The 57,671-nt window shown below is 61.3% G+C and carries 51 protein-coding genes (1 of these 51 running past the window's edge); 23 read left to right on the top strand and 28 right to left on the bottom strand.

Annotation, left to right across the window (positions count from 1 at the left end; translation table 11 throughout):
- The 7 genes from OPIT5_28710 to OPIT5_28680 form a co-directional block, all read right to left on the bottom strand.
- Positions 1 to 326: the start of a helicase gene (locus OPIT5_28710; protein ID AHF93582.1), read on the bottom strand. 1,756 nt of this gene lie to the left of the window's left edge; the window shows 326 of its 2,082 coding nt (coding positions 1-326); it begins with the start codon at positions 324 to 326; its stop codon lies beyond the left edge, outside the window.
- Between the two features lie 162 nt (positions 327 to 488).
- Positions 489 to 1,112: a hypothetical protein gene (locus tag OPIT5_28705; protein AHF93581.1), complete on the bottom strand. Its 624-nt coding sequence runs from the start codon at positions 1,110 to 1,112 to the stop codon at positions 489 to 491.
- A 642-nt stretch (positions 1,113 to 1,754) separates the two neighbouring features.
- Positions 1,755 to 3,419, bottom strand: a complete 1,665-nt coding sequence (locus OPIT5_28700; GenBank protein ID AHF93580.1) for a 2-isopropylmalate synthase — start codon at positions 3,417 to 3,419, stop codon at positions 1,755 to 1,757.
- 371 nt (positions 3,420 to 3,790) lie between these two features.
- Complete coding sequence (locus OPIT5_28695) at positions 3,791 to 4,288, bottom strand: DNA glycosylase (GenBank protein ID AHF93579.1); 498 nt, start codon at positions 4,286 to 4,288, stop codon at positions 3,791 to 3,793.
- Between the two features lie 119 nt (positions 4,289 to 4,407).
- Complete coding sequence (locus OPIT5_28690; GenBank protein AHF93578.1) at positions 4,408 to 5,667, bottom strand: DNA-cytosine methyltransferase; 1,260 nt, start codon at positions 5,665 to 5,667, stop codon at positions 4,408 to 4,410.
- Entirely contained in the window at positions 5,664 to 6,779 is a 1,116-nt protein-coding gene (locus OPIT5_28685) for a histidinol-phosphate aminotransferase (GenBank protein ID AHF93577.1), read from the bottom strand. Before OPIT5_28685 ends, OPIT5_28690 begins: the two co-directional genes overlap by 4 nt.
- Positions 6,780 to 6,808: 29 nt before the next feature.
- Positions 6,809 to 7,405, bottom strand: a complete 597-nt coding sequence (locus tag OPIT5_28680; GenBank protein AHF93576.1) for a haloacid dehalogenase — start codon at positions 7,403 to 7,405, stop codon at positions 6,809 to 6,811.
- A 308-nt stretch (positions 7,406 to 7,713) separates the two neighbouring features.
- Here OPIT5_28680 and OPIT5_28675 point away from each other — a divergent pair, with 308 nt between their 5' ends.
- The 9 genes from OPIT5_28675 (at position 7,714) to OPIT5_28635 (ending at position 16,185) form a co-directional block, all read left to right on the top strand.
- Positions 7,714 to 8,709: a transporter gene (locus OPIT5_28675; GenBank protein AHF93575.1), complete on the top strand. Its 996-nt coding sequence runs from the start codon at positions 7,714 to 7,716 to the stop codon at positions 8,707 to 8,709.
- Positions 8,710 to 8,811: 102 nt separating this feature from the next.
- On the top strand, positions 8,812 to 10,338 hold the full coding sequence (locus OPIT5_28670) for a multidrug ABC transporter ATP-binding protein (protein AHF93574.1): 1,527 nt from the start codon (positions 8,812 to 8,814) through the stop codon (positions 10,336 to 10,338).
- On the top strand, positions 10,335 to 11,462 hold the full coding sequence (locus OPIT5_28665; GenBank protein AHF93573.1) for a membrane protein: 1,128 nt from the start codon (positions 10,335 to 10,337) through the stop codon (positions 11,460 to 11,462). The genes OPIT5_28670 and OPIT5_28665 overlap by 4 nt, the downstream gene beginning before the upstream one ends.
- A gap of 71 nt (positions 11,463 to 11,533) precedes the next feature.
- A complete protein-coding gene (locus tag OPIT5_28660; GenBank protein AHF93572.1) occupies positions 11,534 to 12,646 on the top strand; it encodes a membrane protein in 1,113 nt (370 codons plus the stop codon).
- Between the two features lie 146 nt (positions 12,647 to 12,792).
- On the top strand, positions 12,793 to 13,674 hold the full coding sequence (locus tag OPIT5_28655; protein AHF93571.1) for a membrane protein: 882 nt from the start codon (positions 12,793 to 12,795) through the stop codon (positions 13,672 to 13,674).
- A gap of 78 nt (positions 13,675 to 13,752) precedes the next feature.
- Positions 13,753 to 14,007 (top strand): hypothetical protein, encoded by a 255-nt coding sequence (locus tag OPIT5_28650; protein ID AHF93570.1) that lies wholly within the window; start codon positions 13,753 to 13,755, stop codon positions 14,005 to 14,007.
- Positions 14,008 to 14,201: 194 nt separating this feature from the next.
- On the top strand, positions 14,202 to 15,194 hold the full coding sequence (locus OPIT5_28645) for an L-glyceraldehyde 3-phosphate reductase (protein ID AHF93569.1): 993 nt from the start codon (positions 14,202 to 14,204) through the stop codon (positions 15,192 to 15,194).
- Between the two features lie 35 nt (positions 15,195 to 15,229).
- A complete protein-coding gene (locus OPIT5_28640) occupies positions 15,230 to 15,403 on the top strand; it encodes a hypothetical protein (GenBank protein ID AHF94864.1) in 174 nt (57 codons plus the stop codon).
- Positions 15,403 to 16,185 carry a 16S rRNA methyltransferase gene (locus tag OPIT5_28635; protein ID AHF93568.1) on the top strand — a complete coding sequence of 261 codons (783 nt, stop codon included), beginning with the start codon at positions 15,403 to 15,405 and terminating at the stop codon, positions 16,183 to 16,185. Before OPIT5_28640 ends, OPIT5_28635 begins: the two co-directional genes overlap by 1 nt.
- Here OPIT5_28635 and OPIT5_28630 read toward each other — a convergent pair.
- From OPIT5_28630 to OPIT5_28620, 3 genes are all read right to left on the bottom strand, one after another.
- Positions 16,155 to 17,552 carry a hypothetical protein gene (locus tag OPIT5_28630; protein ID AHF93567.1) on the bottom strand — a complete coding sequence of 466 codons (1,398 nt, stop codon included), beginning with the start codon at positions 17,550 to 17,552 and terminating at the stop codon, positions 16,155 to 16,157. The genes OPIT5_28635 and OPIT5_28630 overlap by 31 nt on opposite strands.
- Positions 17,553 to 17,639: 87 nt before the next feature.
- Positions 17,640 to 20,159 (bottom strand): glycoside hydrolase family 2, encoded by a 2,520-nt coding sequence (locus tag OPIT5_28625; GenBank protein ID AHF93566.1) that lies wholly within the window; start codon positions 20,157 to 20,159, stop codon positions 17,640 to 17,642.
- A 146-nt stretch (positions 20,160 to 20,305) separates the two neighbouring features.
- Positions 20,306 to 22,135, bottom strand: a complete 1,830-nt coding sequence (locus OPIT5_28620) for a hypothetical protein (protein AHF94863.1) — start codon at positions 22,133 to 22,135, stop codon at positions 20,306 to 20,308.
- Between the two features lie 256 nt (positions 22,136 to 22,391).
- Here OPIT5_28620 and OPIT5_28615 point away from each other — a divergent pair, with 256 nt between their 5' ends.
- On the top strand, positions 22,392 to 22,754 hold the full coding sequence (locus tag OPIT5_28615; GenBank protein AHF94862.1) for a hypothetical protein: 363 nt from the start codon (positions 22,392 to 22,394) through the stop codon (positions 22,752 to 22,754).
- Positions 22,755 to 22,764: 10 nt separating this feature from the next.
- On the opposite strand, the gene OPIT5_28610 is transcribed toward OPIT5_28615, so the two are convergent.
- Genes OPIT5_28610 through OPIT5_28600 form a run of 3 tightly spaced genes read right to left on the bottom strand, consistent with a single transcriptional unit; the run spans position 22,765 to position 25,834 of the window.
- Positions 22,765 to 23,601: a hypothetical protein gene (locus tag OPIT5_28610; GenBank protein AHF93565.1), complete on the bottom strand. Its 837-nt coding sequence runs from the start codon at positions 23,599 to 23,601 to the stop codon at positions 22,765 to 22,767.
- 53 nt (positions 23,602 to 23,654) lie between these two features.
- Positions 23,655 to 24,416 (bottom strand): hypothetical protein, encoded by a 762-nt coding sequence (locus OPIT5_28605; GenBank protein ID AHF93564.1) that lies wholly within the window; start codon positions 24,414 to 24,416, stop codon positions 23,655 to 23,657.
- A 35-nt stretch (positions 24,417 to 24,451) separates the two neighbouring features.
- On the bottom strand, positions 24,452 to 25,834 hold the full coding sequence (locus OPIT5_28600; GenBank protein AHF93563.1) for a hypothetical protein: 1,383 nt from the start codon (positions 25,832 to 25,834) through the stop codon (positions 24,452 to 24,454).
- Between the two features lie 382 nt (positions 25,835 to 26,216).
- Between OPIT5_28600 and OPIT5_28595 the strand changes: the two genes are divergently transcribed.
- Entirely contained in the window at positions 26,217 to 27,350 is a 1,134-nt protein-coding gene (locus OPIT5_28595) for a transcriptional regulator (protein AHF93562.1), read from the top strand.
- 30 nt (positions 27,351 to 27,380) lie between these two features.
- Here the strand turns inward: OPIT5_28595 and OPIT5_28590 are convergent, their stop codons facing one another.
- The 9 genes from OPIT5_28590 to OPIT5_28550 form a co-directional block, all read right to left on the bottom strand.
- On the bottom strand, positions 27,381 to 29,081 hold the full coding sequence (locus OPIT5_28590; protein AHF93561.1) for a guanylate cyclase: 1,701 nt from the start codon (positions 29,079 to 29,081) through the stop codon (positions 27,381 to 27,383).
- 88 nt (positions 29,082 to 29,169) lie between these two features.
- Positions 29,170 to 30,969: a hypothetical protein gene (locus OPIT5_28585; protein ID AHF94861.1), complete on the bottom strand. Its 1,800-nt coding sequence runs from the start codon at positions 30,967 to 30,969 to the stop codon at positions 29,170 to 29,172.
- 82 nt (positions 30,970 to 31,051) lie between these two features.
- Positions 31,052 to 31,486 (bottom strand): pyrimidine dimer DNA glycosylase /DNA-(apurinic or apyrimidinic site) lyase, encoded by a 435-nt coding sequence (locus OPIT5_28580; protein AHF93560.1) that lies wholly within the window; start codon positions 31,484 to 31,486, stop codon positions 31,052 to 31,054.
- A gap of 487 nt (positions 31,487 to 31,973) precedes the next feature.
- A complete protein-coding gene (locus OPIT5_28575; protein ID AHF93559.1) occupies positions 31,974 to 32,924 on the bottom strand; it encodes a fructose-bisphosphate aldolase in 951 nt (316 codons plus the stop codon).
- A 64-nt stretch (positions 32,925 to 32,988) separates the two neighbouring features.
- Positions 32,989 to 33,861, bottom strand: a complete 873-nt coding sequence (locus OPIT5_28570; GenBank protein AHF93558.1) for a membrane protein — start codon at positions 33,859 to 33,861, stop codon at positions 32,989 to 32,991.
- Positions 33,862 to 33,877: 16 nt separating this feature from the next.
- On the bottom strand, positions 33,878 to 34,306 hold the full coding sequence (locus OPIT5_28565) for a cytochrome C oxidase subunit IV (GenBank protein AHF93557.1): 429 nt from the start codon (positions 34,304 to 34,306) through the stop codon (positions 33,878 to 33,880).
- Positions 34,307 to 34,379: 73 nt separating this feature from the next.
- Positions 34,380 to 35,228 (bottom strand): cytochrome oxidase subunit III, encoded by an 849-nt coding sequence (locus OPIT5_28560; protein ID AHF93556.1) that lies wholly within the window; start codon positions 35,226 to 35,228, stop codon positions 34,380 to 34,382.
- A gap of 24 nt (positions 35,229 to 35,252) precedes the next feature.
- Positions 35,253 to 37,226, bottom strand: a complete 1,974-nt coding sequence (locus OPIT5_28555; protein ID AHF93555.1) for a cytochrome C oxidase — start codon at positions 37,224 to 37,226, stop codon at positions 35,253 to 35,255.
- A gap of 207 nt (positions 37,227 to 37,433) precedes the next feature.
- Positions 37,434 to 38,732 (bottom strand): cytochrome C oxidase subunit II, encoded by a 1,299-nt coding sequence (locus OPIT5_28550; GenBank protein ID AHF93554.1) that lies wholly within the window; start codon positions 38,730 to 38,732, stop codon positions 37,434 to 37,436.
- 219 nt (positions 38,733 to 38,951) lie between these two features.
- On the opposite strand from OPIT5_28550, the gene OPIT5_28545 reads away from it, so the two are divergent.
- Positions 38,952 to 39,488 carry an azurin gene (locus tag OPIT5_28545; protein ID AHF93553.1) on the top strand — a complete coding sequence of 179 codons (537 nt, stop codon included), beginning with the start codon at positions 38,952 to 38,954 and terminating at the stop codon, positions 39,486 to 39,488.
- A 234-nt stretch (positions 39,489 to 39,722) separates the two neighbouring features.
- On the opposite strand, the gene OPIT5_28540 is transcribed toward OPIT5_28545, so the two are convergent.
- Positions 39,723 to 41,606, bottom strand: coding sequence for a hypothetical protein (locus OPIT5_28540; protein ID AHF93552.1), 1,884 nt, complete (start codon positions 41,604 to 41,606; stop codon positions 39,723 to 39,725).
- On the bottom strand, positions 41,603 to 42,265 hold the full coding sequence (locus tag OPIT5_28535) for a DNA-binding protein (GenBank protein ID AHF93551.1): 663 nt from the start codon (positions 42,263 to 42,265) through the stop codon (positions 41,603 to 41,605). The genes OPIT5_28540 and OPIT5_28535 overlap by 4 nt, the downstream gene beginning before the upstream one ends.
- A gap of 377 nt (positions 42,266 to 42,642) precedes the next feature.
- On the opposite strand from OPIT5_28535, the gene OPIT5_28530 reads away from it, so the two are divergent.
- Positions 42,643 to 43,434: a hypothetical protein gene (locus tag OPIT5_28530; protein AHF94860.1), complete on the top strand. Its 792-nt coding sequence runs from the start codon at positions 42,643 to 42,645 to the stop codon at positions 43,432 to 43,434.
- Here the strand turns inward: OPIT5_28530 and OPIT5_28525 are convergent.
- A complete protein-coding gene (locus OPIT5_28525; GenBank protein ID AHF94859.1) occupies positions 43,422 to 44,717 on the bottom strand; it encodes a hypothetical protein in 1,296 nt (431 codons plus the stop codon). The genes OPIT5_28530 and OPIT5_28525 overlap by 13 nt on opposite strands.
- Positions 44,718 to 45,574: 857 nt before the next feature.
- Between OPIT5_28525 and OPIT5_28520 the strand changes: the two genes are divergently transcribed.
- From OPIT5_28520 to OPIT5_28480, 9 genes are all read left to right on the top strand, one after another.
- Positions 45,575 to 45,742 carry a hypothetical protein gene (locus OPIT5_28520; GenBank protein ID AHF94858.1) on the top strand — a complete coding sequence of 56 codons (168 nt, stop codon included), beginning with the start codon at positions 45,575 to 45,577 and terminating at the stop codon, positions 45,740 to 45,742.
- Positions 45,743 to 45,761: 19 nt separating this feature from the next.
- Positions 45,762 to 46,274 (top strand): hypothetical protein, encoded by a 513-nt coding sequence (locus OPIT5_28515; GenBank protein AHF94857.1) that lies wholly within the window; start codon positions 45,762 to 45,764, stop codon positions 46,272 to 46,274.
- A 197-nt stretch (positions 46,275 to 46,471) separates the two neighbouring features.
- A complete protein-coding gene (locus OPIT5_28510) occupies positions 46,472 to 47,608 on the top strand; it encodes a hypothetical protein (GenBank protein ID AHF94856.1) in 1,137 nt (378 codons plus the stop codon).
- 22 nt (positions 47,609 to 47,630) lie between these two features.
- Positions 47,631 to 48,221: a sugar transporter gene (locus tag OPIT5_28505; protein AHF93550.1), complete on the top strand. Its 591-nt coding sequence runs from the start codon at positions 47,631 to 47,633 to the stop codon at positions 48,219 to 48,221.
- An 11-nt stretch (positions 48,222 to 48,232) separates the two neighbouring features.
- On the top strand, positions 48,233 to 50,491 hold the full coding sequence (locus OPIT5_28500; protein AHF94855.1) for a hypothetical protein: 2,259 nt from the start codon (positions 48,233 to 48,235) through the stop codon (positions 50,489 to 50,491).
- A gap of 120 nt (positions 50,492 to 50,611) precedes the next feature.
- A complete protein-coding gene (locus OPIT5_28495; protein ID AHF93549.1) occupies positions 50,612 to 51,070 on the top strand; it encodes an ArsR family transcriptional regulator in 459 nt (152 codons plus the stop codon).
- A 448-nt stretch (positions 51,071 to 51,518) separates the two neighbouring features.
- Entirely contained in the window at positions 51,519 to 52,505 is a 987-nt protein-coding gene (locus tag OPIT5_28490; GenBank protein AHF93548.1) for an NAD-dependent dehydratase, read from the top strand.
- A 355-nt stretch (positions 52,506 to 52,860) separates the two neighbouring features.
- Positions 52,861 to 53,436 (top strand): hypothetical protein, encoded by a 576-nt coding sequence (locus OPIT5_28485; protein AHF94854.1) that lies wholly within the window; start codon positions 52,861 to 52,863, stop codon positions 53,434 to 53,436.
- Between the two features lie 9 nt (positions 53,437 to 53,445).
- Positions 53,446 to 53,865 carry a hypothetical protein gene (locus tag OPIT5_28480; GenBank protein AHF94853.1) on the top strand — a complete coding sequence of 140 codons (420 nt, stop codon included), beginning with the start codon at positions 53,446 to 53,448 and terminating at the stop codon, positions 53,863 to 53,865.
- Positions 53,866 to 54,694: 829 nt separating this feature from the next.
- On the opposite strand, the gene OPIT5_28475 is transcribed toward OPIT5_28480, so the two are convergent.
- Positions 54,695 to 54,859: a hypothetical protein gene (locus tag OPIT5_28475; protein ID AHF94852.1), complete on the bottom strand. Its 165-nt coding sequence runs from the start codon at positions 54,857 to 54,859 to the stop codon at positions 54,695 to 54,697.
- Positions 54,860 to 54,987: 128 nt separating this feature from the next.
- Here OPIT5_28475 and OPIT5_28470 point away from each other — a divergent pair, with 128 nt between their 5' ends.
- Positions 54,988 to 55,821, top strand: a complete 834-nt coding sequence (locus OPIT5_28470; GenBank protein AHF93547.1) for a phosphate ABC transporter permease — start codon at positions 54,988 to 54,990, stop codon at positions 55,819 to 55,821.
- Positions 55,822 to 55,963: 142 nt separating this feature from the next.
- Here OPIT5_28470 and OPIT5_28465 read toward each other — a convergent pair whose 3' ends face one another.
- Both OPIT5_28465 and OPIT5_28460 read right to left on the bottom strand, forming a co-directional pair.
- Positions 55,964 to 56,632: a hypothetical protein gene (locus tag OPIT5_28465; protein AHF94851.1), complete on the bottom strand. Its 669-nt coding sequence runs from the start codon at positions 56,630 to 56,632 to the stop codon at positions 55,964 to 55,966.
- Positions 56,633 to 57,488: 856 nt separating this feature from the next.
- Positions 57,489 to 57,602 carry a hypothetical protein gene (locus tag OPIT5_28460; GenBank protein AHF94850.1) on the bottom strand — a complete coding sequence of 38 codons (114 nt, stop codon included), beginning with the start codon at positions 57,600 to 57,602 and terminating at the stop codon, positions 57,489 to 57,491.
- Positions 57,603 to 57,671: the final 69 nt, after the last annotated feature.

Below are 57,671 nucleotides of genomic sequence, written 5' to 3'. Positions count from 1 at the left end.
TTGCGGTCGATCTGTTCCTGGAGGGCGATCGTGTGGGTGGAGACGATCATCTGCCGGCTCTGGTCCATGGCGTGGATGATGCCGGGGAGGAGGTAGGCGAGGGATTTGCCGACGCCGGTGCCGGCCTCGAAGAGGAGAGGGGCGTTGTCGGCGAACGAGCGGGCGACGGCGCGGGCCATCGCTTCCTGCTGCGGACGGTGCTCGAGCTTGAGGCCGGCCTGGAGCGTGCCGCCGGGAGCGAAGACATGCGCGGCGAGCCCCGGAGCGCGCGACGGGGGCGGCAGCTCCGGAGGGGGGGCGTCATTGGTTTCGCTCAGGCCGATCATCGGGAAGTGTGGTGCGGATGCGGAAAAACACCGAGCTTCCGGGGACGAGGGAACAAGAGCAAGCGCGCAAGGACCGGGTTTGCCGCCGCCAAAGAGCCCGGACATTGCGCCCGATCCGGGCATGCCCAGGCACACGCGGCGCCTGCTGCCCGCGAAGGTCTGTCAACTGCCGGACAGAGTAGGCGCGGCAGGCAAGGCGTCCTCGTGTCGGGTGACGTGCTGCACCACTTCCATCTCCGGATTTTCACCGTAGCGGGTGACGTTCAGGATCTCGCCGTCCCAGGGAAACCGGCCGATGATCCGCTCCTTCATGATCCAGTGTTCGGCGAGTTTTTTCGGGTTCTTTTCGACACGGCCCCGGATCAGGATGCTGGTTCCGTAGCTCGGATCGTAGACCAGGGTCGATCCGCCATATTCAAAGAAACAGAGCGCATGTCCGAGTCTGGATTTCGAGGGACGGGCGTCCCAGACCACGCTGATGACTTCCGCCCAATGGGAGCCTTCCTCCAGCGAGGCTTTTGCCGCGAGCGCGTCCTTGTAGCGAATGGAGTTGATCATGCAGGCGTTGGGCGCATCGACATTGCGTATTTCAGGGGTGGCTGCGCAGCCGCCAAACAGAAGCGCCAGGGAAAAGATCGCCAAGGGAGGGGAGGCCTTCATCGCAGCGCGCATCCATCTGGTGATGGTGTTTCCCGTCTTCGTCTCCGGCTGCGTCCTGTTCGCGGCGGCAGAGAGGGTCTTCGTGCAGACCTCCGGAGCGTGATATCGCATGGCATGGTTTTTCATAGAGTCGTGAATCAGATGTTGGCCAAATGATACCGGCTCCACTCCCCGACCCGGTAGTCGGGTAAACCCTGTATTTTAATATTAGTTACGCGGGTAATTAGTTTTGGAATACATGTGTATAAGAAAATGGAAAATGCCTTCGCCGGGCGATTTGTTCAGGTGTTTGCCTGACAGGTGAAGGCGGGATAACCGATGGATGGCCATCGGGGCGGGTAAAACGAATGTCTTTGCCTGTCAGGGGAAAGGATTGGGAAAGCGGGGTGACAATCCGCATTCAGGGGGAGGAGTGAGTCAGGGAAATCCCCGTTATAATGTTCCGGGCCAGTTCCAGGTCGGCCTGCCCGCAGGTCCTGTTTGCAGGGCGGCGGCGTTATTCGTGGCGTCGGGGATTTGACCCGATCACTTCAGCCGCATCCGTATTTTTGCCGGCGCGAAGGCATTTCGGGCAAGTCCGCGCAGGGTGACGGACGGGGCGAAAGTCCCGCAGGACCGGAAGGCGCGCTGTCGCGCGTCCGGTGGCGGGGACGCCGCCGCTCCAATACCTGTCCGGGGCTTGCTCCGGGGCTCTGCATTGGTTTCCGGATACAAAAAAGCGGCGGAGAACCGGGAGGGTTCTCCGCCGCGGGGAGTGTGCGGGGCTGCTCAGGCGAGCGAGCGGTTCACGGCGCTGACGACGGCCTTGATCGAGGCGAGCTCGATGTTGGTGTCCATGCCGGCGCCGAAGAAGGTGTTTCCGCCCGGCATGCTTTTGACCTGGATGTACGAGACCGCCAGCGTGTCGGCCCCGCGGCCGATCGAGTGTTCGGAATAGCTGACCAGCTCGAACGCAGGCACGCCGGCCGTGGCGAGCGCGCGGACGAAGGCATCGATCGGGCCGTTGCCACGCGCGCCCACGGTCTGTGCCTGGCCGTTGTAGACGATCCGGGCCTCGCAGATGACGGCGCTGTCGCGTTCGGTGGCCTTGAAATTCTCGAGCGCGAGCGGCGTGCGGCGGTCGATGTATTCGCGGACGAAGGCGTCGTGGATATCCGCAGGTGTCAGCTCGGTGCCTTTGCTGTCGGCGAGGTCGTTGACGATCTTGCCGATCTCCTTGTGCATGAGCTTGGGGAGCTGGTAGCCGAATTCGTTTTCGAGGATATAGGCAACGCCGCCCTTGCCGGACTGCGAATTGATGCGGATGATCGCCTTGTAGTTACGCCCGACATCGGCCGGGTCGATCGTGATGTAGAGCGTCGTCCACGGCTGGCCGGGTTTCTGGTATGGCCAGGATTTTTTGATCGCATCCTGGTGGGAACCGCTGAAGGCGGTGAACACGAGGTCGCCGGCATAGGGATGACGCGGAGGCACCTCCATGCGCGTGCAGCGTTCGTACACCTCGCGGATGGCGTTGATGTTGCTGAAATCGAGGTTCGGGTGGACGCCCTGCGTGTAGAGGTTGAGCGCCACCGTCACGATATCGAGATTGCCGGTGCGTTCGCCGTTGCCGAAGAGCGTGCCCTCGACGCGGTCGGCGCCGGCGAGCAAGGCCAGTTCGGTGGCGGCCACGCCGGTGCCGCGGTCGTTGTGCGTGTGGAGCGAGACGAGCGTGGAGTCGCGGCGCGTGAGGTGCCGGCACATCCACTCGATCTGGTCGGCATGGATGTTGGGCGTGGCGTACTCGACGGTGGCGGGCAGGTTGATGATGATCCTGTCCTGCGGCGTGGGCTGCCAGACGTCGGTGACGGCTTCGCAGACTTCGAGCGCAAATTCGAGTTCGGTGCTGTTGAAGCTCTCCGGCGAGTATTGCAGGCGGATGTGCGTGCCTTCGGCGATGAGCGGGGCGGCGTGTTTCTTGAGCAATTCGACGCCGCGGACAGCGATGCCCTTGATGTCGTCCTTGGTCGCGCCGAAGACGTACCGGCGCTGGTAAGGCGAGGTGGAATTGTAGAGATGGAAAATGACGTTTCTGGCACCGCGCAAGGCCTGGAGGGAGCGCGTGATGAGCTCCTCGCGGCACTGGCAGAGGATCTGGATGGCGACATCGTCGGGGATGCGTTTTTCGTCGATGAGGCGGCGGCAGAAATCGAACTCGATCTGCGAGGCGGAGGGGAAACCGACTTCGATTTCCTTGAAACCCATGCGGACGAGCATGTCGAAAAACTCGAGTTTTTCCGTGACGCTCATCGGCTGGGCGAGCGCCTGGTTGCCATCGCGGAGATCGACGCTGCACCAGACGGGGGCCTGCGTGTGGGTGCGCGACGGCCATTGTCGGTCGGGCAAGTTCACCGGCGGAAAGGGCCGGTATTTGGTGACGGGAGCGGATTGCATGACGGTGAGTGGTATTGGTTTTGAAAAAAGTGCTAAACGGAAAGCCGGCGCATGTGAACAGGGAACGGCAAAGCCGATGCCGGTTGAATCGGGCTCGCTGCGAGAGGGGAAGGACGCACGATCAGCCGCTGCCGGGCGGCCGTTTCAGTGACCGTGCGCCAGAGTAAGTCGCAGGAGATTCGTGTGCGTGGATCGCATCAAGGCGGTGAGGTATAAGCGAAAGCAGGGGGCGGAGTCAAGGATGCTGCGTGGAGGCAGGTTGTAGTTGGAAATTTGAAGTTGGAAGTTTGGAAACGGACAGTTGGTGGTCCGCCAGAAATCCGGCACTCTCTTTCTGCACCAACTTCAAACTTCAGATTTCCAACTACAAGCTACCGACTATCAACGTTCTTTGTCACATGTTTTTCGGGGGAGGAGCGCCGGCCTTCGATGGTCAGCAGGGGGGCGTCGCCCCGCAGCCAGACGGCCAGATGGGAGGCGACGGTCGTTTCGAGGAGACGCGTGCGACCCTTGAGCGCGCACTCCCGGATTGTGGCGACGCGCCAGCCCAGGGCGAGGAGACCGGCCACATTTTCATCGTCGCGGATGCGGTTGCGACCGATCTTGGCCGTCCAGAAGGCGCGGCGGGTGCCGGGGAGTTTGAAGAGGTGGCAATCATGACCATGCCAGAAGCAGCCATGGACGAACACCACGGCGCGGTAGCGCGGGAGCACGATGTCGGGCTTGCCGGGGAGGTCGCGGCCGTGGAGCCGGAAGCGAAATCCGTCCCGGTGCAGCAACTGGCGGATGCGGATTTCCGGCTTCGTATTCTCACCACGAATACCGCTCATCATCCGGCTGCGCGTCGCCTTGTTTACGATATCGGTCATGGAGCGGGGAAGATGAGCCCACGAAACACACGAAAAGACACGAAAAAAAAGACCATCCGCTACTTCAGGTTTCCTTTTCGTGTCTTTTCGTGTGTTTCGTGGGCACGATTTTGAGGAATTCAGGCCAAGGCCAGTTCGGGCTGGGTGGCGGCGGGCGTGTGTCTGGCCTTCAGGGCGCGGATGTGCGGGAGCATGATGCGGGCGGCTTCGCGCATGACGGGCACCACGACCGAGTTGCCGAATTGCGCGTAGGCGCGGGTGTCGCTGACCGGGATGCGGAACGTATCCGGGAAACCCATCAGGCGGGCGCACTCGCGCGGGGTGAGCCGGCGCGGGTTTTTCCCGGGACCGCGGCTGAGGAGGATTTCGGAGCCGTCCTTGTAGTAGCGGGCCGAGAGCGTGCGGGCGACGTCGCCGGGCGTGACGAGGCCGAAGCCGAAGCCGTTGCCGGCGGCGCGGTGTTTGGCGGCGTAGGCTTGCAGGTAGGCCCAGAGTTTGTCGGTAAGCGTGTAGCGGCCGGCGACGGCGGCACGGTCGCCGGTCGTGTACGGTTCCTCGACGGGTTCGCTGCCATCTTCGGGATGGAGGATGTCGGAGAGGGCGGGTCTGGCGCGGGGTTTTTCGAGGGCGTCCCAGGTGAAAGCGGTTTTTTCGCGGAAGCCGGCGATGAGGATGCGCTCGCGGTGCTGGGGCACCCAGGCTTGTCCGTCGATCACGCGCCAGTGGATGTCGTAGCCGAGTTCGTCGCGGAGCGTGGCGAGGATGACGCGGAAGGTGTTGCCCTTGTCGTGGCTGGCAAGGTTCTTGACGTTTTCGAGGAGGAAGGCGGGCGGGCGCTTTTCGGCGATGATGCGGGCGACGTCGAAAAAGAGCGTGCCCTGCGTGGCGCAGGCGAAGCCGTCGGGGCGGCCGAGCGAGCGTTTCTTGCTGACGCCGGCGATGGAGAACGGCTGGCAGGGGAAGCCGGCGAGGAGCACGTCGTGATCGGGCACGTCGGCGGCGGGGAAGGGCACGATGTCGCCGACGATCGGGTGGTTTTCGCCGAAATTGGCGCGGTAGGTTTTTTGCGAATACGCATTCCACTCCGAGGTGAACACGCATTGGCCGCCGGCGGCTTCGAAGCCGATGCGGATGCCGCCGATGCCGGCGAACAGGTCGATGAACGTGAACGCCGCCGGTGCGCCGTTTTGCCCCGGGCGGGCGTCGCGGAGGCCGGAGAGCGCGGTGCCGAGCATGGGCGGGCAGGGGACTTCGCCGGTTTCCCACTGGCTGAGGCTTTTGGTCGTGACGCCGAGCAGGCGGGCGAGCGCGGTGCGCGGGATATCGCGGCGGACCTGGCGCAGGAGGCGGTGGATTTCGACGGGACGGAGCGGGCTCACGGGAGGCGGAGGACGGTGGCGAGTTCGCGGAGGAGGCGGTCGTTTTGGGACTCGGTGCCGACAGTGATGCGGATCCAGTCGGGCAGGCCGTAGCCGGCGACGGGGCGGATGATCACGCCGCGCCTCTGGAGCTCGGCAAACACGCGGGCGCCATGGCCGGTTTTGGCGAGGATGAAATTGGCGTGGCTGGGCACGGTTTTTATGTCGAACCCGAACCCGAGCGCACGCAGGCCGGCTTCCAGTTGCGCGAGGCCGGCGCGGTTGGTGGCGAGGCTGCGCGCGACGAATTCGTGGTCGTCGAGAGCGGCCTCGGCGGCGGCGAGGCCGATGGCGTTGACGTTGAAGGGCTGCCGGGCGCGGTTGAGGAGGCCGGCCAGTTCCGGGCTGCAATAGCCGTAGCCGACGCGCAGGGAGGCGAGGCCGTAGATTTTGGAAAACGTCCGCAGGCCGATGACATGCCGGCCTTCGGCGATGAGCGGGCGGATGTCGGCGCGGTAATCGCCTTCGAGAAATTCGGCGTAGGCTTCGTCGAGGACGAGCACGACGTGAGGCGGCAGGGCGCGGGCAAAGGCGAGCAGGTCGGCGGCGGGGTTGGCGGTGCCGGTGGGGTTGTTGGGGCTGGCGACGAAAACGAGTTTCGTGAGCGGCGTGACGGCGGCGGCGAGCGCGGGAAGATCGTGGGTGTGATCGACGAGCGGCACCTCGACGGGCTTCGCGCCGAAGAGGAGGGCGACGAGCTTGTAAATGATGAAGGCGGGGTTGCCCATGACGACCTCGTCGCCGGGTCGCAGGAACACGTGGCCGAGGAGTTCGAGGAGCTCGTTGGAACCGTTGCCGATGACGAACTGCGACGGGTCGAGTTCGTACCGGGCGGCGAGTTTCGCGCGCAGGGTCACGCAGCCGCCATCGGGGTAGAGTTCGGCGTGGCCGAGGGCGGCGGTGGCGGCGGCGACGCCGCGGGGCGAGGGGCCGAGGGCGTTTTCGTTGGAGGCGAGCTTGATGATGCTGGCCGGATCGAGCCCGAGTTCACGGGCGACATCCTCGATGGGTTTGCCCGGTTCGTAGACGGGTTGTTTGAGGATGGCGGGATTGACGAGATCGGTGAGGAGCATGGGAAAGAAGTGAAAGCCCGAAGGCCGGATCAGGTGCGGCTGGGGACGATGACGACCTGCATGCCGGCGGCGCGGGCGCCGCGGATGCCCGGTTCGCCGTCTTCGAATACGAGGCATTTTCCGGGTGGCACGCCCATGCGGCGGGCGGCCTCGATAAAGATGTCGGGCTCGGGCTTGCCCCGGCCGGGAGCGACGTCGAGCGGGGTGACGATGATCGGGAACAGGTCGCGCAGGCCGGCGGCGTCGAGCGCGGGCAGGGCGATTTCGGGGCCGCCGCCGGTGGCGATGGCAACCGGGCGGGTTTTCGAAATGCGGCGGGCGAAGTCGACGACCGGGGCGATGTGTTCGAGTTTGTCGAGCCGGTCGAGATAAAGCGCCTCCTTGCGGGAGGCCACGGTTTCGCGGTCGAGGTCGAGCTGGTAGTGTTTGCCGAGGATTTCCGCGACCTGCACGGTGGAGACGCCGCTGAGGGAATAAAAGAGATCTTCGTTGAGGGTGCCGGGCATGCCAAACCCGCGCATGGCCTCGTCCCAGGCGAGGTAGTGGACGGGCATCGAGTTAACGAGAGTGCCGTCGAGGTCGAAGATGTAGCCGGCGAAGTCGCCTTCGGGAATGTCGATTTTCATGCGTTCCCTTCCAGACCACCGTCCGGAAGGCCAGGTGGCAACGGCGATTTCACCCCGGCCCGACGGACCGGGTGTAATCCGGGGCAACCTCAGGGACGGCGTGCGTGTGGCCCGGCTATCCTGGCCGTGCGGTAACCGGAGAGAGGGAGACCGCTAAAGATCGCTAATGGTCGCTAAAAACCGGACAATCGGAAAAAATCCGGTTTAGCGTCCGTTAGCGGTTTATTCAAAATGATCCTGTTCCATAGGGAAATCATACGCTGTGCTTCGGTCTCCGTCTCTTCTGCGATCACCTCCGCCGTCCTTTCATGAAAAAAAAACTCCCCGTTCTCCTCCTGCTTGTCGCGGTCGTCGGGCTGGCATGGTTTTTCCGGCTGCGTCCGGCGCCTGCCCGCGACGGCGTCCTCACGCTGTACGGCAACGTGGACATTCGCGAGGTGAACCTGGGTTTCCGCGTTGCCGGACGTGTGACCGAAGTGCTCCACGACGAAGGCGACGCGATCGCGGCCGGCGCGGTGCTGGCGAGACTGGATGCCGGGCCTTATGCGCGCGTGGTCGAGCAGGCCGAGGCGGCGCTGGCGGCGGCCGAAGCCGAGGCGCAACGTCTCGCCGCCGGTTATCGCCCCGAGGAGATCGCGCAGGCCCGCGCCAACGTTGGCCAGGCCGAAGCCATCCATGCCAATGCCGCGCTCAACGCGAACCGCGCCCGGGAACTGATCGCCAAAAACGTCATCCCGCAGGAAGAACACGACGACCGCCTCGCGCGCCAGACGGAGACGGCCAGGCAGTTGCAGGCGGCCGAAGCCAGCCTCGCCCTGCTGGAAGCCGGCTATCGCGTCGAGGATATCGCCCGCGCCCGGGCGCAGGCAGCCGAAGCGCGCGCGGCGCTGGCGGCGGCGCGTATCAATCTCGATGATACCACGCTGGCGGCGCCATCGGCGGGCACGCTCTCCACGCGGGCGCTGGAGCCGGGCAGCATCGTGCAGCCGGGCTCGACGGTGCTGACGCTGTCGCTCGACCGTCCGGTGTGGGTGCGCGCTTACGTGGACGAGCCGGACCTCGGCACGGTGGCGCCCGGAACGGAAGTCGAGGTGCTGACCGACGCCCGGCCGGGGAAGCCGTATCGCGGCACGATCGGGTTTGTGTCTCCGCGGGCCGAATTCACGCCGAAGACCGTGCAGACGGAAGACCTGCGGACATCGCTGGTTTATCGCCTGAGGATCGTGATCGCGGAGCCGGATTCGCAACTCCGGCAGGGGATGCCGGTGACGGTGCGTATGAAAAAACTGAAAACTGAAAACTGAAAATCTGAAATGGCGGCACTTGCATACGCTCCGGTTTTCGTATTCCGCCTCCTCGACATGTCTCGTTCCGGTGCCTGATTCCAGCTTCAGCATTTCCCGCCCATGCCCGCCGTCACCCTGAGCGAGATTACCCGCACCTTTCCCGGTTCACCGAAACCGGCGCTGGAAGGCGTGTCGGCGGAGATTCACCGCGGGCGGATCGCAGGACTCGTCGGACCGGACGGAGCGGGGAAAACCACGCTGATGCGACTGATGGCCGGGTTGATGAAACCCGATGCGGGAACCCTCCGGGTGTTTGGCCATGATCCGGTGCGCGAGGCCGCGGCGCTGCGGGGACTCGTCGGCTACATGCCGCAAAAATTCGGATTGTACGAGGACCTCACGGTTCAGGAAAATCTCACGCTTCACGCCGACCTGCGCGGCCTCGTCGGGGCGGAGCGACGGACGACCTTCGAACGGTTGCTGACGTTTACGGATCTGGCCCGTTTTACGGACCGGCTGGCGGGAAAACTCTCCGGCGGCATGAAACAAAAACTCGGGCTGGCCTGCGCGCTGCTCGGCACGCCGAAGTTGTTGCTGCTCGACGAACCGGGCGTGGGTGTGGATCCGATCTCGCGACGCGAGTTGTGGCGGATGGTGCGCGAGTTGTCCGGCGAGGGCATCGCGGTCGTCTGGAGCACGGCCTACCTCGACGAAGCCGAACGGTGCGACGACGTGCTGCTGCTCAACGAGGGGAAAACGTTGTTTTCCGGCACGCCGGCGGAGCTGATCTCCCGGGCTTCCGGAGGCGAGGACGGGAAGAGGCCGCGGTTCGAGGATGCGTTCATCGGGCTTCTCGGCGGAGCGCCGGCGGGAGTGTCGCCGTTGACGGGCATCCTGCGCGACATCCCGCGCGATGGTTCCACCGTGATCGCGACGCGCGACCTGACGCGCACGTTTGGCGACTTCACGGCGGCCGACCGGATCACCTTTGAAGTGAAGCGCGGGGAAATTTACGGGTTGCTCGGTCCCAACGGCGCGGGGAAATCGACCACGTTCCGGATGCTCTGCGGCCTGCTCGCGCCCACCTCCGGCCACGCGATGGCGGCGGGGATCGACCTGCGGCACAGTCCGGCGCAGGCGAGGCAGCGGATCGGCTACATGGCGCAAAAGTTCTCGCTCTACGGTCTCCTCACGGTGGCGCAGAACCTGGCGTTTTTTTCCGGAGCCTACGGCCTCAACGGACGGGCCCAGCGCGAGGCGATGGCCGCGGTGACGGACTGTTTTCACCTGGGGCCGTATCTCGCGGCGAAGGCGGATTCGTTGCCGCTCGGGTTCAAGCAACGGCTGGCGCTGGCCTGCGCGGTGATGCATGGGCCGGACCTGCTGTTTCTGGACGAGCCGACGTCGGGCGTGGATCCGGTGACGCGCCGCGAGTTCTGGTCGCACATCAAGGCGGCGGTGGCGCGCGGCGTCACGGTGATGGTGACGACGCATTTCATGGACGAGGCCGAATACTGCGACCGGATCGGGCTGGTGTATCGCGGCCGCTTCATCGCCAACGGCACTCCGGCGGAACTGAAGCGGCAGGCCGGCGCGGAAACGATGGAAGAGGCGTTTATCACGCTGGTGGAGGGGAGCGGGCTGTGAACCTCCGTCGTCTCGTCGCCCTTTGCCGGAAGGAATCGCTGCAGATCGTCCGCGACCCCGTGACCATCCTCATCGCGTTCATCCTGCCGGTGGTCATGTTGTTCATTTACGGATACGGCCTCAATCTCGACACGGGGCGCACGCGCATCGGGCTGCTCTGCGAAGACACGTCGCCGGAAGCGCGGCGGCTGGCGGCGAGTTTTACCGGATCGCCTTACCTCGACGTGCAGGCGTTCACGGATCGCGGTGCGATGGGCGAGGCGCTGACGCGGTCGCGGATTCGCGGATTCGTGGTGATCCCGCCGGACTTCTCCGCGCGGGTGGAGCGCGAGGGCGCGGCGGCCGCGCCGCTCCAGGTCGTGGCCGACGGTTCGGAACCCAACACGGCCAGCTTCGTGCAGGCTTACGTGCTCGGCGCCTGGCAGGGCTGGCTGGAGCACCGCGCGGACGATCTCGGGCTGCCGCCGCCCGCCGCGCATGCCATCTCGCTGGAACAGACCTTCTGGTTCAACCCGACGGCGGAGAGCCGCTATTACCTGATACCGGGCTCGATCACGGTCATCATGACGGTCATCGGCGCGCTGCTCACGGCGCTCGTCGTGGCGCGCGAGTGGGAACGCGGGACCATGGAGGCGTTGCTGGCATCGCCGGTCACCCGGGCCGAAATGCTCCTGGGCAAGATCGTGCCCTACTACGTGCTCGGGATGGCGGTGCTGTTTCTGTGCGTGGCGGTGGCGCGCGGAGTGATGGGCGTGCCGTTTCGCGGATCGTTGTTCGCGCTCTGGGCGGCGGGGTCGCTGTTTCTGCTGAGCGTGCTGGGGATGGGGCTGCTGCTTTCCACGGTGACGCGCAACCAGTTCAATGCGGCGCAGGCCACGCTCATGGCGGCGTTTTTGCCGGCGATGATGCTGTCGGGATTCATCTTTGAAATCGCGTCGATGCCCGCGCCGGTCCGCGCGGCGAGCCACGTGATCCCGGCGCGCTATTTCGTGACGGCGATGCAGACGATTTTCCAGGCGGGCGACCTGTGGCCCGTGGTGCGTCCGTGTCTGGTTTTCCTCGGCTGCACCGCGGTGCTGTTTCTGGGGATCACCGCGCTGAAAACAAGGAGGCGGCTGGACTGAAACCGGGTGGAAATCCCCGAGGCCGACACCCGGAGCCCCGGAATCTGCAAACACGGAAAACAATGAACACCCTGCGCCGCATACTCGTTCTCGTCCGCAAGGAATTGCAGACCTTGCTCGGCGACCGCCAGGGGCGGTTGCTGCTGGTCATGCCGGTGATCCTGCAGATGGCGCTGTTCCCGCTGGCGGCGACGCTGGAAGTGAAGAACGCCACCCTGGCCGTTTACGACCGGGATGGCGGACCGGCGGCCATCGAACTCGTGCAACGGCTCGGCTCGGCGCGGCGCACGTTTGCGAAAATCCTTTTTCTGCGAAGCGAGGCGGAGCTGACGCGCGCCATCGAGGAGCAGCAGGCGCTGGCGGCGGTGCGCATCCCGCCGGATTTTTCCCGGCGGGTGGCGCGCGGCGATGCGCCGCAGTTGCAGATCGTGCTGGACGGGCGAAGGTCCAACAGCGGGCAGATCGTCGCGGGCTACCTCCGGCAGATTGCGGCGGGGCTGGCGGCGGGCGATGCCGTTGCCGTCGTCGCCGGGCCGGCTGCGCAGGATGCCCTGGCGGTGCGCAACTGGTTCAACCCGAATCTCGATTACCTCGACTTCGTCCTGCCGTGCCTGATCGCGATCATCACGACGGTGGGCGTGCTGGTGGTGACGGCGCTTTCGGTGGCGCGCGAGCGCGAGCAGGGGACGTTTGACCAGTTGCTGGTGTCGCCGTTCACGCCCGAGATGATCATGGCCGGGAAAATCGCCCCGGCGGTGCTCGTGGCGGCGTTTCAGGCGACGCTCATCCTGCTGGCGGCGGTGTTCGTTTACCGCGTGCCGTTCCAGGGCAGCCTGCTGATGCTTTACGGCGGCATCCTGCTCTACGCGCTGGCGCTGGCCGGCGTGGGGCTTTTCATTTCGTCGGTCTGCGCGACGCAGCAGCAGGCGTTTCTGGGGATGTTCAGCTTCATGATGCCGGCGATCATGCTGTCGGGTTTCGCGGCGCCGGTGGAAAACATGCCGGTGTTCCTCCAGCATGTTTCGTGGTTCAATCCGATCCGGCACTTCATGGAAGTGGTGAAGGCGGTGTACCTGAAAAATGCGACCCCCGCGCACGTCGCGGAGCTGGCTTGGCCGCTGCTGGTGATCGGGGCGGTCACCCTGACGGCGGCGGGCGTGGTTTTCCGGCGGAAGGCGACGTGATGGGAGAGGCCACGCCACGCAAGGAAAGGTGATAAGTGTCTGTCTTTTGCAAAAATGAGCTGACTCCGTCCCCAGGCATCGCCACGGTGCCGGTCGTTCCGCTTCCGGCGTTTCTGCCACAACGTTTATCCTGACGATCCTGCCACATGAGCCTTGCCGCCGACCTGCTGAAAGAGGTCCCGCTGTTCAAATTCCTGAGCGATCAGGAACGCGAGACGCTGGGGAAAACCCTGGAAATCGTCCGTTATCCGAAAAATTCGACGGTATTCAACGTCGGCGATCCGGGTGATTCGTTCTATGTGATCTGCACGGGCCATGTGGAGGTGTTTTTCAAGAACAACACCGGCGAACAGGTCGTGCTCGAGACGCCCCGGGCGGGAGAATTTTTTGGCGAACTTTCGATGCTCGACGGAGGACCGCGCAGCGCTTCGGTCCGTGTGGTGGAGGATCTCGAGGCCGTGCGCGTGAGCCGTGACCGCCTCGAGGCATTTTTGCAGGCGCACCCGACCACGGCGATGAGTTTTCTCACCGCGATGGGGCGCCGCATGCGTGTATCGGCCGAAAAACTGCGGCACACGGCCACGCGCAACGTCAACGAGGCCGCGGCGGACAACCGCACTCTCGTGCAGAAGTCGGCGGACTGGATCGCGGAGTTTGCCGGCAGCATCACGTTCCTGATCCTGCACGTGATCTGGTTCACGCTCTGGCTCGTTCTCAACACGGTGAAGGTGCCGGGCATCCCGCAGTTCGATCCGTATCCGTTCGGGTTTCTCACGCTGACGGTTTCGCTGGAAGCGATTTTCCTCTCGGTCTTCGTGCTGTTGAGCCAGAACCGCCAGGCGGCGAAGGACCGGGTACGCTCCGACGTGGAGTACGATGTGAACCTGAAGGCCGAACTCGAGATCATGCACCTGCACGAAAAGGTGGACCGCATGAACGCCGACGTGCTCGACCGCCTCGAGAAACTCCGGCGCGCGCAGCCCGCCGCATCCGCCTCGCCTGCGCCGGAGGGCCGGCCGCCTTCCTGACATGATTTTGCATGGCAGGGTTGCCAGACCGCGAAGTTGAGGCAGGGTACAGGTCGGACTCCATATATCATTAACCCTATGAAAACCTCTATCCTCCTGTTCAGTCTTGTTGCCGCCCTGCTTGCCGGCGGCTGTGTCTCGCAAAAATCGCTCAGCAAGGAATGGGTCGGCGAACCGGCGGCGAAATATCTGTCCAAGCACGGCGCGCCGAAGGATCGCATCCCGAATCCCGACGGGACGTCCACCTGGGTCTTCCAGGACGGTGACGACGTGACCACGCTCAAGGTCGATGCACAGGGTGTGATTCAGGGGCTCACCTACGAGGATCGCTGACCGACGCGCATCGTCGGGCATCTTGCCTGAGTGTTGCTACGACAGAATGACAGAAGAAGCGGCGGTCTTCGCCGCGTCTTCCTGTGCAAACCGGATGGCTGCCGGGCCGCCTCCGCTGTTTGCCGGCCACAAGGCTGTCCGGTCTTGCAGAATCCGTTTGGCAGCCGGACCGGCAACGGGCAGTAACGGATCCCATGTATCTCGCTTCCCCGTCCCGTTACGATAATCCCTCGCTCTACCGCCGCTGCGGCCGCTCCGGCCTGCACCTGCCGCTGGTCTCGCTCGGACTGTGGCACAACTTCGGCGGTGTCGATGTATTCGAAAACAGCCGCGCCATCGTGCGGCGCGCTTTCGATCTCGGCGTCACGCACTTCGATCTCGCCAACAACTACGGTCCGCCGCCCGGCTCGGCCGAGGAGAATTTCGGGAAAATGCTCCGCCATGACCTCGCCCCGTACCGCGACGAACTCGTGATTTCCACCAAGGCCGGCTACCGGATGTGGCCCGGCCCGTATGGCGAGTGGGGTTCGCGCAAATACCTGCTCTCTTCCCTCGACGCCTCGCTCCGCCGCCTCGGGCTCGACTACGTCGACATTTTTTATCACCACCGCCCCGATCCCGACACGCCGCTGGAGGAATCGATGGGCGCGCTCGCCCATGCCGTGCGCAGCGGCAAGGCGATCCATGCCGGTCTTTCCAACTACAACGCCGAACAGACGGCGCGCGCCGCGAAACTGCTGCGCGAACTGGGCGTGCCGGCGCTCATCCACCAGCCGGTTTACAACATGTTCAACCGCTGGATCGAACCCGAACTGCTCGGCGTGCTGGAACGCGAGGGCATGGGCTGCATCCCGTTCTCGCCGCTGGCGCAGGGGCTTCTCACCAATCGTTATCTCAACGGCATTCCCGACGACGCCCGCGCCGCCAAGGCGCACGGTTTCCTCAAGGCCGACCGCGTGACACCCGAAGTGCTGGCGAAGGTGAAGGCGCTCGATGCGATCGCCCGCGAGCGCGGCCAGTCGCTGGCGCAGATGGCGCTGGCCTGGACGATCCGCGACAAGCGCGTGACTACGGCACTGATCGGAGCCAGCAAGGTCAGCCAGCTCGAGGACAACCTCGCCGCGCTGAAGACCCTCGACTTCTCCTCCGACGAACTGGCGGCGATCGAAAAGGCGCTGGCAGGGTGAGGAGAGGGAAATGCATTCTGTGGTTACGTAGCAGCATGCCTCCGCGCATGCCGGATGCATGCGGCACGCCCGAACGTGGCACGGGCATCCTTGCCCGTGTGCGTTGCCTCTCCGCAGCGACCGGAAACAAACCGGCGGCGCTTCGCGCCGTCCACGGCCAGGATGGCCGTGCCACTTCTGACGCGGGCGGGACGCCCGCGCCACGCTGATGAACCTCATCCTCTTCGAACCTTCCGAACTGGCAAAACCGCTCCCGCGGACCGACCCGCGGGCGGAGCATATCCTCGCGGTGCTCCGCCGCCGGCCGGGCGACACCTTCGACGCCGGCCTGATCGACGGTCCGCTAGGCAAGGCGACCCTCGCCGGCGTGACGCCGAGCGGACTGACGCTCTCGTTTGCGGCCACGCGCGAGCCGCCGCCGCTTCCGCCCGTGACGCTCGTCGTCGGCCTGGCGCGCCCGCAGACCGCGCGCAAGATCCTGTTCGAGGCGACCACGCTCGGCGTAGGCGCGATCCACTTTGTGGCGACGGAAAAGACCGACCCCAACTACGCCGCGAGCACGCTGTGGCGCTCCGGTGAATGGCGGCGGCATCTCGTGGACGCGGCGCAACAGGCGTTCGACACGAGCCTGCCGGCCGTCACCTGGAACCGTTCGCTGGCGCAGGCGCTGGCGGATGAGAATGTATCCGCTGCTTCGTTACGCATCGCGCTCGACAATTACGAGGCGACCGCCGGCCTGCATGAGGCGGTCGCGGGCAAACGTTCCGGCGGCTGCGTGCTCGCCGTCGGCCCGGAGCGCGGCTGGGGCGACCACGACCGCGACCTGCTGCGCGGGAGCGGCTTCACGCTCGTTCACCTGGGTTCGCGGGTCCTGCGGGTGGAAACGGCAGTGGTGGCGGGGCTGGCGGTGATGATCGCCGGTTCGTCCGGCCGGGCTTCTGCCGATGCTCCGGCAACCTGTCAGGAATCACGGCCGGGCCGGTCGAAATAGTCGACGAGATCGTACACGCGTTCGTTGAGCGGGCGCATGGCCCTGGTGAGGCCGGTCCAGGGCGTGAACCGGATGTCGAGAATGCCCTTGTTGGAATCGCGGTTGGAGGGATCGGTGGAGAGGTCGGCGGGATCATTGTCCATGTACCGGAACCAGTGCCAGCCGACGCAGGAAGGCGTTTCCAGCAGGCCGAGGGCAAAATGCTGGTAAAAGCGCCCACGGTCGGCCTGGGTGCGGACGATCCAGCCGGCGCCGGTGGTATTGGGCAGGCCGGAATCCTCCGCCTTCACGTACCACTCGCTGACGAGGAAAGGACGGCCGCTCCAGCGTGCCCAGCGGGCAAACCGGTCGCGGTCCGGCGTCCATTGACCGTAGATGTTGGCGGCGATCACATCGACATACCGGCCGGCGGCGGTCCACACGGCCTCGCTGGCGAGCGCCTGACCGTGGAGCCGCGAACCCAGGTAGAGGTGATTCGGGTCGTGACGGCGGATGGCGGCGGAGACGATGCGGTAATAGCGATCGGCAACGTAGCCGAGGAAGGTGGCGCGGTCGTCGGTTGAGGGTGCGGCGTCGGCGGAGCCGCGGCGGGCGTGCAGCCAGTCGCGGGCAGCGCGCCCGCCGGGATCGTCGGCCGGAAGCCGGAGGAAATTGTCGAGCGTGCGGGAACGAAAGGGCAGTTCGTTGTCGGAAAAATAACCGACCAGCCAAGGATCGTCGCGCGTCGCCGGCAGCCGGGCGGCGGCGAATTCGTCGCAGAACCGCTCGAATTCCGGATCGAAAACAAAGATGGCGTTTTCCGGATAGCCGGTGTGCCCGGGAAGCGGATACGTGCCGCCGCGCTTGCGGCCGTAGCTGCCCATGAAATTGTGAACGAGCGTGTAGGGCAGGGGACGGGCGACGGCGCGGAGGGGGGCGGTTTCGGACCACGCTCCGAGCGAGTTGAAACCGAGAGCGCGAAGGTCGTGCGTGGTGGTTTCAGCCCAGTTGGCGGCGGAGCCGAATTTTTCCCGCAGGGCTTCGCGGACAACGGCGGAGCGTCCGGAGGCGGACTTGACGACGGCGAGGCCGACGGAATACCACGGGTGCCCGTCCGGCGTCACGAGCCACCAGCGGCCGCCGGCGGCCCGTTCGACACGGAAAAAGCCGGTGGCGTGAAGCGGCACGCGGGCGTCACCGCCGAAGCGGTCGAGCGGGACCGTCTCCGCGGGAGGAAGGGGCAGATCGGCGAGAAGCCGGACGTTTTCCGTCCGCCACGGAGCGCCGGGTTTGGTGCGGACCTCGACGGTGCAGGCGGAGTCGGCGGCGAAGGTTGCCTGAGTGGCGAACCAAAGAGCGAAAAAAACTGGCAGAAGGCGGCGGGGCATAAAGAGAACCGCAGCCTGCAACGCTCCGGAGCAAATTTCAATGGCGTCGCTGCTTCACCCGTTAGACGGGCCGGTTTTCGGGTTTGATCACCTGCCGGGAAAGGTGAGCGTGGCTTCGGCCAGACCGGGAGAGCTGACACGGAGCGAAAATGGAACGGATGACTCTGCCGGCGAACGCATACGAAAAATGGCCAGGGCGAGTCCGTTGAAGGCGTCGCAGGTCGGGGACCGGAAGGGAACGAGGCGCGTGGGGTCGCCGTTGTCCGTGGCGACAAGACTCGCGGGCGCATCGGCGGAGAGCGCGAAGTGGAGCGGGTGGTTTGCCTGCGGCGAAAGTTGCCCCAGTGCATCGGTGATGCGTGCGGTCACGAAAACGAGATGACCGTTTTCACGGCCGGAGTCGGCCTGCAACTCGATACGCGCAGCCGGGCCGGTCGTATGCCGGGCGGTTTCGGCCCAGGGTGCACCGTGCTTTCTGACAACGACGCGGAGTTCGCCGGGCTCGTAAATTACATCGTCCCAGCGGAGCCGGTAATCGTACGGACCGCGACGGCGGACGCCGAGCGAGCGGCCGTTGAGAAACAATTCGGCTTCGTCGCCGCTGGTGTAAACATGGACCGGGGTGATCTGGCCGATGCGCCCCGGCCAGTCCCAATGCGGCAGGATGTGCGCCATCGGCAGATCAGGACGCCAGCGGGCCTGGTAAAGATAATAGCGATCCTTCGGGAAACCGCAGAGGTCAAAAATGCCGAAGTAGGAACTGCGTGCCGGGAGCGGGGAGCCGGAGCGGGAGAGTTGATCAAGCGCAGCGGCGATGGCGGCACGCGTCGCCGGATCGGACGCGTTGAGGAGATTGCTCGGGTCGTCGTTGAACGGCGTCGGTTCGCCGAGGTAATCGAAGCCGGTCCATACAAACTCGCCGGCGACGGCAGGCGCATGAGCGTCCTGTGCCGCAAATTCGATATCGGGCGTCGTCGCCCAATGAGGCGCATAAAGATCGTAGGAACTGACCTGACAGGCGGGCGGAGCGACGATGCCTCCCGCCGGATCATCCGTGACGGGAAACACATATTCGCCGCGCGTGCTCACGGTGGAGGCGGTCTCTGCCCCGATCAGCGGAATGCCGGGATTGGCCTCGCGGAATGCGGAGTAAAGGTGCGGCTTGTAGTTGTAGCCAAAGACATCATACGCCCGCTGCCAGCCGTTGAAACCCGACTCGGGAATGTTCATGCCGCCGGTCACCGGACGGCGTTCGGGGTCTTCCTCGCGCACGATCCCGGCCAGGCGGGCGGAGAGCGCGGGACCGTCGGACGAGGTCTGCTCGGGGATTTCGTTGCCAATGCTCCAGAGAATCACGCTCGGATGATGCCGGTCGCGTCGCACCATCGCCCGCAAGTCGCGTTCCACCCAATCGTCGAACAGGGTCTGGTATCCATTCGGCTTTTTGGCGATGCGCCAGGCGTCGCACAACTCATCCATGACAAGGAACCCCATGCGGTCGCAAAGATCGAGGAGCGAAGGCGCGGGCGGGTTGTGTGCACAGCGGATGGCATTGCAACCGAGTTCGCGCAGAAGCGTGAGCTGACGTGCAATGGCACCGGGATGCGCCGCTGCACCAAGCGGCCCGAGATCGTGATGCAGGCAAACCCCCTGAATGCGCGTGGGCCCGGCGGAATGGTTGAGGTGGAAACCCGTATTCGGATCGAAGCGTGCGGTGCGAATGCCAAAGGTGGTCTCGATGCGGTCGAGCAACGCACCGGTTTTCGCGTCTTCCACCGTAACCACGGCCACGTACAAACCTGGCGGAGCGGATTGTTCGGTGTGAAGAGTCCAAAGTCGCGGCGCAGTGATTTCCGCCAGCATCGAGTGAGACGCCGCCGCTTGTGCAGGAAGCTCAAGAAAGGGGGATGAAATTTCGGTTACCGGATGCGTGCTTTTTTCTCCGGTATCTGCCAACGGGTGCAAATCGACTCGAACGCAGACCGTAACGGGCTCCGCCGTTGTATTTGAAATTTCCAATGAAACGTCGAGACTCGCCCTGCCATGGTCGGCGGCGAGCTCGCGCGTGGTGACGACCGGAGAATCCGGCGCCACATGGATGCGTCCGGTCTTGTGGAGCCAGACGTTGCGATACAGTCCGCCACCGGGATACCAGCGCGAGGAATCGGGCGGATTGTCGAGATGGATGGCGATGAGATTGTCCGGGCCGTCATGGTCGAGATGCGGCGTGAGCTCGACGTGGAAGCTCGTGTATCCATACGCCCATCCACCGGCACGCTGCCCGTTGACCCAAACGGTGGCATTGGCCATCGCGCCTTCGATTTCGAGTGAGACGAGGCGGTCTTCATCACCCGGTTCGAGGCGAAGCGTTTTCCGATACCACGCCTCGCCCCACCAGCGGAGCTTCCCGGTCTCGCCGGGCAACGAGATGTCGAAGCCGGACTCGACACCCCAGTCGTGCGGGAGATCAAGCGTGAGCCAGCCGTCTGTCGAATTGGAATAACCAGGAGGTCGGAACTGCCAGCCCTCGTTGAAGAGAAGACGATGGCGAGGCGAAGCTCCCGTGATGTTTCCGGGCAACAAGGACGATGCGAAGGAGGTGCTCATGATGATAAATCGAGATATCGCGGCCTGGACGATCCGCAGTCCGGAATTGAACCCTGTTCGTATGGCCGCACCGCAAGGCTTCAGGATGTGCGCGGTGAACCGAATTGTATGCTGAATGTTCAGGGCACACGAAAAGGACCAAATGGCTAAAGTCGCAGCCTCGGAGGCTGCGCGAGGCCGACAGGAACAAGTTGATAGTCATCGGACCATTCCGGGTCGGTGGAGCGAAAACGTTGAGGATCAATCGAGTCTTGCTCCATGGGAACAAGATGCAAAGGGCCAAAGGTATTGCGACGCGTCAAAACCCACTCGACGACAACGAATCCGTTTGCATCAGCAAACCCCTCAAGATCGGTCGAAAATGGCTTCCACGGCATGATGCGCCTGGGAGCGCCCATTGGATGACGGCAGACCAGCGTTGCCGCCCCCATAGGATCAACTAAAAGTCGGTGGGTCCCATCGGCCGGAATCCTGAGGGCGATGCGCCCGGAATAGAAAGGGAGCCCCTGTTGTGTCCAATCGCCTTCGAAAAGACGGGCGGGCAACTCCCGAAGCGAGATCCTGGCGTGTTTGATTTCGACACCGAATTCACCGAGCAAATAAACGGCCTCCAGATCCGTGCCATCGCCAAACGTAGTGTGCATGACCAGATCATTCTTCCCCTCGCGCAGCACTCCCTCCGGAAGCGTAAACGTGCGGAAGCATGGATCGATGAACCAGTCGGTTTTTTCTGGAACCGGGACGGGAACCCCATTGAGAAACAACTGGTGGCGTTCGGGCTGCTCGATCATCAGCCGGACAGGGACGGCGGGCAAAACGACGATGTCGAAAACAAACCGAATACGTATTGGTATCTTAGTTTCATTTTTTTTCTCATTGGCCCAAGGCTGCACCATCATTCCTCCCCTCAACGGAACGCCAGATCGCTGACACAGGGCCTGCTCCACCTGAAGAATCTCGCGGCGACTTTCCCATACCTCTTCCCCGACTGAAAACTCGGCCATGTCGAGCACCGCAATATTGGGTTCGTCAAGCGTGTAGTCGTAACCGGAACCGCATTCCACAGTGACGGTGTTTTCCGGTACGGGAGGAGAACGTCGACCAGGAAGTGTTTGGGGAATGCAGGTCCCACAAACAAACACTCGTTCCTGCAAGGGGCGAACCGCCGTCTTCCAACGGATACATCTGTCACCGGCATGCGCATCGACTGCATACGTAACCCCGGCCAGACAATCGAACTCAACGACAGGACCATTTCCCGACAAAACAACTTCAGGATATTCGCGGGTCTCGGATGGATTGAGGAGGACGATGATGTGCATACCGCCATCGCGCCTGGCCTGACACAACAGTCCGCGCCCGCGCTCATCCAGAACCGTCCGGCTTGCCTCGCTTGCTTCCTGCGTGGAGAGCACAAGCGCGTTTTCTTCCAACGGCACATGGACGCATTTGCCCTTGAGTTTTTCCACCGCCGGAGACGGCAACGCGTCCACGTGCGTCGGCGGAGGCCCGGCAAAAATCACTGTCCCGCCTTCTTCATGAAAACGACGCAATAGGTCCACCGTTGTGGCACGCATGGTTTCCATGCCGGCAACGATGACCATGCGGTAGCGCATCGGCCCGATTGCCAGCGTCCCGGAACAAGGAATGATGGAAGCGCGGCGGGCCAGATGTTCCTCGTCTCCGTAATCAAAATCAATCTGGGCGCAGCTCAGGCAGGTAAAAACTTTACGGTAGATGTCCTCCAGATGCTGCACACGCGAATCCACCGTGCGCAACCATGTGGCCCATCCGGCATGAATCTGTGCCCAAAGGCTCTCGACAGGATGGACAACCAGCACGTCGCAAAGCGGTTCACCTGCCTGCAAGAGGACGTGGAGACGGCTGAAATAGGTTTCGATTACTTTGTATTCCCGATGCCATGGCGACTGGAAGGAAATGCTGGCCGGATAATCACGCTTGGCTTCGCCCCCCATGGAATACCAGGAAAGATGATGACAGCGCAGGTTGATTCCAAAAAGAGCCTGCCAGTCACCGATACGTTTGTGATCCTCAAAGTTTGTCTGCCAGCCGCTGCATCCATAAAGCCCGGAAATCAGCCAGGGTCTTTCAAACTGGCGTGCGACGGAAGCGAGTTGTTTTACCACATGGAAACTGGAGTTGCGAATCCCCAGCACATCCACTCCCGGATAATCAAGAAATTCGTAACAACGCAAAAGCGAGCCGCAAGGGATGGCCTGGGCGTCAACCGCCGTTCGCGCGGACGCGAATTGCCCGGCTTGCAAGGCTGACGACAAGGCGAACTCCGCGGCGGTGGCGGCGGTCCTGAAAACGGAACCGCCCGCCCAGGCTGCGCAGTCCGCGCCGGTGCTCTGGGGCGTGGGGGTCTCGGTGCGGCCGGAGAAGGGCGGCCTGCTCGTGAAACACGAGGAGGTGCCCGGCGTGATGAAGGCCATGACGATGCTGCTTCGGGTCGATGAGGCGACGCTCAGGACGGCGAAGAAAAACCAGGTGTTGAGGGGCCTGCTGGTGCGCAAGGACGGCGCATGGTGGCTCGACGAGGTCGAAGCTGGCGGACTGATTGATTCCCTGTAAGGCGCACCATCTACTTGCGACGAAACAGGCGCATTCCCGTGATTATGAGAAAAACAAAAATCAGGTAAATGGCAGTCTGCGGCTCGGGGATGCTGCTCGTTGTGGAGATCGTGAAATCGTCCACGTAGCCATAAGCGGAGGGATTGCTTGTTTCTCTGCCGAGAAAGCCGGCGTAGGCGGTGGCCGTACCGGAAAAAGCACTGCCGGTGACGCTGCTGTTCTGAAATGCGGCGGTGTAGTCCACGCCGTTCACCGTCAGCCTGTCGAGCGCACCTGTGCTTGTATTGACGGACAGAAGGACCTCATAAAACGAACTCGTCGAAAAACCGGAGATTTTGTCTCCAATTGTCACGTCCACACCCGCTGATTTTTCCATGGCATGAACCTCGCCGCTGCCATTGATGTAAATGCCCACGAAGTCGTTGATGGAATCGGTACTCCCTGTCGTGGGCGTGCTCCAGAATCCAAGTCCGGCGAAATTTAATGTCCCAACGCTCAGGCTGGCACTGAGGGTGATGTTCTCCGGCTTCGTGTAACCGCCGTTGGATGCAATCGAAACGAACCCGGCTCCGTTGCCTTGAAACCTGACGGCCGAGGCATGTTCCGGGGAGGCATTCGCGAGGATTGGCTCACCGCGCCAACTGCGGGTGATCCAGGCTGCGTCGGGAATAAGGGATGTCGTCGGAGTATGTGCGGCGAGGCTGGTGCCGCTCGTCCCGGCAAACGTGTCTTCGAACAAGATTGTCCCGGCACCCCAAGCGGCATTGGTCGCAAGCGGTGAGAGTAGGGTCAAAAGGCCGACGCAGAGAGCGATGGCCTTGGTCGTATGATGTTTTCCAATATGCATGATGTTGTCACTCGGGTTGTCGTTTGTGGCAGGATGAAAGGAGGAGGGGGATGTCAGCGAACGATGAAGGCATCGGGATCGTTCCACGGCCAGGAATTGACATCGCAAACATCGATGGCCGCGACATGCCAGTCGGCGAAAAGGAAGACGGCCTTGCGTCCATAGTTGGGAGACGCGCCGCTGTTGTCGACGGTACCGGTAAACCCATACAAGTCTCGTGCTCTTGGAGACGGACCGCGGGCAGGGAGGTTGAATCCACCGCCAGAGTCTCCCTGAGTGGTGGCCAGAACGGGAAAATTGCCCGGCTGTGTGAGCCGGGTAATGGGAAGCCCGTTTGGCTGGTTCGCTTCATTGAGCACCATATTGTATCCGAACGTTCCTTGGCCTCCCGGCTGCCCTTCGTTTGCGGGATCACGAAACAGCGGGCTTTGGTAAACCACATCGGTTACTGGGTTGCCGCCGGCCGCCCCCGTTATTTTGCCGTCGGAGTCGTAGTTGATTTTCCATGGCCCCATGTATTCCATGATGTGAATCGGCCAGCGCTGGCCAGAGCCGCCTTGGGGAGGAAGCCGGTCCTTATGATCATTGAGATAAAGGACAAAGGCCTGGCCAATGACGCGCAGGCGTTGCACGCACGTGGTCTGTCGTGCTTTTTCCCTCACTTTTCCGACTGTGGGAATCAGAATGGCCGAAAGAATGCCGATGATCGCAATGACGGTGAGCAGTTCGACGAGGGTGAATGCACGATGGCCATCAATGCTGTTTGGACGAAAGCAGGGTGACGGAAAACGGGGAGAGCGGGGCATGGGTTTCATAACGAGTTGTGATTTTTATTGTGAAAAACAGAATGTCATTCGGCCCGGACGGGCGTGATGATCTTGAGCGTGACAATCTCCAACTGGCTCGGCGGGAGCGGTCCTTCGCGAGGGCGATCACCGTTTTCAGGCAGAGCTTCCCAGCGCAGCAGATAACGCATGCCGGACGGGGGATTGCCCGAATCGCGGGCGGTGAGCAGCTTTAGCGGAGCACGCACACCGTGTCCGAGTTCGGGAGGCACACGATTCGGCACCTGCTCATCGGGAATACGTTCGCCAAGGGCAAGTGTGTCGGGATCAAGTCGCCAATTTCCTCCTCCGTGACGGGCGTTGTAGAGGAACATGTAGAGACCGATGGACGGGTCTTGCTGCACCCCGGAGTGGCGAATGTCGAATCTGATCGCACCATAGCCTTTCGGTTCCCATCGATAGCTCCACTTCGTGATGGGACGGATATCCCACGTTCCGTTGCCAGCGCGGGCAAGGTAAACCTGCGTCGCTCCTTCGGTATCGAATTTGTGATACGCGACAACCACGCGCCCTTGTTTGTCGAAACCGAGTTTGCCACTTCCATTGATGATGCCTCCTCCCGGTGGGATGGGATCCAGGATGACGCCGGGCGTTTGTGCGGAAATGGGAAGCGCAATGGGATTACCTGCGATGGTTTGCCAGTGCACAAGGTCACGTGATTTTGCGTAGCCAAGGTCATGGCAGGTTGCGGCGTCGGGTGTGTCGCGCCACAGCCACGCCATGTGCCAGTATCCATCCGGCCCTTGGAGGGGACCTTCCGGATAGGCGCTCATTCTTCCCAGACCATCAAAGAGCGGGGTGTCGATCAATCGGGTCCATTCACGCCGCTTTTCATCATAGCGGTTGTAGAGATTGGAACCGCGTCCGCTTTGGCCGTCGCGGTAAGTAAAATACAATGCGCCGTCGGGCCCGTTGATGAATTGAGGGTAAGTCATACGGTCCTCACGTTTGCCAGTCATGCAGGGTATGGCGGCGAGGCCGGATACGTCGCCTGGCATGGCGGAACGGAAGTAGATGAGCGGCGAATTATGCATGTTGCCTGCGACGTGGAGATGCCCCTCCTTGTCGATGGCAAGGGTGACGTAGTTATGTGAATCCCAACCGATTTTTGAGGGCAGAATTTTTTTAGTCCACGTCTTGGCATCAAGAGGGCGGGAAGCGACCACCATGTTTTGCTGATCATCATAATATCCGACGTATTGGAGACGGCGGGTTGTATCGGTTAAAAGCGAGAAACCCACGGGCTGGCCTGACCAGACAGAATCAACCAAGATGCGTTGTTCGATGCGAACATCCGCCGCCACACAGGCGGGAGACAGGCATGCCATGACAAGCATGGTGCCGATTGCACTACAAGCGGATGAAAGGAGGCCGAGGCAGGGTTTCATAAGTTAATTTCCGAGGGAAATGCAGAGAAGCGATGAGAGAAGGGATGGTGGTTTGCCCGGAGAACCGAAGTGGGTGCAACCTGTTCAGATGGAGGTTTCCAGTGCGGGAAGATCACGGAACCATGGCGGAGCCTGTTTCGCTCCAAGCGTCCTTGATGCCTCGGGAGACCGATCCCGGGCCTCCTGCGGAGGCCGCCCGGTCAGCGTGAAAGTGTGGCGGCGTTTTTGGGGCAAAGAGAAATCGGGGCAAACGAATGTCATGGGCACCAGACAGTCCGGAGAGTGGCGACCCGACAAGATAAAGGGCTTTGCACAATGAACCGAAGTATGTGCAGAGTGTTCAGTCATGTCACGGTCCACCTCGTCCCCTCCTAGGAAAGTCATGATCTACCTCACTTGGTCTGCACCGAGCCTGTGGCATGGCTTGCGGGCGTATGCCCGGGAAGCAGGCTGGTTGCTGGTCGCTCCTCCCACGCTGCTGGCCGGCCCACCCAAGACTCCCATAAAATTCGATGGAGTCATTATTCTGCCCACAGAATACACCGCGTTCGATGCGCGAAAGTTTTTCCCGGGGGCCAAGATTGTCGATATACTCGGCGCAAAGGGATTGGTCCCTGATGCGAGGGTGATCGTCGATCACGGGAAAGTCGGGCAAATGGCTGCGAATTACCTCCACTCACTCGGATGCAAGAGCTTTCTCGGGCTTGATTTGAAAAATTACAAATACGGCCTCCGTAAGCGAAACATCGCCTACAGGTCGCAGCTGGAAGACTTGGGGATAAAGCGAGAGCATACCAAGGTGCTTCACTACGATGGCTGGGGAGAATACTCGGCGGCCAATCTTTCCATCCTGCCCGCGCACCTGAAGCGGGCGCTGGTCGGAATGCCGCTGCCGGTGGGTGTGTTCAGTCCAGACGGCTATGCCGCGGATGTGTTTGAACAGGGCGTCATGGAACTTGGATACCGCGTTCCCGACGACATCGCGGTGCTCTCGACCGACAACGACCGAGGCATCTGTGAAATGGCCCGGGTGCCCCTCTCCAGCGTAGACGTCAATCTCTCCAAGCTCGGCTACGAGGCGGCGCGCCTGCTCGACCGTCTGATGGCCGGCGACAAGAATGCGCCCCGGGAAATCGTCATCCCGCCACTCGGCATCGAAAAACGCCGCTCCACGGAACGGACGAGCTGTGACGATCCCATCGTATCGGCCATTCTCGAGTACATCCGGGAGCATTTCATGGAGAAGATCACGGCAGAGCTGATCATCCACGATATCCACGCGTCCCGGACGAATGCGTTCGTGCGGTTCCGCAAGGTCATGGGGCGCTCCATCGGCGAGGAAATCGAGCGGGTGCGGATCGAGCACGCGCAGTCGCTGCTGACGACGACCGACTACAAGGTCGATGCGGTGGCGCGGCTGAGCGGGTATCTGAATACGTCGGCGTTTTGCCGGGCGTTCAAGGCCTGCACGGGGCGAACACCGACCGAAGTACGCGGGGCGAGATCGGTCGTGTAGTCTTTCCGGAGGCCGGCGGGAGGCGTTTCCTTACGCATCCACGGCGTGGATACGGACGGGCGCGGTTTTTCCCTTGACGGCGATCTCGCCGAGTTCGCGCAGGTGGCAGGCGGACGGATCGCGCAAGGCGGCGCGGGTGGTGTCGCTGATGAGGATGGAGGCGTGCCAGTCCTCGCGGCGAGTGAGGGCCTGGAGGCGGGCGGCGAGGTTGACGCCGTCGCCGATCACGGAATAGTTGAGGCGCCGTCGGGAGCCGATGTTGCCGGCGAGAACGCTGGCGGTGCAGATGCCGATGCCGAAATCGACCTCCGGAAGATTTTCGGCGGCGAGCGCGGCGTTGAGCGCCGGAAGCGCGGCGCGCATGGCGAGCGCGGCCTGCACGGCGCGATCGGGGGCGTCGGGCATGTCGAGCGGGGCGCCGAAGAGCGCCATGATCTCGTCGCCGATGTATTTGTCGATGATGCCGCCGCGGGACTCGATTTCGGCGCTCATGGTGTCGAGAAAACGGTTGAGGAGCGCGAACAGGTCGGCGGGTGCGAGCTGTTCGCTGATCGCCGTAAAGCCGCGCAGGTCGACAAACAGGATGGTGACGGTGCGCTCCTCGCCGCTGAGAACGGCTCCGTGGCGAATGAGGCGGGCGGCGACTTCGGGGGAGACGTTCTTGTCGAGCAGGTCGCGCACCTGGTCGCGCTCGGCGAGCCCCTCGCTCATGGTGTTGAGGGCATTGGCGAGGCGTCCGAGTTCGTCGGCGCGTTTCCAGGGGATGCGGGTGGCGTAGTCGCCGCGGGCAATGACGCGGGTGTGACGCGCAAGCTGCTGGACGGGGCGGCTGACATTGCGGGCGAGAAGGATCGCGAGAAAGACGGCGCCGGCGATCGAAACCGTAAAGGTGACGGCCAGCAGGTGTTCGAGCCAGCGGACCGGAGCGATTTCATCCTCGAGCGAGCGTTGCAGGACAAGATGCGCTTCCTGGCCGTCGAGCAAGGTGATGGGCAGACTCCAGAGGAGGAGCGGACCGTCCGGTCCCGGTTCTACCTGCATCCGGTTGACAAGGTCCGGATTACGAGGAACGAAGGCGTCGTCTTCCAGCGTTGAGGCCAGGATGCGGGGTGAGGCGCCGGAAGTGAGGAGGGTAACATCAAGACGTGTCTGGTGTTTGATCCGGTCGACAAATTCCCGGTCAATGCGGTGGGCGACTACGAGACGGGCACCGCCCGGCATTTCCCTCGCAACCTCGATATCGGCGACGAGCACGACGAGCAGCTTTTCCCCGTCGAGGGCAAGGATCGGATCATGCGTCAGTTCCTTGTCCCGGGTCGGCCATCCGCGGGCCAGCGATGCGAGCAGGTTCCTGGTGGGTTCTCCGGCCGTCTCCGGAGAAATGGCGAGGAGATCTCCGGTGCCGGAAAAAACGGCCATGCCAGCGATGTCGAGCCGCTGTACATAATGATCGAGCACGCTGCGAATTGTCCGGCGATCATCCCGGTCGATGGCGTAGCGGAGAGCGAGATCCCCGGCCAGAAGCCCCGCGCCGGCGGTCAGCATATGCCGGCGCGTTTTCATGAACTCTCCGAAATCAAGCACGCCGTCCCGCATGCTTTGTTCGATGTGACGGCTGGCATTTTTCCGGTTGGCATGGGCGACTGCCCACCACGAAACCCCCTGGACGAGGGCGACCAGACTGGTGACGAGCACGAGAACGCGGGTGCGAAAGCGGCGGAAGTGAAACATGAATGGCGGGCAAATTTTCCTGCCCGGATTTGTAGCCCCAAAACGGATGACGCGGGAAGCGGGAATTGCGGGGCAGAACGGGAAGTCCTCAGGACGCAGGCGTGGCGGCGGCCGGCGGCGCGGCGACGCGCACGGGGCAGGTTTCCTCGATCACGTTGACCAGCATGGCGCACGCGGCGAAGTGCAGGGTCCATTTCAGGGGAACGCCGGCGCTGGCGAGAGGCAGGTCCGGAGGGAGGTGAAGGTCGTGCGTGCCGGTCCGGTCGAAGAGCGCGGTTTCGAGGAGGACGGGTTTGTAGCGGCGGCCGGTCAGGCGAGTCTGCCTCTCGGAGTCCTCGCGGGTGGCCAGAAGGCGGATGCGGAGTTTCCGGATGCGGCTGATGTTACCGCGGAGGGTGTAGCGGAGCCGCAGGGTCTGGCCGGGGACGAGATCGGGACGGTCGATTTCCAGGGTAACGGAGTCGCCGGCCAGCAGCCGCAAAAGCGCTCCGGCGGTTTTTCCGAGCAGGCCGAGTCCGACGGCGACGAACGGCACGAGGAAGAGCGAGAGAAACAGGTCGCCCTCGCCATCGAGCCAGCCGCTCACGCAGATGATGAGGAACACGCTGACGATGCCGTTCCAGAACAGGGTGGCGAAGAGCAACCCGGCGACGGCGGTTTTTATGCCGTGTTCCGGAGGCAGCACATGCCAGCCCGCCTCCGGAGCGGCGGTCGGGGCAGGGGAGGTGGCGGCGGATGGCGACACGGTTCCGGTCAACCGTTTTCCCAGGGGCGAAACGTTGCCGTCGCCAGTCCGGCGTTTCCCGAAGGTGAACCAGAGCCAGCCTCCGACAAACGAGCCGCCGACAAGCATGAAGACGCCTCCGAAGGGGATGCCGATCCAGGCGGTCAGGGGGACGTCGCGGTTGAAGACGGCCTCGTCGGGATTTTCCGGATTCACGAAGCAGACGGCAGTCTGGCCGACGGGATGCGCGTTGACGATTTTCCGGTGATTTTCGATGCCGGAAGAAAAACTGTCGGAAAAATGATAACGGGTGCCGCGCCGGGTCCGGCCGGCGCAGGTGTATTCGTAAACGATATACACACGGGAGCCGTCTCCGGAATCGGAGCGCTGGACGGAGCTGGCGACGATGATGCAGGGTGTCTCGATCCAGCGATGCGCCGACCACGCCTTGTGAAGGGGGATGGCGGCTTCCCGGATGAAAACAAACGCGCCGGCCGAGAAGAAGCAGAAGCCGAACACGACCACGATGCCGAAGATGCCGAGCCGGGTTGCGAAGGGCTGCCGGACATTGTCGGGGGCGTCGGCGTCGGCGCTTCGGGTCTCACCCTGCCTGGCGACACCGAGCAGGACAGCGGTAGCGGTGAATCCGCCCGAAAAGAGCGTCCAGAATACTCCGAAGACGAGTGCCGGCCAGATGCCTTGCGGGAAATCGGGGATGAGCACGGCCTCCGACGGGTTGTCCGGATTCACCCGGCACGAGGCACGGGTTCCGGTGGCGTAGTGCCCGGCCAGCGACGCGAGGTTTTTTTCGAGGCTGGCGAGTGTGTCGTTGTTGTCGCGGATGCCGATGCGGGTGGAGCGGTAGTCCCTGCCGTTGTACGTGTAGGCGTAGGCAATTTCCAGCGTGGGCCGGGAATCGGGTACGAGGATGTCGGCTTCGGTGAACCGCGAGCTTGCGATGATGCAGGGCGTTTCCGTCCACGACCGCACGGCAAACCACTGCCACGCGGGTTTCAGGAAGCCCGACCAGATGATACCGAATCCGATGCAGACGAAAATCAGCCCGAAAAGGATGCCGACAGCGGCGCCGGAAACGGTTTTCCAGGTGCGGCGGTGGGGAGCGGAGGCGGTTTTTCGGCGGAAGGGATCGCGACGGAAGCCCATGGCGTGCGGACTATCGCGGGGGAGGCGGAGGATGGCGAGCGTTTCTCCGGAGGCCGCCGGAGACGCGTCGTCCGGGCAGCCGTCAGGTGCGGATTTCCCAGTCGCGAATGCCGCCGGGGACGATGCGGAAGAGCGGATGCGGCTCCGGGGTGCGAAGGGGGGCGACTTTCCGGTACAGGTCGGGCGCGCGGACACGGAGTTTGGCTTTCAGGTGTTCCCATTCGTAGAGGAGCTGACTGCGGGTTTCGTCGAGCGAGGCGGGCGGGAGCGGTGTGCCGGTGATTTTGGCGGCGTCGAAGCGGTAACCGCGGCGGCCGGCTTCGTCGGCAAGCCCGGTGAGGAAGCCGGCGATGGCGGCGAGCGGCTGCGGGTGGGCGAGAAAGCGCGTCAGTTGCGGGTGGTTGCGATAACCGCGGGTGAGGCCGGCGAGAACCTTTTGCGCCAGCAGCGCCTCGCGCCAGGCGGCGACAAGGCCCTTGGCATCGAGGTAGCGGGGATGGAGAGTCCAGAGGCGCATGCGGAGAGAATAATACCTGATACCAATGCCCCGAAACTTCCGGGTTTTTACACAAAGGCCGCAAAGGTCGCCAAGGATTGCCGGCTATCTCCTTCGCGTCCTTTGCGAGCTTTGTGTAAGATCAACAACATTCGGGACACGGGTATCAAAGACAGGGAAATGAACCTGAAAACCGCAGCAGAGGGAACCGCTAAAGGGCGCTAACGGACGCTGAACAAAAACATTGCCTGGCAGCATGACCCAACGATGTCTTCATTTGGCAGGTGAATGGCCCGGCCTCCTGAGTCCATCATCAACCTGTTCTCATTTAGCGACTTTTAGCGACCTTTAGCGGTTTCAACTTCTGAATCAAGGATGAATGGAGAACGGGAAGCGGGGCGAAAGATCCGATTCGGCGCAAGGGGCCAAAAAGCCGAAAAAAACGCGGACCGGTGAAGGTCCGCGTTGCACAAGGGAAAACGGTCGGGCGGCGGTTTGCCGCGGGTCGTTACTTCTTGAGGCTGGCGCGCAGGTCCTCGAGCTGGCCGGCGCTGCCGAGCAGCTCGTTGCGGCTGGCGATGAACTTGGCGTACTCCTCGATGTAAACCTTGCCGGGAGCGCGGAAGTCGAACTCGGCGGGCTTGTCGCGGAAGAACTCGCGATGAACGCGGGTCCAGACGAGGCGGCCGTCGGTGTCGATGTTGATCTTGGTCACGCCCAGCTTGGCGGCGGGGAGGTACTCCTCCACATTCACTCCGGCGGAATCCTTGATCTGGCCGCCGGCGGCGTTGATGCGTTTGACCTCTTCCTGGGGCACCGAGGAGGAGCCGTGCATGACGAGCGGGAAGCCGGGGAGGCGGGCCTTGATCTTCTCGAGGACATCGAAGTGGAGGGACTGCTTGCCCTTGAACTTGAAGGCGCCGTGCGAGGTGCCGATGGCGCAGGCGAGGGAGTCGCAACCGGTCTTCTTGACGAAGTCTTCGGCTTCTTTCGGGTCGGTGAGAGTGGCGTGGCCGTCCTCGACTTTCACGTCTTCCTCGACGCCGCCGAGCATGCCGAGCTCGGCTTCGACGGAGATGCCTTTCTTGTGGGCGGCATCGACGACGCGCTTGGTGATCTCGACGTTCTTCTCGAACGGATCGTGTGAGGCGTCGATCATGACGGAGCTGTAGAAGCCGGAGTTGATGCAGTCGTAGCAGGTCTCCTCGTCACCGTGGTCGAGGTGGACGGCGAAGATGGCTTCCGGAAAAATCGCGTCGGCCGAGCGGATCATGCCCTCGAGCATGAGCTTGTCGGTGTACTTGCGGGCACCCTTGGAAATCTGGATGATGAACGGGGCCTTGGAGGCGATGGCGCCCTTGAAAAGGCCCATCGTTTGCTCCGCATTGTTGATGTTGTAGGCACCGACGGCGTACTTGCCGTAGGCGTGCTTGAAGAGCTGCGCGGTGGTGACGATCATAGTTTGTTATGGGTGAATACCGAGGGGATACGCTACGAACCCGGGGAAAGGGGTCGCAAGGGTTTTATCTGTGCGTATCTGGCGAAGGGGTGAGCGGTTTTTGTGGCGTGCGACGCAGGATTGCGGGGTGCGACGGCCGCGGGGCGAGGGAGGGCGCGGAGCGTTCGGTGTCCGTATACCAGCGATAAAATGCCCAGGCGATGACGATGAACGTGATCCCCATGCTGCCGAGCTTCATGATGGCGGCACCGAGAAGCTGGTCCTGGGAAGGGGAGAGGGTGGCGAAGAGGCGCGGGGCGTATTCGTACGTCGGGTAGAGAACGCTGTCGGAAAACGCGATGAAGGCGAAGAGCGGCGTCATCGTGATGGTGATGCCGGTGAGGTAGAGAATTTGCCGGGCGGGGTGCAGGGCCGGGAAACGCCGGTCCTTGCTGAGGATGGGCCACCAGTAAAAGAGCGCGGCGCCAAAAAACATCAGATGTTCGATGATGTGGACGATCCGGTTTTGCAGGGCCCAGTCGTACATCACGGGCACGTGCCAGAGCGAAATCGTCAGCGTGTAGATCACCGTGCAGGCAAGCGGATGGGTGAGCACGCGGAGCGGCAGGCGGAGACCGGGCCGGCCGGTGACGGGCTCGACCAGCCAGTCGGGGAGCCCGGTGAGGAGGAGAATCGCCGCCGGGTAGATGATCAGCAGGTGCTGCACCATGTGGGCGCTGAGCAGGAAACGCTCGCCGATCTGGTCGAGCGGCGAGCCGACCGCGAGGTAGAAAATAACCAGCCCCGCGTAGAAGCGGATGGCATGGGTCCGCGGATACGCGGCACGGGGAGCGATGCGCCGGCGGAGCGGGCCGGTACACAGCGCGTAAAGCCAGCCAAGCAGGATCAGGCCGCCGACGAGGTGGGGTTCATTATGCCAGTGACGCCAGTCGATCATCGGGAAACGTCCCGCGCTACACGACTGCCGGCGCGTGCGCGGAGGCGTGGGCGGGAACGGGCAGGGCGCCCATGTTTTCGATGGGTTTGCTGTCGCCGGATGCGAAGATCGCGATCAGCGCGGCCACCGTGCCGCCGGCGAGGAGCAGGCCGATAAAAAACAGGATGGTGCAGAACATCTTGTCCCACTTCAGGTGCATGAAGTAGAAGATCACGAAGAGAAACTTTACCGCCGAGAGGACGCCGAGCGCCGTCAGGATGAGCCATTTGGCGAAGGGCAGATAAATCAGCACAATCTCCACGCCGGTGATGGCGGCGAGGATCATGGCGATGTTGACGAATTTCTGGAACTTGCTGCTGCCGTGGGCGGCATCGGCGTCGTAGCCGGGAGCCGCGCTGGCGGGGCTGATGCTGTCGGGAGTGGTGGTGGAAGACGTGGCGGACATGACAGATCGAAAATTCGCGGATGTTGTTTGGCGGGTGAATGACAGGGCGACGAAACGGGATCGGGAGCGCGGCTCAGAGATATTCCAGCAGGTAAACGACCGTGAAGATCACGATCCACACGATATCGACGAAGTGCCAGTAGAGGCCCATCGATTCGACGTCGATGGCGTTGGCCTCGCCGAAGTCCACCGGCTGGCGGAACCGGCCGAGGAGGATGGCGGCGAGGAGGCTGATGGCCGCGGCGCCGAAGACGAGCGGGTGATGGAAAAGGCCGTGCCCGAACGTCGCGAGCGAGACCCCGTCTTCCAGGAAGGCATGCACGACATCGAGGATCACGGTCATGCCGGCGACCGTGGCCACGGCGAAGGCGATGAACTGCACCGCACAGCGCGCGATCCAGGCGCGCGAGGGGTCGGCCGGCTTGAAGGTGCGCACGTACATCAGCACGAGCCAGAGCACGCCGATGGCCACGTGACAGCCGTGCGTGCCCGTCAGCGTGTAGAAGGTGGAGCCGAACATCACCGAGAGCGTCAGGTCCTTCTCGTGGACGAAGTGGCTGAACTCGAACACCTGGCAGCCGAGGAAGATCAGGCCGAAGAAGATCGTACCGAGGATCATCTTGCGGGTCGCGGGCACATTGCCCTTCTGGCACGCGTTGACGGCGAGCGCCATCAGCAGCGACGACATGAGCAGGATGAACGTCGAGAACGAGGTGAGCTCGATCGAGAAAATATCCCGCGGATCGGGCGAGTCGGGCAACGGGTGGAGCCGGTAGATGACGTGCGAGGAAATCAGCGCGCCGAAGAACATGCAGTCCGACGCGAGGAAGGCCCACATGAAGAGTTTCTTGTTCGGAATGCCGGTGGCCGTGGTGTGATCGTGGTGATGATCGATGGCTGCGGTGGCTGCGTGGCTGCTCATGGGAAAATGCAGAGGGCGGTTATATCAATGATGCTCGACGGTTTCGTTGCCGTCCTTGTCGAGGTGGATGTGGTAGCCGCCGGGGCCTTCGAAGGCCCAGCCGAGGATGCCGATGAAGAGAATCACGCCGCCGGCGATGGCGCCGGCCCAGTGGTGGTTGGCGACAAACAGGCCGCCGATGAGCAGGCCGGTCGCGGTGACGAGCGGGTACCACGACTGGCTCGGCATGTGAATGCCGCCGTGCGACTGTTCCTCGGCGCCGTGCGCGGCCGTCTCGCGGGCGATCTCCTCCTTGTGCTGCTTGTCGTGCCAGAAGGCGTCGCGCGCATGGACGGTCGGCGTGACGGCGAAATTGTAGTCGGGCGGCGGATTGGGCAGCGACCATTCGAGGGTGCGGGCGTCCCAGTAGTCGCGCTTCACTTTCTCGCCGCGGAGCCACGTCCAGATGATGGTGGCAAAATAGATGGCGATGCCGATGCCGAGGATGAAGGCGCCGATGGTGGCGATCAGGTTGGCCTCGTTCCAGCCCATGTTGCCGTCGTAAACGGCGGTGCGGCGCGGCATGCCGTTGAGGCCGAGGAAGTGCATCGGGAAAAAGGTCGTGTTGAAGCCGATGAAAACGACCCAGAACGAGAGCTTGCCCCAGAATTCGGGCACCTTGCGTCCGAAGATGAGCGGGAACCAGTAATGGATGCCGGCGAGCAGCGCGAAGATGGCGCCGCCGATGAGCACGTAGTGGAAATGCGCGACAACGAAATAGCTGTCCTGCTGCTGGGTGTCGGCGGGCGAGGCCGAGTGCATGACGCCGGAAAATCCGCCCATCATGAACATCCAGATGAAGCCGAGCGCGAACATCATCGGCGTGCGCGTCACGATGTGGCCGCCCCAGAGCGTGCCGACCCAGTTGAAGATCTTGACGCCGGTCGGGATGGCGATGGCCATCGTGGCGAGCGAGAAGGCCGCCGTGGCGATGGTGCCGAGGCCGGTGGTAAACATGTGGTGGGACCACACGCCGAAGCCGAGGAAGCCGATGGTCGCGCCGGAAAACACCACGATCGGATAACCGAAGAGCGGCTTGCGCGAGAAACACGGCAGGATCTCCGAAACGACACCCATCGCCGGCAGGATCAGGATGTACACTTCCGGGTGGCCGAAGATCCAGAACAGGTGCTGCCAGAGGATGGGTAATCCGCCGCCGGATACGTCGAAGAACGTGGTGCCGAACGCCCGGTCCATCATCAGCTCGACGAGGGCGATGGTGATGGCGGGGAAGGAGAGGATAATGAGGAACGAGGTGAACAGCGTCATCCAGGTGAAGACCGGCAGGCGCATCATCGTCATGCCGGGAGCGCGCATGTTGATGATCGTGACGATGAAGTTGAGCGAACCGACGATGGACGACACGCCGAGGATCTGCAGGCCCATGACCCAGAGATCGGTCGAGACGTCGGTGGCGAACTGGTTGGAAAACGCCTTGGAGGTGAGCGGCGCATAACCGAACCAGCCGGCGTCGGGCGCGCCGGATTTGATGAACCAGCCGACGTTGAGAATGATCGCGCCGGCCATGAAGACCCAGAAGGCGAATCCGTTGAGCCGGGGAAAGGCGACGTCGCGCGCGCCGATCTGGAGCGGCATGATGAAATTGAAAAACGCCGTCGAGAGAGGCATCACCGCGAGGAAGATCATCGTGGTGGCGTGCATCGTGAACAGCTCGTTGTAGAGCTGGTGCGTGAGGAAGGTGTTGTTGGGGACGGCGAGCTGGATGCGGATGAGCAGCGCCTCGACGCCGCCGACGAGGAAGAAGAACAGCGCGGCGATGCCGTAGAGTTTGCCGATTTTTTTGTGGTCGACGGTGGTCAGCCAGGAGACGAGCCCGGTGCGCGCCGTCGGGCGGGTGAAGAACCAGGGACGGCGCTCGGGAGCGGCGTGATGGTGGCGGCCGGAAGGCGCGTCGGTTCCGGCAGCGTCAGGGAGGGCGGTGGTGGTAGAGGCTTCCATTGAGTGCGGTGCGAGCGGTCGGGAATGGTCAGGTCGAAAGGGAGCGGCGGCATTCCTGCCGCTGCATTGGCCGGACGGAGATCCGGGAAACGGGGAGCACATCGCGGTGCGGCGCGGTCACGATTGCGCCGTGTTGTTCGGGGCGAGGCGCGTTGCGCCTCGTCGCAGCGGCAGGAATGCCGCCGCTCCTTTGTGTCGTTGCGTCTTTCATTTCAGGCTGTGCAGGTAGGCGACGAGCGCGCGGGCCTCGTCGTCGTTCACCGTGATATTGTGCTTGCTGATGGTGCGGCCGTCGTTCGGGTCGAGGGTCACATAGCCGTCCATGCCCTTGAGGCCGACGTACATCTTGTTGCCCGGCTTCACGAGGTCGGGATGCGTGACCCAGCGGTGGAGATTTTCCGGGGTGTTTTCCAGCACGCCGCCGGCGATCGTGGTGCGGGAGCCGACGTGGGTGAGATCGGGGCCGTTGACGCCGACGCCGTCGTGGCCGCGCGTCGTGTGGCAGGTGATGCAGTTTTTCTCGCGGAAAATCTCCCGGCCCCGGGCGATGAGTTTCACATCCTCGCCGGCCTCGGGCGCCTGCAGCTGTTTCCAGGCGAGCAGCGGATCGGCGTCAAATTCGGCGGAATAGCCGGGGGCGTTGCGTCCCGGGTTCCTGAATACGTAACCGCCGACGCCGGCGGTCTGGACGCGGGAGCGGGTGTTGTCGTCGTTGACGGTGCGGGCGGGTTTTTTCTGGTTGGCGACCCAGGCGGCAAACTCCTCCTCGGGGAGGGCGACCACGCGAAAACGCATCACGGCATGCGACTCGCCGCAGTATTCGGCGCACTGGCCCCAGAAGTAGCCGGGCTGCTCGGCGAGGAGCCAGAGGTGGTTGCCGCGGTTGGGGATCATGTCGACCTTGCCGGCGAGCTTGGGCACCCAGAACGAATGGATCACATCGGTGCTGCGCAGGTTGACGCGCACGGGGCGGCCGGCGGGAATGACGAGCTCGTTGGCGGTCGCGAGATCACCTGCGCCGTCGATCTGCTCCTGTTGGTAGTCGAACTTGAACCACCACTGATAGCCGGTGGCCGTGACCTCGAGGGCGTTGGCCTTCTCCTCTTCCGGCACGTCGTACTGGTACCAGATGGCGCGCAGGGTCGGCACGGCGATGAAGACGAGCGCGAGGACGGAGGCGCCGATGAGGGAGAGCTCGACGAGCGGGTTGCCGTGTCCTTGCGGCGGAGTCGGGGCGTGCTCGTCGGCGCTGCTGCGCGCCTTGAACTTCAGCGTCGCATAGGCGAGCACGGCGGCGACGATCACAAAAATGATGCCGGTCACCCACAGCGTAACGTAAAAGACCTGCGTCTGCGCCCTCGCGACGGGGCCGGCGACATCGATGGTCGACTGGGGGCCGCTCAGCCAGCGCCAGCTCCAGCCTCCGAGGAAAAGCGGCAGCAGGGAAATGACGGTGAGAGCGGTGCAACGCCGCAGGATGAATCGGAAGGCTTTAACAGCGCTCATTTGGTCGAGAAAGAGAGCTTATCGTGACAGGAAGGACATACCGTTTCGGCACTTTGCCGGTTTTCAAGACATAAACGCATTTCGTGGCAGGGAATGTGCGGGGCGGGGCGAGATAAGGGCTTTGCGCGGGCCTGAGAATTTGTCTCACTGCCTCGCATGGTGTCTCGCAACCCGCTTCGTTTCCGTTCCTGTTTCCGTTTTTCCCGGTTGTTTTCCGCCATGCTGGCGCTGGCGGCCGGCGCTGCCGGGGTGACGGCCGGCCTCGGTGTTTCCGGCTGCAAGCCTGCCGGGAGCGAGGGCTCCGCCGGTGCGAAACCGGCCGTCGCGGCCGATCCGCTCGATGCGCAGGTGGCCGCCGACAAGGCGGCGGGGCTGCGGGTGTTCGTCGTGACGGGCAACGACAATATGAAATACAACCTCGCGCGTCTGGAGGTGTCGCCCGGGGAAAAGTTTGTGGTGCTTTTCAAGAACATCGGCGTGCAGCCGAAAGAGGCGATGGGGCACAACTGGGTGCTGCTCGACAAGTCCGCCGATGGCCGCGCGTACTGCCAGGCGGCGGTCAAGGCAAAGGACCACGACTACCTGCCGCCCGCCCATGCCTCGCAGGTGCTGGCTGCGACGAAGCTGCTCGGCCCGGGCGAGAGCGAGCGCCTCGAGATCACCGCGCCCGCCGCGACGGGCAACTATCCCTACGTGTGCAGCTTCCCGGCCCACTACGATCTCGGGATGAAGGGGTTGCTGGTCGTGTCGCCGTGAGCGTGCATGTGTGGGGGGACGGTAACATCAGTCAGTTGATGAAGTTAAGCGAGTTTGGCGGAGCGGCGGCATTCCTGCCGCTGCGACGAGGTGCGTGAGTGCCTCGCCGTCCGTCCGACTGACCGTCCTGACCGGCGACGCTGCGCGTCGTCTGCAGCGGCAGGAATGCCGCCGCTCCGTCCTGAGCATCTGCGATTCTTTGTGTAAAAATCCGGAAGGCTTGCGATGCCGGTATCAGACGTCGTATCCGGGCCGCGCATAGTCGCCGGATTTCAGTTGCGCGGCGGTGAGGTCGCGGCGGCGGAAGCGCAGGAAAAATCCCCAGGCGGCGCCGTTGTTGAGGTCCATCGCCACGGTCAGCGTGTGCAAGCCGGCGGCGAGGGTGGCGGTTTTCCGGCCCTCGTCCGGGAAACACGGATTGATGCCGTCGAGCGCATTGTAGAACGGCTTCCCGTCGAGCCAGAGGCGGAAGGGGCCGTCGTAACCGGTGAGGACGTCGAGCTTCATCGGTTCGGGCAGCGTGAGGGTGGCGGCGAAGTAGCCGTGGCCGGCGCGGCTCTGCCAGAGCGCGTGTTCGTTGACAAAACCGTCCGTGCCCCAGGTCGCGATGGTCGCGTCGGGCCAGGCGGCGACGTCGGGGCAGGGGAGGGCGGCCAGCGGTGCGGCGGGCGCGGTGACGACGGGCGTCTTGCGCCAGCGGGTGACGAAGGGAAGCAGGGCTTCCTGCGGCGCGAAGGCGAGCGGACCGAAAACAGGGAGGGAAAAATCGCGTCCGTCGGTGAGGTTGCAGACCGGCGCGTGACCGGCGCCGTAGGAGAGGCGCACTTCGCCGGGACGCGTGCCGGGCACGAGGTGGAGGCGCGCGGTGTCGCCGTGCAGGGTGGTCTTGAAGATGAGCGGCTGCGGGACGCCGTCGGCGTCGAGGAGGGCGAAACCCTGCGGTTCGCCGGCAGCGCGGAGCCCGCCGGGGACGTGGTCGAAGGTGACGTCGATGGTGCCGGCGCCGGTGATCTTCTCGACCTTCACGGGCGAGATCGAGCGAAGGGCGGGCGGGGGGACTTCCTTGCGGTTGGCGTAAACGAGACGGTCGGCGGCGCGCGCGAGCCGGGCGGCGAGCCGGGGGAAGGCGGTGGCGCTGATGTGGATGGGATCATCGAGCGCGAGATCGATGGCGGCAACGGTGGCGAGGTTCCGGATTTTTGCCGGGAGAAGGCGCTGCTGCTCCTGGACGGAGTTCCAGCCGGTCTCGGAGCGGTGGCCGAAGACGCGTGCGAGTTGCACGATGATCCAGGGCAGGTCGGGCTGGTGCAAGTCGCGGCGGGTGGCGGCGACGAGTTTTTTCATGCGGTCGGTGTAGACGGCGGCGAGTGGCGCGGCGGTGTCGCTTTCGCCTTGGTACCAGAGCACGCCGGCGCAGGGCTGGCCGGTGGCGCGCAGGGAGAGCAGCATCGAGCCGTACTGGGAGGCGCCGCCGGATTTTTTGTGGACGGGATTCCACTGCTCCATGCTGGTGCCGCCATGCGCGATGCAGACGAGGCCCTGCGGCACGCCGGAGCGGGCGAGCATCTCGCGGGCGAAAAAGACACCGGCGCCGACGCCGCGTTGCGCGGTACGGCGGGCGTTTTCGGCCTGTTCCCGGGTGTGTTGCGCGCCGTCGTTGTGACAGGAGTCGGGAGACTCCATGCGGAGGTGGAGCGGGTCGGCCGCCTGGCGCCATTCGCGGCGCATGGAGAAGGCGCGGACGAGCGGATGCGGGCGGGCGGCGCCGCCATCCATGCGGCCGCAGCCTTCCATGTTGCTCTGGCCGGCGAGGAGCCACACGTCGCCGACGTAGAAAGAACGGATGCGGGCGACGGCATCATGCTGCGCGGGGTTGCAGACGAGGGTGAGGCGGTACGGACCGCCGGAGGGAATGCCGGCGAGCGTGGCGGTGAAGCGACCGCGGGCCGCTTCGCCGACGCGCTGTTTTTTCCAGCCGGGCACGGGACCGGCGGCGTGAGCGATGGTGGCGTAAACGGGGCCGGTGGCGCGCGTCTCGCCGCTGAGGTGCGCCGTGGCGCCGCGTTGTCCGATGCGTTGCAGGACCTGGCCTTCTGCGAGGCCGGAGAGAAGTTTCATGAGGTGCGGGAAGAGAAACGCGCAGGCTGGCAAAACGCGGCGGGGCGATAAAGCAGGAAAAAAAGAGCGGCGGCATTCACTGCCGCTGCGACGAGGCGCCGGAGCGCCTTCCCCCCCCCTTCATCATGCTCCGACATTCGCTGCAGCTCTCCGCTCTCCTTTTCGCTGCGCTTCATCTCTCGCAAGTATTCTGCCATTCGCCACACCTCCGTTTCCCGTTTCGCGTGCCGCATCCCTTCCGTGTTTCCAGCCTTGTCCAACACCCTGTTTGCTTCTTCAGCGGCAGTCCTGCCGGCACTTGTCCGGGCCGTCGGGATTTGCCGAATTTGCCGGACAATCCTGTGAAGACTTCTGCCACGTTTCATTTCCGGTTCGGCATGCCCGTCCGCTTCCAGAAGATGCAACCCCGTTTCTCCCGGGCCGGCAGCCGGACGGTCAACGGCCACCACCGGCAACCCGGAGAGGTCCCCGGCCCGGATGTCCTGATTATGCCGATACGCAGCCCTCCCATCCTTCTCCGCCAGGCGCCTCCTGCATGTGAACCTGCGGCTTAACTGCAATGCCCGAAGATTAACCTGAAAATCCTGGATAATAAAATCAGTCTCCGGAAGGGCCGGATAACCCGACCGGAGCGGTCTGTCGCGTATGGGCCGCCTCAATATTGGATATCCAGATTATTTAGGCCGATAAACGCTATATAATGGCAATATAATTGACATCAGGTGGCTTTTGGGAAAAGTAATCAATTTGAAAGAACTAAATTAACTAATTTGGTTAAATCATATTATAATAATCAAAAGTCATCCTTTTTGAGCTACTTCGAATCATTTTGGTTGTGGGCAGTACCAAAGTAAACTGGTCAACTGGCATCATGGATCATAATTGCGTATGCCCCCACCAGCAGCTTCCGGAAGCTGCCGAGCAACTTCGGTAGTGATCACAGGCACCAAAATGCACCCCGGATTATATATATTCCTGCCAATAATCAGCTATATCTGCACAAATGCCAGCATCAAAAGAATCATTAAGAATAATCTTGATCGACGATCATCTGGTGGTCAGCGGTCTTGTTGAGAATTTTATCTCCTCACTTGGCAACTATGCGGTCGTTGCCCGGGTCGTTGCGGATGCGGCTGCCCTGGAAGCAGTGGAGCGCCATAACCCTCACCTCGTGATCATGGAGCTCTCTTCTCCGACCAATTCAGCGCCTGACCTGCTTTGCCAGATTCGTCAGTCGCATCCGGATACGCGTGTCCTCATATTTTCCGGTGATTGTAGCCTCGAAACGGTGAGATTTGCGCTGGAAGCAGGTGTTCATGGCTATGTAAGCAAGACGGCATCTTTCTCTGAATTCCAGCAAGCGATCAAGACGATCGCGGAAGGGGGCATTTACTTTAGCTCCCTGATCAATGCTATAATCGTCAAAATCCTGCAAAACAGGATCGATTTCGATAGCAGGTCGCCTTTTCCACTCAGTCAGAGAGAATTGGGCATCCTCAGGCTCATGGCATCCGGATTGAGCACCAAGGAGATCGCCGCGAGTCTCGGAATCAGTCCTTTCACCGTCGCCAATCATCGGGCCAAGATCCGGAGAAAAACGGGTTTGCGAGGTGCCATCCAGCTCTCTCGCTACGCTGAACAAATTGGCCTGGTTCCGGCTCCATCGGCCGGGCCAAAACTGTCCGGAGAAGGAAAAGGGGAAAATCCGGTGACGCACGCGCTGCATTGGTACAGCGGCCATCAGGCATCGACGAATGAGGCCGAAAATCCGGCTGTTGCTGGACACGCAGCGACCTGCCCGGATCGTGCCGGGCATTATCGTACCTGAAACCGCTGTCGGCACTTCATCACAGCCATGTCACGATCGCTCCTTCCCGATTCTTTTCCCGGTTTGGCATACTGGCTCATGGTCACGACCAGGGTCGTCCACAGAAGCAGGACGGCCGGATTCCGGAAAGGAAACTCTACCCAGGCGTAGCATCCGGTCAGGATACATCCGGCAAGGCTCCAGCGGACCTGGGCATGGCCGTAGCGCAGCCCGCGCCAGAGGAGGCAAGCCGGTGGAATGATCAGAACGAGGCTACCGACAAGGCCGATCTCGGCCCATAATTCCAGCCAGTCACAGTGCGCGTGAAAAATACGCGTCGTGATCTCGTTTTTCCCGTTTCTGAGATAATCGCCCTGATAGGTGGGTATCACTTGTCCGAAGGTCCCCAGTCCCCAGCCGTACACGGGGCGGGCCTGCGCCACGCGCAGGGTATCCTTGATCAGTGGCCAGCGCAGGTCAGGATATCCCCCTTCCTCATAAAGTTTCCATTGTTCTGAAGTACGGGATCTTGCATCAGAAAAACTGGCTGCTCCTATGCCCAGGGCGATGCATATGCCGAGACCCAGGAGCAGAAGCGCGGCAAAGGCCAGATTACGCTCACGGCGCTGCTGTTCCCGGGAAGGGCGGAAACGGCACAGGAGCCATGCAAAGTATGCCAGTCCGGAAATGGCGAGAAGCGCCATGAGCACCATGCCTGAGCGTGATCCGGGCAGGGGAACCGATGTCGCAATGATCAACGCCAGCACGGCTCCGGGAAGCGCACGGTCCAGGCGCCCGCTCCCCTCGATCCATTTCTGCACTCCACCGAAGGTGAACCCGAGGGAGAGGGTCACCAGCAGCACGGCATAGGCCGACCAGTGGTTGCGGTAAATAAAACTGGCAAAATGATGTCTATAAGGGGATTGTACGAGCCCCATGATTTTTGCCGGATTCGTGAGATGAAAGTAAAAGCCGGCAAGGGTCAGCAGCACGCCGCTCACCAGCAGAATCTTCCACAGCAGGCGGACTGCCTGTTTTCCCGGTGAAACCTGCATGAGTGCGGCGCCCAGAAGCAGGGCGGACATCCATGGCTGGGCTGCCGCAAGGGTGGAAAGCCGGTCGATGGTTGCCGGGAGCCAGGGAATCCAGTTGTCGCGTTCAATCCACCCATCGAAACCTCGATTGACCGGAATCAGGCTCGGATTTGCGAGGCTGCAGGCGACAAGGATGGCAAATACAATGGCAGGCAGCCATGCCGTGACCTTCCAGCGACGCCTCTCCCGAAAGCTGGAAACCAGTGACAAGACTGCAGTAATCGCTGACAGGATCAACAAGATCGGGGGAGCCCAATCCACACGGCCACCAAATGCCCATGCCGCTCCCGCTACGACTACAGCTGTCAGAATGATTATCTGATATTCGGATAAGGAAATATGACCATTCTCAGACTGAAACGGTTGCCTCATTATTGTGATTATTTTTAATCCTTGGTCAAGGGTGTTAAGGAAATCATATTGCATTTCCGGACAGAGGAAGCCCGGTTACAGGATGCATGGCGGGTGCATCAATGCTCCCTTCATAAGCCGAGGCAAGGCAAGCGTTGAAAGGATGCTGCCATTCCGGGCAAGGCTGATAAAGAGCCTCGGGGCAAGCCGGGTGTAACCGGAAGTGATGGGGGCGAGGTGGTTGGCCTGGAGCCGCAGGGGCGCATTTCCTGTGCGCCCGTTCGCGGGATGAGGCTCCCGTGATCATCAACGGGCATGCCCCCGCCTGCCGGCCAGTTCCCGTCACTTCCGGTTATACTCCCGGCAAGCTATTCACAGGCAGGGCGGCGCTGATTGACGGATAGTCATAAAGTATCATTGAGGCAGCACTTGACTGATCAGTTTATATAGGCGGTTGGTATTATTTTTATACTATAAGGATATATTCCCCTTGCTGAGCCCTGCTAAACAGAACCAGAAATTTCGCGGTCATGGGATTATGCACACGATATCAGGAATCGTGTCCGCCTCTATTACGTGGCCTTACTATCACAACTTCAGATAATATCGATGTTCTACCGGAAGCAGAGTACAGAAGAGGACAGTGCGGGGCTTTTCAACAAAAGGCCAGCGCATCGGATTTCGACCTTGGTGGGCCGCAGCCTTTTGCCAGTTCATTGCATGGTAAAACAGTCTCTTCCCTGTCAACGGCTGTACCGGAGGTTGCCCGCGGACAGGCTGAAAACAGCCATCTGCTCGTCCGTCAGAGCATTTTTCCGATTTCCCTCATTGCCTTTACCCCCGCCAGCCGGCCTTCGGGCGACCGCATCAACAAAATCGACTGATATGAAAACAGCAAGAAACATGCTACTATTCGCAGGGGCGTTGATCTGCAGCTCTCCTGCTGTACTCCACGCCGCCACATCCGGGGAAATCGCCGCCACCGTGGCCACATGGCAGGAGTTGGGAGAGGCCGATTTTCAGGCAGCGATATCCGCATTCATTACGGCCAATCCGGATGATGCGTCCGCCATCGTCACCGCTGCGGTTACCGCCTTTCCTGCGAGAGCACCGGAAATCGTGGCTGCTGCCATTAGCGCTGCACCCACTCAGGCCGCCGCCATTACCACTGCGGCTGTGGCTGCGGTCGTCAAAGCGGGGGCGGATGTATCCGCCGTCACAGCCATTACAATTGCCGCCATCAACGCCGCCCCCGCCAGCGAAAAAGCCGCAATCGTCACTGCCGCTACCGCCGCCGCCCCTCTGTTCTCGGCCGACATTGCGAATACCGTCGCCGCACAAACGCAACCGGCCAACACCACGAGCATCGCTCCCGTTCCGTCGACTCCGACCATACTCTCTCCCGACAGGCTCTAACCGGCCCGCCCGGGAATAACCGCCAACCACTATCAAACCGGATGCGTCCGCGTCAGACAAAAGATGCATCCGGAAATCCGATGCCGATCCTGTTCCCGTAACAAGACACCGTGCTGACCGCACGCAGGCCCGCCCTGCCGCCTGCATTCAGGCGAGCTGTGCGCCGGCTCACTTTTCAAAATTCAAATCATTCCAGCATGCTTCAACTGACAGCCCGAGCGACTGCGGCCGCGTTTGTCGCCTTCATCGCACACGAATCCCTCGCTTTTGTCGAAATCGCCCGCGGTTCCCTGACAGCAGGTCTCACCGTATCCGCTGCGCACGATACGAATATCTTTGGCAACAACACCGAGCGTTCCGACGAGGTCTTCACGATAACCCCCGATCTCCAGTACACGCGCAATGTCGGCAAGATCTCCACATTGGCGTCGGGAGGGGTGAATATCATTCGTTTCTCCGATCACACCAACCAGAATTCCGAGGATCCCTTCGCCAACCTGAAATTCAATTACGATGGTGCCGACAAGGGATCTGCCCAGGCAGGTGTGGGCTACCGGCGCAGATCCGAAACCAATGACGCCGCCCTCACCCGCACCGAGTCCGACGACTGGCTGGCCGATGCGATCGTCAATTATTACTACAGTGAGAAACTCGGCGTGCGCACCAGGGCAGACCTCAGCTTCTCCCGGTCCAGGACCGATGGTTTCAACGATGTCGATCGCTGGGGCGCCGGTGTCGGGCTTCTCTACCGCTATTCGCCCAAGTTGACATTCGTTTCCGGATACGATTTCCGCACGACGGCGACACGCGACCGCCTCGCCGGCGCGGACAAGCCCGACAGCAGCGACCACCGTTTCTCGTTCGGCGCGGAAGGCGACCTCGCTCCCAAGCTCACCGGCTCCGCCAGCCTGGGTGCCACGTATCGCGATTTCGACGACGGTGATTCGAGCTGGCTGCCTTACGCCGGGATCGACCTCAACTGGGCTGTCCTGGAAAAGACATCTGTCTTTCTGACCATTTCGAGTGACTTCGATACCACCTCATCCGCGCAATCCAGCAAAAACCTCCGCACCGCGCTGGGTGCCCGTCAGGCACTGAGCGACCGTCTCTCGCTTGCCGGATCAATCGGGTACGAACACGTCAAATATTCGTCCAACGGCCTGATCGCCGGGCGCACGGACAAGATCGTCCCCCTTACCCTCGACCTGGATTACGTCGTCAACGAATACCTCTCCGTCAGCGCCGGTATCTCCTGGCGTCACAACAGCTCGGACCTGGATACCGCCGATTATGACCGGACTATCTACACGCTCCAGGCATCGGCACGTTACTGACCACACCCTCATCCGCCAGACAATGTATAAAAGGCTGGTTTCGACCCTCGGCATGATCGCTCTTGCCACTTCGGCCATTGCGGCGTCCCCTGACGAAGGCGACTCGTATCGGCTCTACCCGCTCGATTTGTTGCGCTTCGAGGTTTACGGGGAACCCGATCTGGCCACCGAGCTTCGCATTTCCGGCAATGGTGATCTCAACGTTCCCCTTGCCGGCAGTGTCCATGTGCAGGATCTCTCGCTGGCCCAGGCGCAGGAAAAGATCGCCCGGATTTACCAGGATTCGGAAATTTTCATCCGCCCGCGGATAAGCCTGCGCGTGGTCGAATATAGCAAGAAAGAGGTCTCTGTGCTCGGTCAGGTTGGCAAGCAGGGGAAGATCGAACTCCCGCCCGAGTCCTCCGCTATTTCTATCGTCGAAGCCATCACGGCGGCCGGCGGTTTCACCCGTATTGCCAAAAGCGATGCGGTGCGTGTCACCCGGCGCCAGCTCGGCGACGGGAACGAAACCCGGCTTACCATCAACGTCGAAACTCTCCTCCGCGGTTCCGGTGGCGATGTTTTCATGGTCCGCCCGGGGGACGTCATCTTTGTCCCGGAGCGCCTGTTCTAACCACTCCCGGCATGGCTGAAATCCCTTTCACAAAAACGGGGCCGGACACCGGCCCGTTGCATCCCCGGCCCTCCGCTCCGCGCAGTGAGCCGCCCTTTGAAGGCGGCTCGCTGCCTCGGCTGGATATCCGGCAGATTCTGCTCTGCATCCGGGAGCGATGGATTGTTTCCACATCCCTCGCCACCCTCGTGTGTGTCCTGCTCGGCGTCTGGTTGCTCAAGCAACCCAAGGTGTTTCAGGCCAGCGCCACCCTTCTGGTCGGCCGCATCGAAAAAGTCCTGGGCAATGAAATCACCAATGTCGTGGATGACAGCGTTGGCGGTTCGAAAAACGATCCCGCATTCGACACGCACCTCGCCCAGATCACCAGTCGCGAAATGATCCAGCGGGTTGTCGCCTCGTTCAAGCCCGAGGAAAAAGCCCGCATCCTCGCGCCCTGGCTCGACAAGGATGCCCCGCCCTTGTCGGACAGCCAGACCGACGCACGCCTCGCTTCGCTCATCGCTGACAACGTCGGCGTAGTCCGCCAGGGCTCCACCTTCCTGGTCCGGGTCAGCTACAAGCACCGTGAGCCGGCTGTTGCGGCACTCGTCGCGACCCGCTTCACCGAGTGCTACATCGTGTACCTGATGGACCGGAATACCTCGAGCAACGATTCTGCCATCTCCTTTCTCCGCGAACAGACCGAAGACCTGCGCAAAAAGGCCGAAGCCTCCGAACGCGCCCTCCAGGCTTACCGGGAAAAAACCCGCATGGTCTCTCTGGAGGAGAGTCAGAACATCGTCGTTGACCGCATGAAGGCCATCAGCAGCGCCCTGACCGAAGCCCAGGTGGCCCGCTTCGCAATCAACGCGCGGCTCCAGCAGGCGGAGTCCATCATCTCAAAAAACAGCGATCCTCTCGAGCTGGCCTCGGTAACCGAATTTTCCTCCCTCGCCTCCGTCCAGAGCCAGCTCGACGGGCTCATCGCCAAAAAAGCTGTCATGTCCGAGAAATACGGACGCCGGCATCCCGCCATGGTCGAGCAGGAACGCTCCATCCAGGCATTGGAAAAGCTGCGCGGCGACCTGGTCCGCGCGGCTCTGTCCACCCTTCGCAATCAGCGCGAAAAGGCCGTGGAAAATGAACGCCAGCTTCAGGAGAAACTGGCCGATGCGGAAAAAGCCAGTCTCGGCCTCGACAGGCTGGCAGTCGAATACAACGTCCTGCGGCGCGAAGCCGAGACCAACCGGGCCACCTATACCCAGGTCCTCGGACGTCTCAACGAGACCTCCCTCACCGCACAGTTGGGCAACTCCAACATCAAAATATCCGAACGCGCCCAGATCCCGACTTTCCCCATCGAACCCGACCCGAAAAAAATCTTCCGCGCACTCGGCTTCCTGGGTCTGTTGATCATCATCGGATACCCGGTCGGGATGGAACTCATCTTCAACCGGGTCAAGACATGGACGGATGTCGAAAGGTACATTGGTCTCCCTTTGCTTTCCGAGTTTCCTGTCCTGAAAAAACTGCCCGACGACAAGCTGAACCATCTTGTCCTGCAGGATACGGATCCCGATGCCGGCGAAATCATCCAGACTCTCTACTCCCAGCTCAGGTTGAACTCCCGGCTCGATGCCCCCAAGACCCTCATCGTCACCTCCACCGTGCCCGGCGAAGGCAAGAGCTTTGTCGCCAGCAACCTTGCTACCGCCTTTGCGGCTCATGGCATGCGTACCCTGATTATAGATGGAGACCTGCGCCGCCCGGTCCAGCATCGCCTGGCCGGTGCGCCCAATACGCATGGCTTGCTGCGCTGGCTGGACAAGGGCGGCAGATCCGACGGTCCCCTTGCCGGTGATCCGGATCTCGGTCTGCTCCGCCCTGCTCCCAACCTGTTTGTGCTTCGTGCTGGAGGAATAAGCCGCCGGATCAGTGAATTGCTGGAAAGCAAAAAGCTGAAGGCGCTCATCGAGCAGGCCCAACGGGAATTTGATATCCTGCTCATCGACACTCCACCCGCCGGCATTTTTCCCGATGCGCTCAGTCTGGCGCCCTTTGCCAATGAACTGATTTATGTTGTCCGTTTCAATTATGTATCCCGCCCGCAAGTACACCGGGTGACGGAGCGTCTCCGGTCGACGGGCCTGGAGTTGCCCGGCATCGTCCTCAACATGATGCCATCGGGGCGCGGAAGCTCCGGCTACTATTCCGGTTACGGATACTACGGCTCCAGATATTATGCCTCCTATTACAAGGAGGAGCAACTGGCGGGGCAGAGTGGCTAAAACACGGCATCCATGGTAGCGGCAATTCCAGTAACCAGGGCGAACCGGAGCGCATCCGGAACCGGGAAAGATCTTCGGTCCGGAAGGTCTTTCGCTGGCTTGGCTTCGGAGCAAAGGTTGATGGTCGATATCTTCGGCCGTGCCGCCCGGGTTGCCGGCATTCCTCCCTCGGTCGGCAAAATTTACGGCGTACTCTTTTCATCCGCCTTGCCTCTTTGTCTGCAACAGATCGCGGACCGGCTGGATCTCGGCAAGGGTTCTGTCAGCCAGGGTCTGCGAGTCCTCCGGTCGTGGGGAATTATATGCCTGGCAAAACAACAGCACGACAAGCGGCGCATCTACTTTGAACCTGCCCCCGAGGGGCGACAGTTGATCGACCGCATTCTCACCGACCGGCTTTTGCCCGGATTGGAAAAGTGGAATGCCGCCATCAATACACTTGCCGGATATGGTGACCCTTCCCGCCGGGGAAGCCACCGGACAGATCAGGCAATGATTGAGGAACGCCTGCAAACGCTGCGGACGTGGCCGGGGCAAATCAGGACTCCCGTGACCGCGGCCATTCGTCCGCGCACTTGACTATTTCATGCGGCTTATACCGCGCATCACAGTTTTTTCATCGAGAAATTACGTCCGGGGACGTGACGGGGCGAAGCTCGGAAGAATTCCGTGCGAAGCCCCGTCGGGGCGACGGAGCGCGGCAGCGCGACGATGGCATCGCCGGAGGCGATGGTCCGGAGGACCGACTTTGGGCGGGTGCCCTTCGGGCGGCCAAAGTCGCAACATGGGCAAGGATGCCCATGCCACGTCACGGGCTTCCGCAGCCCGTGTTTCACACCTGCAGAGGCGGCGCTGCGCGCCGTCCACGGCCAGGATGGCCGTGCCACTTCATGGAGAAAACGCGGATCGCGCATGGATGGGGAGGCAACACGCTGCATCGCCGGAGCGGCGGTCTGGAGACCGCCGCTCCTTTTTATGACACGCCTGACATTAGCGGTTAAAAACTGAACTTCAGATCCTCCCTGTCATGGCACTACGCATCCTTGTTACCGGCGGAGCCGGCTTTCTCGGTTCCCACCTGTGCGAACGCCTTCTGGCCGATGGTCACGAAGTGATCTGTCTCGATAATTTCTTCACGGGGAGAAAGACCAACATCACCCGCCTGTTGGCGAACCGGCGGTTCGAACTGGTGCGCCACGACGTGATCGATCCGTTCAAATTCGAAGTGGACCAGATTTACAATCTGGCCTGCCCGGCTTCTCCGCCACATTACCAGTACAACGCGATCAAGACAGTCAAAACCTCCGTCATGGGGGCGATCAATTGCCTGGGATTGGCCAAGCGTACCCGCGCCCGTATTTTCCAGGCCAGCACGTCGGAAGTTTATGGCGATCCGTCCGTCCATCCCCAGCCGGAGAGCTATTGGGGTAGCGTCAACCCCGTCGGTCTCCGCTCCTGTTATGATGAAGGCAAGCGCTGCGCCGAGACGCTATTCATGGATTATCACCGCCAAAACAAGGTCGATATCCGCATCGCCCGCATCTTCAACACCTACGGTCCCCGCATGCATCCCGACGACGGACGTGTCGTATCCAATTTTATCGTGCAGGCCCTCCGCGGCGAGAACCTGACCCTTTACGGTGACGGCACGCAGACGCGTTCCTTCTGTTACGTGGACGACCTGATCGAAGGTTTTGTCCGGCTGATGAATCAGGATGCCGTCACCGGCCCGGTCAATCTCGGCAATCCCGGTGAGTTCACGATGCTGCAACTGGCCGAACACGTTCTACGCCTGGTTGGCGGCCCCTCCCGCATTGTCCATCGTCCGCTCCCGCCAGACGACCCGCGCCAGCGTCGTCCCGACATCACCCTGGCGCAAAAGCACCTGAACTGGCAGCCCTCCATCCCGCTTGAGGACGGCTTGGAACGCACCATCTCCTACTTCCGCCAGGAGCTGCAACTGCCCCCCGACACCTGTCCCCCGACTACCAACTACCAGCCTGTACAGTTATGATGTAGATTCTCCTGTTGCGTCCCCCGATCTCTTGAATCCAAAAACGGAGGAAGAGCAACGTCGGCTGCTCGACCACGTTCGTGCGCTCGGATTCAAGGTAACGCACGACCTGGTCAAGACGATGAAGGTCAGTAGAGAGTGACCCGCAGAATAGCCCGACAAGGCGAACAAGAAATTTTCTTTTTCAGGCCAGTCAAAAGGAGACAAACCTATAACTTTGATATTTTTGAGTAGATTGAAAATGGTCGAGTAGGCAAGGAGAGGGGGATTTGACCTGCTAAAAATGTCAAAAGTATAGTTTTGGCCCCATCGAATTTGTCAGGTTCGCAACCATATGGAATAAGGAGGCCGTATTATGAGTGACGACAGTAAACAATTCATCACAGCGGCAGTGATCCACGGTTTTGCTGTTGCGCATGCTGGAACCGCTGCAGCTTTATCCCAGACTTTGATCGGCGACGAGGCTGCATTGACAGCACTCACGATTACAATGATAATCGTCATCAGCCGCGTAAACGGGAAGGAGTGGGGCGTTGGCGAAGGACTTGCACTGATTGGAACGATGGCTGGCTACTATCTTGGCACTCGAGGGCTTGTCTTCCTCGTGAAGTGGATTCCCGGAATCGGTAACGCCGCAAATGCTATTGCAACCTTTGGTGTGACAGAGTTGCTTGGTTGGACTACCTACCTGCTCGTTCGGAAGGGACGCAATCCCAAAAACGTTTCAAAAGCAGAGGCAAAGGCCCTTAGTCGTGAAGCCCGGGAACTGCGCCAGCGAATGAAGGCAATGGAGGAGCGCCTGGAGAAGATGTCGTCCTCAGACAAAACTGAATACAAGCGTATAATTACGACTCTCAGGGACAGAGATATCTCTGAAACTAGGCGAGCGGAGCTCATCGATGAACTAGAACGATTGCTTGCGAGGTACTGAGGATGCACAATGCCTGAGCCGCTTCAGAATCTGTTGGGATTCCTGTTCTTCAGTGTTATCCTCGGATTACTGCCGTTGGCCCTCACTCTTTTGATCGGTAAATGGATGAGGGCGGAAGTAACCGTTCGCGACGTGCTCAAGATGGGGCACTTGTACTTCTTCTCAGTGTGCGCTTCTGCAACCACGCTGCACCTTGTCCTCTGCAGTTTGTCTTCACACACACACAGTCTATATCATTCTGCATTGAGTATTATCCTTGGTGGCATTCTCGTCCTCAATATCACCTTTGCAGCGAGCGCTTTCGGTTTCGCCATGACATGTCAATTGAAGGCTCCTGTTCAGAAGATACATCCGGATTTCGGGCAAGCATCCATTGTCACGGCAATAGTCGCTCTAGTTGCTGGTTGCGTAGGGAATTTGACCATGTAAGCAGGATGCAGGACGACCTCGAATAACGTGTGGATAAACTCTGCCAGTGAAGGCCATGTTAGGCAATTTCTTGGAAAGGGAGTTCCCTTCGGAGCTTTAGCCCAAGTCACCCGGTTCCCGGTCCTTCCACTCCTCACGGTTCGAACTAAGGCTCCGAACTACGCTAACCTGTTACCGCTTGGAGGCAGAGAGTTTTAGTCTGATACATGAATAAATAGCAAGAAACCTCTATTATATGGCTATACCGGAAAAATATAAAAAAATCATTAGTAGCGGAGTAATCGCATCCTTGGCAGCCGGCCCCCTCGGCGCTTTTTCCGGACCATTTGATGCTGGTGCAATAGCAGGCATATGGACGACAATGTTCATATCCATTGCAAATAAGTCGGGTCACATGGTAGATTCTGCTTTTGCCAAGAAATTCATAAGCACAATCGGAACCGGATTTGTGGGCTACTACGGTGGCTGTAAGGTTGCGACATGGATTTTTCATCTGATACCGGGGGCAGGCACCTTAGCTGCTATGGGTATTAGTACAGTAATGAATGGGATTTTTACCCTCAAATTTGGATCAGCAGTAGCAAGTTTGATGAATAAAAATGATTTTGATGTTGATGATGCTGCTCAGGCTGCTTCAACCGTTTTATTAAGCCTCTGTACGGTTCCGACTTTAGGAGAATGGAAGGAGTTGATATACATAAAAAAGGATGCGTAATGTTTCGATATATAGGCGAAGTTTGGAGATCAGGTAATCACACAAGAGGGACGCATATGGGATCAAAAGTGCCTTCGTGTGCTTCTCTACGAAAGCGATCTGCGTTCGGCTTGCCTACCTCACGACTATAATCTCATGCATTATTGCCCATCGGTGGTGGAAGGAGAGGTGATCGTCATCCACGGTCGCGACCATTCCCAACTTCAATGTGCGCACAAACGCCTCAGCCTCGAAACTCGACTGCGTATCGATGTGCCAAGTCTTGGCGTGCTGCGTCATCCTATGGAATTATCGTGGAAGCAGACCCTGAAATCTGTGGGAGGCCTGCTGGCATGGCGACTGCGAGGGCCTCAGCATTTTCCGTACAGCGTCCAGCGTCCGTCTCAATCAACGAAGAATTCATAGCCGTGGGCCCTCATCCAGTCACTCTCATCCTCGAACCCGGCCGCGCCGAGAAAAACTACTGGCGCGACCTCTGGCGCTACCGCGAACTCTTTCAGGTTCTTGCTTGGCGCGATATTTCCGTCCGCTATAAGCAGACCATCATCGGTGTCGCCTGGGCCTTGATTCGCCCATTCCTGACGATGGTCGTTTTCACGATCATTTTCGGGAAAGTAGCCAAGCTCCCCAGCGAAGGCGCCGCCCCCTACGCCCTCATGGTCTTCGCCGGCATGCTGCCTTGGACCTTCTTTGCCACCGCCCTTTCCGAGGCATCCAACAGCCTCGTCTCCAGTGCCAACCTTATTAGCAAAGTCTATTTCCCCCGCCTCATCGTCCCCACCGCCACTGTCGTCGTTGCCTTTGTCGATTTTCTCATCAGTTTCGCCATCCTTGCGGGGATGATGCTGTGGTATCAATTCCTGCCCGGATGGCAGATTTTCCTCCTCCCCGTTTTCGTGCTTCTCGCCTTTGCCGCCTCGCTCGGCCCCGGTCTCTGGATCACCTCGCTCAACGTCAGATACCGCGATTTCCGCTACGTCATTCCCTTCCTTGTTCAGTTCGGCCTTTATGTCTCTCCGGTGGGTTTTTCCTCCTCCGTCATCCCTGAAAAATGGCGTCTCCTCTATTCCCTCAACCCAATGGTCGGCGTCATTGACGGCTTCCGTTGGTGCATTCTTGGACACGATGCTGCATTCGATCCGCGTTCGTTCGGCATTGGCATGATTGTGACAGCCTTCTTCCTGTGGCTCGGCATCCGCCAGTTCCGCAAGATGGAGAAAAGCTTCGCGGATCTGATTTGAGGGAACTCCTGAAGATTTTTTTACCGCGAAGGACGCCAAAGGCACCAAGCAATCAAGACTCAGATAATATTCTCAATCAATTTACATACAATAAATTATGAAAGATAAATGGTTCTTTTTCTGATCTTCGTATCCTTCGCGGTTAATTTTTAGAGCCGCCCTTGAGACAATCCAGTTTTTCCAAATCCAGTCGTTCATGAGTGACACCGTCATCTCCGTCGAAAATCTTTCCAAGCGCTACCTGGTCGGTCACGAGGGGCCGCGGGAACGCTACCACGCCTTGCGCGACACCCTTGTCCGCCACGGGAAAAACTTCACCCGCAAGGCCCTCGATATGATGCGTGGACGCCAGATCGTCCAGGGTGACGAGATCGAGGAATTCTGGGCGCTGAAGGACGTTTCCTTCGAGGTCAAGCGTGGCGAGGTGCTCGGTATCATCGGCCGCAACGGAGCAGGGAAAAGCACCCTGCTCAAGATTCTCTCCCGCATCACCGAACCGACCGAAGGCCGTGTCACCCTGCGCGGGCGAGTGGCGTCGCTCCTGGAGGTCGGCACCGGTTTCCATCCCGAACTCACTGGGCGGGAAAACATCTTCCTCAATGGCGCCATCCTCGGTATGGCGCGAGCAGAGATTAAATGGAAATTCGACGAAATCGTGGATTTCGCTGGCGTGGAGAAATTTCTGGATACGCCCGTCAAACGCTATTCCTCCGGCATGTATGTCCGCCTCGCCTTTGCCGTGGCAGCCCATTTGGAACCGGAAATTCTCGTCATAGACGAGGTGCTGGCGGTGGGGGATGCCGAGTTTCAAAAGAAGTGCCTAGGCAAAATGCAGGATGTGGCAAAAGGGGGGCGCACGGTTTTGTTTGTGAGCCATCAATTACAAACATTAAGGCAGCTGTGCAAGGAAGGCATACTTCTTCATTCTGGCACTATTTCCCATATCGGAACGATTCACTCTTGTATAGGCTGCTATTTAGGGGATGCCATCAATGATTGTCGTAAGATACAATTTGAAAAGGAGAGCAACAGGCCATGTATTGTTGGGGTGTCAATTGATCGAACGAAAGCCCGTAGAGGAGATATAGATATATCAATTGATTATGTTTCTCCGTTTAGTGATTTCGCACCTGTCCCAGGAGTTGTTTTAACTTCTTCGTCTGGCGATCCAGTCTATGGTTCCAATTTGCGGATGCACCCAACCGTGGAAAAATTGAAAGGAGGACTGTGTGGAACAATTCATTTCAAATGCCATAAGATGCCCTTGCTTCCTGGCCGATATCGAGTGTCTGTATGGCTGGGAGAGTGGCATCAAGATCATGACCAAAAAATTGATGCATTGGAATTCTCCTTCAAGGAGGACACTTCTCCCTCTCTTTCACCTCCTTCATCAGTCATTGGATACATTGATGCTATACCAAATTGGTCAATTGAATAGGCTATAGTAAATTTCAGCTCAGCATATGCCGATCGACTACACTCATTCCCGAAATCTTCACACGCAGAAGGGTCCACGGACTGCTTTACCAGCATTGTTTGGCCCCCATATGCCCTCCAGCCTGCTGGATGTAGGCTGCGGACTGGGGACATGGCTCCGCGCGGCAATCGACATGGGAATCACAGACTATCAAGGTTTGGATGGGGTACCAATTCCGGGAAGCACCTTGCTATTTCCGAAAGAACACTTTTTTTGTCAAGACCTCACACAGGCTTGGAATCTGGGCAGGAAATTTGATGTCGCGCTCTGCCTGGAGGTCGCGGAGCATTTGGATGAAGCGCATGCGGAGACACTGGTCTCCTCACTAACGAAGCATTCCGACAAAATCATCTTTTCCGCCGCGTGCCCTGAT

This window comes from Opitutaceae bacterium TAV5, assembly GCA_000242935.3.
GTDB lineage: Bacteria > Verrucomicrobiota > Verrucomicrobiia > Opitutales > Opitutaceae > Geminisphaera.
The sequence above is the reverse complement of the archived record's forward strand: the minus strand, read 5'-3'. Positions and strand labels throughout refer to the sequence as shown.

What these genes read in the sequence shown, in the direction of transcription:
- OPIT5_28705 (AHF93581.1), bottom strand. Translation starts at nt 1,112, where the DNA reads ATGAAAAACCATGCCATGCGATATCACGCTCCGGAGGTCTGCACGAAG.
- OPIT5_28700 (AHF93580.1), bottom strand. Translation starts at nt 3,419, where the DNA reads ATGCAATCCGCTCCCGTCACCAAATACCGGCCCTTTCCGCCGGTGAAC.
- OPIT5_28695 (AHF93579.1), bottom strand. Translation starts at nt 4,288, where the DNA reads ATGACCGATATCGTAAACAAGGCGACGCGCAGCCGGATGATGAGCGGT.
- OPIT5_28685 (AHF93577.1), bottom strand. Translation starts at nt 6,779, where the DNA reads ATGCTCCTCACCGATCTCGTCAATCCCGCCATCCTCAAACAACCCGTC.
- OPIT5_28680 (AHF93576.1), bottom strand. Translation starts at nt 7,405, where the DNA reads ATGAAAATCGACATTCCCGAAGGCGACTTCGCCGGCTACATCTTCGAC.
- OPIT5_28675 (AHF93575.1), top strand. Translation starts at nt 7,714, where the DNA reads ATGAAAAAAAAACTCCCCGTTCTCCTCCTGCTTGTCGCGGTCGTCGGG.
- OPIT5_28670 (AHF93574.1), top strand. Translation starts at nt 8,812, where the DNA reads ATGCCCGCCGTCACCCTGAGCGAGATTACCCGCACCTTTCCCGGTTCA.
- OPIT5_28655 (AHF93571.1), top strand. Translation starts at nt 12,793, where the DNA reads ATGAGCCTTGCCGCCGACCTGCTGAAAGAGGTCCCGCTGTTCAAATTC.
- OPIT5_28650 (AHF93570.1), top strand. Translation starts at nt 13,753, where the DNA reads ATGAAAACCTCTATCCTCCTGTTCAGTCTTGTTGCCGCCCTGCTTGCC.
- OPIT5_28645 (AHF93569.1), top strand. Translation starts at nt 14,202, where the DNA reads ATGTATCTCGCTTCCCCGTCCCGTTACGATAATCCCTCGCTCTACCGC.
- OPIT5_28640 (AHF94864.1), top strand. Translation starts at nt 15,230, where the DNA reads ATGCCTCCGCGCATGCCGGATGCATGCGGCACGCCCGAACGTGGCACG.
- OPIT5_28635 (AHF93568.1), top strand. Translation starts at nt 15,403, where the DNA reads ATGAACCTCATCCTCTTCGAACCTTCCGAACTGGCAAAACCGCTCCCG.
- OPIT5_28630 (AHF93567.1), bottom strand. Translation starts at nt 17,552, where the DNA reads ATGCCCCGCCGCCTTCTGCCAGTTTTTTTCGCTCTTTGGTTCGCCACT.
- OPIT5_28625 (AHF93566.1), bottom strand. Translation starts at nt 20,159, where the DNA reads ATGAGCACCTCCTTCGCATCGTCCTTGTTGCCCGGAAACATCACGGGA.
- OPIT5_28620 (AHF94863.1), bottom strand. Translation starts at nt 22,135, where the DNA reads ATGGGGGGCGAAGCCAAGCGTGATTATCCGGCCAGCATTTCCTTCCAG.
- OPIT5_28615 (AHF94862.1), top strand. Translation starts at nt 22,392, where the DNA reads ATGGCCTGGGCGTCAACCGCCGTTCGCGCGGACGCGAATTGCCCGGCT.
- OPIT5_28610 (AHF93565.1), bottom strand. Translation starts at nt 23,601, where the DNA reads ATGCATATTGGAAAACATCATACGACCAAGGCCATCGCTCTCTGCGTC.
- OPIT5_28605 (AHF93564.1), bottom strand. Translation starts at nt 24,416, where the DNA reads ATGAAACCCATGCCCCGCTCTCCCCGTTTTCCGTCACCCTGCTTTCGT.
- OPIT5_28600 (AHF93563.1), bottom strand. Translation starts at nt 25,834, where the DNA reads ATGAAACCCTGCCTCGGCCTCCTTTCATCCGCTTGTAGTGCAATCGGC.
- OPIT5_28595 (AHF93562.1), top strand. Translation starts at nt 26,217, where the DNA reads ATGATCTACCTCACTTGGTCTGCACCGAGCCTGTGGCATGGCTTGCGG.
- OPIT5_28590 (AHF93561.1), bottom strand. Translation starts at nt 29,081, where the DNA reads ATGTTTCACTTCCGCCGCTTTCGCACCCGCGTTCTCGTGCTCGTCACC.
- OPIT5_28585 (AHF94861.1), bottom strand. Translation starts at nt 30,969, where the DNA reads ATGGGCTTCCGTCGCGATCCCTTCCGCCGAAAAACCGCCTCCGCTCCC.
- OPIT5_28580 (AHF93560.1), bottom strand. Translation starts at nt 31,486, where the DNA reads ATGCGCCTCTGGACTCTCCATCCCCGCTACCTCGATGCCAAGGGCCTT.
- OPIT5_28575 (AHF93559.1), bottom strand. Translation starts at nt 32,924, where the DNA reads ATGATCGTCACCACCGCGCAGCTCTTCAAGCACGCCTACGGCAAGTAC.
- OPIT5_28570 (AHF93558.1), bottom strand. Translation starts at nt 33,861, where the DNA reads ATGATCGACTGGCGTCACTGGCATAATGAACCCCACCTCGTCGGCGGC.
- OPIT5_28565 (AHF93557.1), bottom strand. Translation starts at nt 34,306, where the DNA reads ATGTCCGCCACGTCTTCCACCACCACTCCCGACAGCATCAGCCCCGCC.
- OPIT5_28560 (AHF93556.1), bottom strand. Translation starts at nt 35,228, where the DNA reads ATGAGCAGCCACGCAGCCACCGCAGCCATCGATCATCACCACGATCAC.
- OPIT5_28555 (AHF93555.1), bottom strand. Translation starts at nt 37,226, where the DNA reads ATGGAAGCCTCTACCACCACCGCCCTCCCTGACGCTGCCGGAACCGAC.
- OPIT5_28550 (AHF93554.1), bottom strand. Translation starts at nt 38,732, where the DNA reads ATGAGCGCTGTTAAAGCCTTCCGATTCATCCTGCGGCGTTGCACCGCT.
- OPIT5_28545 (AHF93553.1), top strand. Translation starts at nt 38,952, where the DNA reads ATGCTGGCGCTGGCGGCCGGCGCTGCCGGGGTGACGGCCGGCCTCGGT.
- OPIT5_28540 (AHF93552.1), bottom strand. Translation starts at nt 41,606, where the DNA reads ATGAAACTTCTCTCCGGCCTCGCAGAAGGCCAGGTCCTGCAACGCATC.
- OPIT5_28515 (AHF94857.1), top strand. Translation starts at nt 45,762, where the DNA reads ATGCTACTATTCGCAGGGGCGTTGATCTGCAGCTCTCCTGCTGTACTC.
- OPIT5_28510 (AHF94856.1), top strand. Translation starts at nt 46,472, where the DNA reads ATGCTTCAACTGACAGCCCGAGCGACTGCGGCCGCGTTTGTCGCCTTC.
- OPIT5_28505 (AHF93550.1), top strand. Translation starts at nt 47,631, where the DNA reads ATGTATAAAAGGCTGGTTTCGACCCTCGGCATGATCGCTCTTGCCACT.
- OPIT5_28500 (AHF94855.1), top strand. Translation starts at nt 48,233, where the DNA reads ATGGCTGAAATCCCTTTCACAAAAACGGGGCCGGACACCGGCCCGTTG.
- OPIT5_28495 (AHF93549.1), top strand. Translation starts at nt 50,612, where the DNA reads ATGGTCGATATCTTCGGCCGTGCCGCCCGGGTTGCCGGCATTCCTCCC.
- OPIT5_28490 (AHF93548.1), top strand. Translation starts at nt 51,519, where the DNA reads ATGGCACTACGCATCCTTGTTACCGGCGGAGCCGGCTTTCTCGGTTCC.
- OPIT5_28485 (AHF94854.1), top strand. Translation starts at nt 52,861, where the DNA reads ATGAGTGACGACAGTAAACAATTCATCACAGCGGCAGTGATCCACGGT.
- OPIT5_28480 (AHF94853.1), top strand. Translation starts at nt 53,446, where the DNA reads ATGCCTGAGCCGCTTCAGAATCTGTTGGGATTCCTGTTCTTCAGTGTT.
- OPIT5_28475 (AHF94852.1), bottom strand. Translation starts at nt 54,859, where the DNA reads ATGACGCAGCACGCCAAGACTTGGCACATCGATACGCAGTCGAGTTTC.
- OPIT5_28460 (AHF94850.1), bottom strand. Translation starts at nt 57,602, where the DNA reads ATGCGCTTCATCCAAATGCTCCGCGACCTCCAGGCAGAGCGCGACATC.